Annotated in this window: 44 protein-coding genes and 1 tRNA gene; 21 read left to right on the top strand and 24 right to left on the bottom strand. The window is 69.2% G+C overall.

Features of this window, described 5'->3' with window-relative positions; genetic code table 11:
• Nucleotides 1–361: 361 nt before the first annotated feature.
• Both V1318_RS20315 and V1318_RS20310 read right to left on the bottom strand, forming a co-directional pair.
• On the bottom strand, nt 362–1,279 hold the full coding sequence (locus tag V1318_RS20315) for a sensor domain-containing protein (RefSeq protein ID WP_332941585.1): 918 nt from the start codon (nt 1,277–1,279) through the stop codon (nt 362–364).
• The gene (locus V1318_RS20310; protein ID WP_332941584.1) at nt 1,276–1,641 is read right to left on the bottom strand and encodes a PadR family transcriptional regulator; all 366 of its coding nucleotides are present in this window, start codon (nt 1,639–1,641) and stop codon (nt 1,276–1,278) included. Before V1318_RS20310 ends, V1318_RS20315 begins: the two co-directional genes overlap by 4 nt.
• 526 nt (nt 1,642–2,167) lie before the next feature.
• Here V1318_RS20310 and V1318_RS20305 point away from each other — a divergent pair.
• Nucleotides 2,168–3,028, top strand: coding sequence for a peptidylprolyl isomerase (locus tag V1318_RS20305; RefSeq protein ID WP_332941588.1), 861 nt, complete (start codon nt 2,168–2,170; stop codon nt 3,026–3,028).
• Nucleotides 3,029–3,048: 20 nt separating this feature from the next.
• Here V1318_RS20305 and speG read toward each other — a convergent pair whose 3' ends face one another.
• On the bottom strand, nt 3,049–3,597 hold the full coding sequence (gene speG / locus V1318_RS20300) for a spermidine N1-acetyltransferase (protein WP_332941583.1): 549 nt from the start codon (nt 3,595–3,597) through the stop codon (nt 3,049–3,051).
• A gap of 114 nt (nt 3,598–3,711) precedes the next feature.
• Between speG and V1318_RS20295 the strand changes: the two genes are divergently transcribed.
• Nucleotides 3,712–4,008, top strand: a complete 297-nt coding sequence (locus V1318_RS20295) for a hypothetical protein (protein WP_332941582.1) — start codon at nt 3,712–3,714, stop codon at nt 4,006–4,008.
• An 80-nt stretch (nt 4,009–4,088) separates the two neighbouring features.
• On the opposite strand, the gene V1318_RS20290 is transcribed toward V1318_RS20295, so the two are convergent.
• The 4 genes from V1318_RS20290 to V1318_RS20275 form a co-directional block, all read right to left on the bottom strand.
• The gene (locus V1318_RS20290; protein ID WP_332941581.1) at nt 4,089–4,985 is read right to left on the bottom strand and encodes a DUF2785 domain-containing protein; all 897 of its coding nucleotides are present in this window, start codon (nt 4,983–4,985) and stop codon (nt 4,089–4,091) included.
• Nucleotides 4,986–5,804: a DUF4349 domain-containing protein gene (locus V1318_RS20285; RefSeq protein WP_332941580.1), complete on the bottom strand. Its 819-nt coding sequence runs from the start codon at nt 5,802–5,804 to the stop codon at nt 4,986–4,988.
• A gap of 248 nt (nt 5,805–6,052) precedes the next feature.
• Nucleotides 6,053–8,686 carry a TonB-dependent receptor gene (locus tag V1318_RS20280; protein ID WP_332941579.1) on the bottom strand — a complete coding sequence of 878 codons (2,634 nt, stop codon included), beginning with the start codon at nt 8,684–8,686 and terminating at the stop codon, nt 6,053–6,055.
• 853 nt (nt 8,687–9,539) lie between these two features.
• A complete protein-coding gene (locus tag V1318_RS20275) occupies nt 9,540–9,740 on the bottom strand; it encodes a hypothetical protein (RefSeq protein ID WP_332941578.1) in 201 nt (66 codons plus the stop codon).
• 148 nt (nt 9,741–9,888) lie between these two features.
• On the opposite strand from V1318_RS20275, the gene V1318_RS20270 reads away from it, so the two are divergent.
• Nucleotides 9,889–11,709: a DUF885 domain-containing protein gene (locus V1318_RS20270; protein ID WP_332941587.1), complete on the top strand. Its 1,821-nt coding sequence runs from the start codon at nt 9,889–9,891 to the stop codon at nt 11,707–11,709.
• Nucleotides 11,710–12,072: 363 nt separating this feature from the next.
• Here V1318_RS20270 and V1318_RS20265 read toward each other — a convergent pair whose 3' ends face one another.
• Nucleotides 12,073–12,423 (bottom strand): GFA family protein, encoded by a 351-nt coding sequence (locus tag V1318_RS20265; protein WP_332941577.1) that lies wholly within the window; start codon nt 12,421–12,423, stop codon nt 12,073–12,075.
• Between the two features lie 88 nt (nt 12,424–12,511).
• Complete coding sequence (locus V1318_RS20260) at nt 12,512–13,603, bottom strand: substrate-binding domain-containing protein (protein ID WP_332941576.1); 1,092 nt, start codon at nt 13,601–13,603, stop codon at nt 12,512–12,514.
• Between the two features lie 285 nt (nt 13,604–13,888).
• Here V1318_RS20260 and V1318_RS20255 point away from each other — a divergent pair, with 285 nt between their 5' ends.
• From V1318_RS20255 to V1318_RS20220, 8 genes are all read left to right on the top strand, one after another.
• A complete protein-coding gene (locus tag V1318_RS20255) occupies nt 13,889–15,586 on the top strand; it encodes an OFA family MFS transporter (protein ID WP_332941575.1) in 1,698 nt (565 codons plus the stop codon).
• A gap of 52 nt (nt 15,587–15,638) precedes the next feature.
• Nucleotides 15,639–16,538, top strand: a complete 900-nt coding sequence (fdhD, locus tag V1318_RS20250; RefSeq protein WP_332941574.1) for a formate dehydrogenase accessory sulfurtransferase FdhD — start codon at nt 15,639–15,641, stop codon at nt 16,536–16,538.
• Nucleotides 16,535–18,886 (top strand): FdhF/YdeP family oxidoreductase, encoded by a 2,352-nt coding sequence (locus V1318_RS20245; RefSeq protein ID WP_332941573.1) that lies wholly within the window; start codon nt 16,535–16,537, stop codon nt 18,884–18,886. The genes fdhD and V1318_RS20245 overlap by 4 nt, the downstream gene beginning before the upstream one ends.
• Complete coding sequence (locus V1318_RS20240) at nt 18,840–19,124, top strand: hypothetical protein (RefSeq protein WP_332941572.1); 285 nt, start codon at nt 18,840–18,842, stop codon at nt 19,122–19,124. Before V1318_RS20245 ends, V1318_RS20240 begins: the two co-directional genes overlap by 47 nt.
• 97 nt (nt 19,125–19,221) lie before the next feature.
• Complete coding sequence (locus V1318_RS20235) at nt 19,222–19,647, top strand: VOC family protein (RefSeq protein WP_332941571.1); 426 nt, start codon at nt 19,222–19,224, stop codon at nt 19,645–19,647.
• Complete coding sequence (locus tag V1318_RS20230) at nt 19,644–20,561, top strand: DUF72 domain-containing protein (protein WP_332941570.1); 918 nt, start codon at nt 19,644–19,646, stop codon at nt 20,559–20,561. Before V1318_RS20235 ends, V1318_RS20230 begins: the two co-directional genes overlap by 4 nt.
• Nucleotides 20,562–20,686: 125 nt before the next feature.
• Nucleotides 20,687–21,673, top strand: a complete 987-nt coding sequence (locus V1318_RS20225) for an aldo/keto reductase (protein WP_332941569.1) — start codon at nt 20,687–20,689, stop codon at nt 21,671–21,673.
• Nucleotides 21,670–22,989, top strand: coding sequence for an MFS transporter (locus V1318_RS20220; RefSeq protein WP_332941568.1), 1,320 nt, complete (start codon nt 21,670–21,672; stop codon nt 22,987–22,989). The genes V1318_RS20225 and V1318_RS20220 overlap by 4 nt, the downstream gene beginning before the upstream one ends.
• A 6-nt stretch (nt 22,990–22,995) precedes the next feature.
• Here the strand turns inward: V1318_RS20220 and V1318_RS20215 are convergent, their stop codons facing one another.
• The 3 genes from V1318_RS20215 to V1318_RS20205 form a co-directional block, all read right to left on the bottom strand.
• The gene (locus V1318_RS20215; RefSeq protein ID WP_332941567.1) at nt 22,996–23,628 is read right to left on the bottom strand and encodes a CatB-related O-acetyltransferase; all 633 of its coding nucleotides are present in this window, start codon (nt 23,626–23,628) and stop codon (nt 22,996–22,998) included.
• Nucleotides 23,629–23,678: 50 nt separating this feature from the next.
• On the bottom strand, nt 23,679–25,241 hold the full coding sequence (locus V1318_RS20210; protein ID WP_332941566.1) for a tetratricopeptide repeat protein: 1,563 nt from the start codon (nt 25,239–25,241) through the stop codon (nt 23,679–23,681).
• A gap of 137 nt (nt 25,242–25,378) precedes the next feature.
• Nucleotides 25,379–26,017, bottom strand: coding sequence for an NAD(P)-dependent oxidoreductase (locus V1318_RS20205; RefSeq protein WP_332941565.1), 639 nt, complete (start codon nt 26,015–26,017; stop codon nt 25,379–25,381).
• A gap of 81 nt (nt 26,018–26,098) precedes the next feature.
• Between V1318_RS20205 and V1318_RS20200 the strand changes: the two genes are divergently transcribed.
• Complete coding sequence (locus tag V1318_RS20200; protein WP_332941564.1) at nt 26,099–27,001, top strand: LysR family transcriptional regulator; 903 nt, start codon at nt 26,099–26,101, stop codon at nt 26,999–27,001.
• On the opposite strand, the gene V1318_RS20195 is transcribed toward V1318_RS20200, so the two are convergent.
• The 3 genes from V1318_RS20195 to V1318_RS20185 all read right to left on the bottom strand — a co-directional run bounded on the left by V1318_RS20195 (nt 27,002) and on the right by V1318_RS20185 (nt 29,173).
• On the bottom strand, nt 27,002–27,913 hold the full coding sequence (locus V1318_RS20195; protein WP_332941563.1) for a cyclase family protein: 912 nt from the start codon (nt 27,911–27,913) through the stop codon (nt 27,002–27,004).
• 22 nt (nt 27,914–27,935) lie between these two features.
• Entirely contained in the window at nt 27,936–28,832 is an 897-nt protein-coding gene (locus tag V1318_RS20190; RefSeq protein ID WP_332941562.1) for a DMT family transporter, read from the bottom strand.
• A gap of 236 nt (nt 28,833–29,068) precedes the next feature.
• Nucleotides 29,069–29,173, bottom strand: a tRNA-Ser gene (locus V1318_RS20185).
• On the opposite strand from V1318_RS20185, the gene V1318_RS20180 reads away from it, so the two are divergent.
• Complete coding sequence (locus V1318_RS20180) at nt 29,126–29,980, top strand: LysR substrate-binding domain-containing protein (protein ID WP_332941586.1); 855 nt, start codon at nt 29,126–29,128, stop codon at nt 29,978–29,980. The genes V1318_RS20185 and V1318_RS20180 overlap by 48 nt on opposite strands.
• 494 nt (nt 29,981–30,474) lie before the next feature.
• On the opposite strand, the gene V1318_RS20175 is transcribed toward V1318_RS20180, so the two are convergent.
• The 3 genes from V1318_RS20175 to V1318_RS20165 form a co-directional block, all read right to left on the bottom strand.
• Nucleotides 30,475–30,837 carry a TfoX/Sxy family protein gene (locus tag V1318_RS20175; protein WP_332941561.1) on the bottom strand — a complete coding sequence of 121 codons (363 nt, stop codon included), beginning with the start codon at nt 30,835–30,837 and terminating at the stop codon, nt 30,475–30,477.
• 55 nt (nt 30,838–30,892) lie between these two features.
• Nucleotides 30,893–33,310, bottom strand: a complete 2,418-nt coding sequence (locus V1318_RS20170) for a TonB-dependent receptor (RefSeq protein ID WP_332941560.1) — start codon at nt 33,308–33,310, stop codon at nt 30,893–30,895.
• Nucleotides 33,311–33,429: 119 nt separating this feature from the next.
• Nucleotides 33,430–34,119 carry a Pr6Pr family membrane protein gene (locus V1318_RS20165; RefSeq protein WP_332941559.1) on the bottom strand — a complete coding sequence of 230 codons (690 nt, stop codon included), beginning with the start codon at nt 34,117–34,119 and terminating at the stop codon, nt 33,430–33,432.
• Nucleotides 34,120–34,225: 106 nt separating this feature from the next.
• Between V1318_RS20165 and V1318_RS20160 the strand changes: the two genes are divergently transcribed.
• Entirely contained in the window at nt 34,226–35,167 is a 942-nt protein-coding gene (locus tag V1318_RS20160; protein WP_332941558.1) for a DMT family transporter, read from the top strand.
• A 30-nt stretch (nt 35,168–35,197) separates the two neighbouring features.
• Here V1318_RS20160 and V1318_RS20155 read toward each other — a convergent pair whose 3' ends face one another.
• Genes V1318_RS20155 through V1318_RS20145 form a run of 3 tightly spaced genes read right to left on the bottom strand, consistent with a single transcriptional unit; the run spans nt 35,198 to nt 36,722 of the window.
• Nucleotides 35,198–35,899 (bottom strand): Sir2 family NAD-dependent protein deacetylase, encoded by a 702-nt coding sequence (locus tag V1318_RS20155; protein WP_332941557.1) that lies wholly within the window; start codon nt 35,897–35,899, stop codon nt 35,198–35,200.
• Between the two features lie 19 nt (nt 35,900–35,918).
• The gene (locus tag V1318_RS20150; RefSeq protein WP_332941556.1) at nt 35,919–36,317 is read right to left on the bottom strand and encodes a hypothetical protein; all 399 of its coding nucleotides are present in this window, start codon (nt 36,315–36,317) and stop codon (nt 35,919–35,921) included.
• Between the two features lie 60 nt (nt 36,318–36,377).
• A complete protein-coding gene (locus tag V1318_RS20145; RefSeq protein ID WP_332941555.1) occupies nt 36,378–36,722 on the bottom strand; it encodes a hydroxylase in 345 nt (114 codons plus the stop codon).
• A 495-nt stretch (nt 36,723–37,217) separates the two neighbouring features.
• On the opposite strand from V1318_RS20145, the gene V1318_RS20140 reads away from it, so the two are divergent.
• On the top strand, nt 37,218–37,613 hold the full coding sequence (locus V1318_RS20140) for a DoxX family protein (RefSeq protein WP_332941554.1): 396 nt from the start codon (nt 37,218–37,220) through the stop codon (nt 37,611–37,613).
• A gap of 249 nt (nt 37,614–37,862) precedes the next feature.
• On the opposite strand, the gene dbpA is transcribed toward V1318_RS20140, so the two are convergent.
• A complete protein-coding gene (gene dbpA, locus V1318_RS20135; protein WP_332941553.1) occupies nt 37,863–39,245 on the bottom strand; it encodes an ATP-dependent RNA helicase DbpA in 1,383 nt (460 codons plus the stop codon).
• Between the two features lie 135 nt (nt 39,246–39,380).
• Here dbpA and V1318_RS20130 point away from each other — a divergent pair, with 135 nt between their 5' ends.
• The 6 genes from V1318_RS20130 (at nt 39,381) to V1318_RS20105 (ending at nt 43,949) form a co-directional block, all read left to right on the top strand.
• Complete coding sequence (locus tag V1318_RS20130; protein WP_332941552.1) at nt 39,381–39,953, top strand: hypothetical protein; 573 nt, start codon at nt 39,381–39,383, stop codon at nt 39,951–39,953.
• A gap of 17 nt (nt 39,954–39,970) precedes the next feature.
• Nucleotides 39,971–40,465: a hypothetical protein gene (locus V1318_RS20125; RefSeq protein ID WP_332941551.1), complete on the top strand. Its 495-nt coding sequence runs from the start codon at nt 39,971–39,973 to the stop codon at nt 40,463–40,465.
• 159 nt (nt 40,466–40,624) lie between these two features.
• Nucleotides 40,625–41,602, top strand: coding sequence for an acyl-CoA desaturase (locus V1318_RS20120; RefSeq protein WP_332941550.1), 978 nt, complete (start codon nt 40,625–40,627; stop codon nt 41,600–41,602).
• Nucleotides 41,599–42,606, top strand: a complete 1,008-nt coding sequence (locus V1318_RS20115; RefSeq protein ID WP_332941549.1) for a hypothetical protein — start codon at nt 41,599–41,601, stop codon at nt 42,604–42,606. The genes V1318_RS20120 and V1318_RS20115 overlap by 4 nt, the downstream gene beginning before the upstream one ends.
• 98 nt (nt 42,607–42,704) lie before the next feature.
• Nucleotides 42,705–43,229, top strand: a complete 525-nt coding sequence (locus V1318_RS20110) for a sigma-70 family RNA polymerase sigma factor (RefSeq protein ID WP_332941548.1) — start codon at nt 42,705–42,707, stop codon at nt 43,227–43,229.
• A gap of 45 nt (nt 43,230–43,274) precedes the next feature.
• Nucleotides 43,275–43,949, top strand: coding sequence for a serine/threonine protein kinase (locus V1318_RS20105; RefSeq protein WP_332941547.1), 675 nt, complete (start codon nt 43,275–43,277; stop codon nt 43,947–43,949).
• Nucleotides 43,950–44,033: 84 nt separating this feature from the next.
• Here the strand turns inward: V1318_RS20105 and V1318_RS20100 are convergent, their stop codons facing one another.
• Complete coding sequence (locus V1318_RS20100; protein WP_056172614.1) at nt 44,034–44,348, bottom strand: metalloregulator ArsR/SmtB family transcription factor; 315 nt, start codon at nt 44,346–44,348, stop codon at nt 44,034–44,036.
• A 219-nt stretch (nt 44,349–44,567) separates the two neighbouring features.
• On the bottom strand, nt 44,568–45,008 hold the full coding sequence (locus tag V1318_RS20095) for a hypothetical protein (protein ID WP_332941546.1): 441 nt from the start codon (nt 45,006–45,008) through the stop codon (nt 44,568–44,570).
• Nucleotides 45,009–45,414: the final 406 nt, after the last annotated feature.

The raw sequence follows: 45,414 nt of genomic DNA, 5'->3' as shown, positions 1-45,414 counted from the left end.
GCTCCCACAGAAAGCCAGCTCACCCGAAACCAACGACGCAGCCCGAGTTCGCGGTCGCGGCTTGCGCCGCTCCTACAGGGAGCTTGGGCGGGAGAAAGCGACCCGCACGCGCAGCGGGCGGAAGCCGTTGACCTTGCTATCAGCCATTCGAACCTGAACCAGCAACACGCTAAAGGCACTGGATCCCCGCCTTCGCGGGGATGACGGGCAACAGCAAGCCCGCCGGCGTTCAGTCGCGCATGAACCTACAATTCGCGCGCCATCGCCCTTTCATAAAAGACGGAGTCAAAAGCGACGCAGCACAACGACGAAGGCCCGGCGGAGCGATCCACCGGGCCTTCGCGCTCGCGGCCATCGCCGATCAGTTGTACTGCGAAGACTTCACCAGCAGGTGCTTGGCCAGCGCGCCGTGGAAGATGCCGACACCTCGCGCGATGTGCAGGGTCACGAACAGCAGCACGATGCCCAGGGCGATCGACAGCGGCCAAGTCCAGGGCCCCGCCATCAGGTTGACATTGTCGATCCAGAAGCCGGCGCCGTAGCTGCCGAACAGCATCGCGATCGGCGCCAGGATCAGCGACAGCGACACGCTCAGCCCGGTCACCGCGATGGTGAAATAGAGGATGCCCAGCGGCATCATCAGCAGCATGTACAGCAGCGTGCCCCAGGTGCGCGGGTCGACGAACATGTCCTTGATGCGGTCGAACAACGGCTTGCCGCGCCCGCTGTACAAGGGCCTGCGCGGCATGCGCTCGCCCAGCATCACCTCGACCAGGCGGCCCTCGACCAGCGACAGCACCCGCACCGAGCCCAGGAACAGGATCACGAACGGGATGCCGATGATCAGCACCGCCAGGCCGGCCGACAACGAAGCGCCGGTGACCACCCAGGTGAAGTAGAAGATGCCGGTGGCCAGCGACAGCAGCATGTAGAACAGCGCCGCGTAGGTGCGCGGCTCGGCGATCACGCCGAAGAACTGGCCCAGGCTGGACTTGCGCGGCTTCGGCCGCGGCGTGCGCAGGGCGGTCTGCACCGTGACCTCGGTGTCGCGGTAGATCTCGGCGACTTCGTCGGGCGCGCCGTAGCTGCCGGCGACCGAGGCGATCACTTCGGCCTCGCTCTTGCCGGGGTTCTCGGCCATCTCCGAGCGTAGATATTCCTCGGCGTCGTAGAGCGCGTCCTGGACCAGGGCCGGGTCGGCGCTGCTCAGCGCCTCGCGCAGGCGCTCCAGGTAATCGGGGATCGAAGTCGGAAGCGGGGTGGCGTGGCTGGCGTTCATGCGGACGGTCCTTCAAGGACGGAATCGACGGAATCTCGGGTGGCGCGCCAGGCCGCGGTCCATTCGTGCAGGACCTCGCGACCGGCGTCGGTGATGCGGTAGTAGCGGCGCGGCGGCCCCGACACCGACGGCTCGACATGACTGTCGAGCAGGCCGGCCGCGCCGAGGTTGCGCAGCACCGGATAGAGCGCGCTCTGCTTGCCGCTGAGCACGCCCTCGCCTTCGCGCTCCAGGCGCTTGGCGATCTGGTAGCCGTACATCGGCTCCTCGGCGCCTCCAAGCACGGCCAGCAGCGCCAGCGACACGGTGCCGGCGCTGAGCTCTTTCTGGAACTTGCGGAGGTGGAGGTCTAGGTCGGTCATGGCCCGGTCCTACTAGCTTGGTGTCCACAGTAGTACGAACTTCGGTATAGCGCGCATGCCATTAGTAACTGGGTCTTACTACCGGCGCCTGTCGCGCTGCCCTGCCGGCCCCATCGACCCGGAGCCCGCCATCGGTCGCCCCCCTTCCCCGCGTAGGCATGGCGATGCGTCCGTGGCCGGCCGCCGGTGCTGCAGCGGTGGTTCGACAGCCCGGGCTTCCACCCGAACCCGCGCGCGGGCAGTGGCGCTGCACTTCGAGAAGCTCGCTGCGCGCAGCCGCGCTGCCACGACCCGTTCGGCCAGGGTCGCTGCCGCTTCGTGATCGAGAACCGGTTTCCGGGCCAGGGCGTGTTCACCGAATTCATGCGCGGCGACTACACTCGCTCGACCTGATAGGGGAGATTCAACGATGCGTTCGAAGCCGTACTCGTCCCAGCCCTCGGCGTGGCTGTCGCCGCTGCTGATCGCCGCGACGCTGTCCCTGCCCCTGGCTGCCGCGGCCGCCGACGCGGCCAAGCCGCGCTCGATGCAGGAGATCCTCGACGCCACCAAGCCCGGCGACTGGCGGGCGCTGGATCCGCGCGACACCCTGTATCTCAACCTGCCGCGCGGCCGCGTCGTGATCGAGCTGGCGCCCGACTTCGCGCCCGCCCACGTCGCCAACATCCGCGCCCTGGCCCGCAACGGCTACTGGAACGGGCTGAGCATCAACCGTTCGCAGGATAATTTCGTGGTCCAGTGGGGCGACGCGGCCGAGGACGACAAGAGCCGCAAGCCACTGGGCAAGGGCACCAAGGCCAAGCTGCCGGCCGAGTTCGCGCGCAGCAGCGACAAGCTGCCCTTCCACGTCCTGCCCGATCCCGACGGCTGGGCGCCGCAGGTCGGTTTCGCCGACGGCTTCCCGGCCGCGCGCGACACTTCGGCCAAATCGGCCTGGCTCGCCCATTGCTACGGCATGGTCGGCGCCGGCCGCGACGTCGCCGCCGATTCCAGCAACGGCACCGAACTGTATGTGGTGATCGGCCAGTCGCCGCGCCAGCTCGACCGCAACATCACCGTGGTCGGGCGCGTGGTCCAGGGCATGGAGCTGCTGTCGGTGCTGCCGCGCGGCACCGGCGCGCTGGGTTTTTACGAGAACCCGGCCCAGCGCGTGCCGATCGCTTCGATCCGCTTGGCCGCCGACGTGCCCAAGAAGGACCGGGTCGGCATCGAAGTGCTGCGCACCGACAGCGCCGCCTTCGACGAGATCATCGAATCGCGCCGCAACCGCCGCGACGAGTGGTACAAGCAGCCGGCCGGCCATATCGACCTGTGCAACGTGCCGCTGCCCACGCGCGAGATCAGCGAGAAGGCGCCGGCGAAGCCGGCCAAGGGCAAGGGCAAGTAAGCGCCGCGCCGCCGCGACGCTCAGGCGTCGCGGCGGTGGCTCAGTACCTGGTGCTGGAACAGGCACATCCGCACCACGCTGTGGTAGCGGCCGTCGCTGAAGAACTCGTCCACCAGCACGCCCTCGCGCTGGAAACCCGCGCCCTCGTAGATCGCGATCGCGCGCAGGTTGTCGACGTCCACCAGCAAATAGAGCTTGTACAGATTCAGCACCCGGAACGCGTAGCTGATCGCCAGCCGCGTCGCCGCGCGCGCATAGCCGCGGCGCTGCTGCTCGGGCGAGATCATGATCAGGAACTCGCCGCGCCGGTGCAGGTGGTCGATCTCGACCAGTTCGACCAGGCCCACGCGTTCGCCGTGCGCGTCCTCGACGATGAAGCGGCGCTCGGACTGGTCGTGGATGTGCTTGCGGAACAGCTCTTCCAGTTCGACGAAGGACTCGTAGGGCTCCTCGAACCAGTAGCCCATCACGCTGCGGTTGTTGTTGAGCTGATGGACGAAATGCAGGTCACTGCGCTCCAGGGGGCGCAGGGTCACCGACGGCGCGGGGACGGCTTCGTTCGTGTTCATGCGCGCACCCTACTCCATCGCCGTGGACGCCGGATGACGCACGCGCACGCCGTCACATGGCCTTAGCCCGGCCGCGCCTAGCCTGTCCTCGCTCCCCCGCGATAGGACCGGACCATGCCCCTGCTGCGACTGCGCGTAACCGGTAGTCAAGACGATGCCCGCGCCATCGGCAACCTCCTGGCGAGCCTGGACGGCATCGAGCACGTCGAGGAAGTCGCCGACCTGATGCCGCGCATGGACGACTCCGATTCCAGCTCGGCCGGCCTGCCCGACGATCGCGGGCCGGGCACGCACGAAATCGAGATCGACGCGCCCAACCGCGCCAGCGCCGAGAAGGTGCGCGAAGCGGTGGAGGCGCTGGCCTTCGACCTGGACGTGCTGGTGGAATTCGAGAGCGAAGAAGAACGCTGAGGGGGCGGCTTGGGCCGTTTCGCGCGACCGCAAAGCCGATCCCCCTCAAGTCCCCCTGTTCAAAGGGGGAGGACGAGCGGTCAGCGCATCGCTTGCAAGGCCGCGGTGGCGCCCGGTAACAGCACGCGCAGGCGCGCATCCTCCGAGACATCGGCGCTGACGTAGATCGCCTGCAGGAACGCGATCAGGTCGTGGCGGCGCGCCAGCCAGGCCGGGTCGCGGTAGGCCAATTCGGCATCGCCCAGCCGCGCCGGCAAGGCGGCGAACCAGGCCGTCCATTGCGCCTCGTCGCGGAAGTCGCGCCGCGCCGCGTACAGCACCGGCGCGGCCAGCCGTTCGGGTTCGCCGTAGACATAAGCATGCCCGCTTTCGGGTACGGCCTGGGTCGCGACCGCATCGACGATCGCGGCCAGCTGGGCCTGATCCAGCGCCGGATTCAGGCTCAGCTGCATCAGCCAGTCGGCGCCGTGGGCGACGCCGTGGCGCCAACCCGTGCGCGCGTCGTAACCTCGGTAGTCGCGCACCGATGTTTGGTAACGCACCGCGCGCGCGACCATTGCCGCGCGTTCCTGCGCGCTCATCCACGCCGCGATGCGGTCGGTGCGCGCGACCTCGGCCAGCACCAGGGCCGCGAACGGGCGCGCGTAGCCCTCGCCTTCCGGCCCGTCCAACTCGGCGTACAACGCGTCGCGCAGCCGGCGCAGGCTCGGGGTCGCCAATGCGCCCTTGCGCATCCATGCCGACAGCGCCTCATAGGCGATGCCGTCGCGCAGGGTCGGGTCGGCATCGGCCAGACAGACCAGCAGGCCCTGCGCGAGCGCGTCGCGGCGGGCCACGTCGGCCAGCGCGAATTCGTCGCGCTTCAGATTCTCCAAGGCCGTGCGGTCCCAGCCTGACGGCGGACACACCGGGCCGGCCGCGGCGCCGGCGTATCCGGGCACGGCGAGCAACAGCAGCCAGCACGCCGCGGCGCGCACTCAGCCCGCCTTGCGGCCGCGCCGGCGCAGCAGACGCAGGAGCCACAGCGCGCCCAGCACCACCACGCCCAGCGGCAGCAGCACCGCGAAGGCGCGGATCATCCAGGCCACAACGCCGGTCACGATGGCGCCGAAATCGCCCAAAGCCTGGCCGATCTCGCTGCGGTTGGCCTGCGATTGCGGCGCGTTGAAACGCAGGGTGAGCAACTGGGTGTCGACCCGGCGCTGCTGCTGCGCGCCTTCCTGCTGCGCACCCTGCAACTGCGCCTCGACCTGGGCGATCTGGGTCGAGAGCAGCATCATGTCCTGGATCTTGAGGTCGTGACGGCCCTGGAACTCCAGCAGCCGCGCATGCTCCTTGCGCAGGCGATCCTGCAGCAGGCCGTTGTCGCGCATCACCACCGCTAGGTCCTCGGCATGGGTGTTGCGGCTGGCGATTTCGTCGCCCTTGCCGGCCAGCGCGATCAGCGGATCCACGCCCGCGGGCACCACCCGCACCTGCAGGCTGGCGCTGGGGAAGTCGCCGCCTTGCTGCTGCAGGCCCAGCACCGCGCAGGGGCCGAACTTGCCGCCGTTGCAGGCCTCCTGGGCCGCACGCAGGCGCTTGGGAATCTGCGCCGCCTCGACCTTGAGATCGACCTCGTGTTCGTAGGCCAGCTTCACGCCCAGATCGGCGGCGCTGCCCGCCGCGCGACCGGGCGAAGCGGCGGTGCTCTCGGCCGGTGCCGCGGCCGCCTCGTCCTGCGCCGCGTGCTTGCTGCAGGCGGCCGCGGCCGCCAAGCTCAAGGCCAACGCGGCCGTGGTCCAAACCCTGCGCATCGCGATTCTCCCCGAGCCCCCTGTGGGCTGGGCGGACTATGACACCGCCGCGACGACGTCCACCAGCGGGCCCGGCGCTGCGTTCAGCGCGGCGCAAGCCGGCCCCGAACGGGGCCGGCCGGCATCGATCAGGCCGGGTCGGGCGTACTGATGATCGATCGCACCCGAACGACGGCCCGTTCTACAGGTCTCCCACGATCACGCCGAAGCGAACCCGCGTTGCGCAATGCGGGTTCGCGGCGCCAGCCTCAGAACCGGTGCTTGAAGCCCACCGTCACGAACCGCCCCAGCCCGTCGTACTGGGTGATGTCGTAGGGCAGCGCGCCGCCAGCCGGATCGAAGGGCGGATCGCGGTCGGCGAGGTTCTGCACCGACAGGTACAGCGTGGTGTCGCGCAGGCCTTCGTACGCGGCGTAGAGATCGAAGGTGTGGCTGTCGCCGACCTTGTCGCGCAGGCCCGGATTGCTGCGCGCGTCGACCACCTGCTGGGCGTAGCCGCCGATGTAGCGCCAGGACAGCTGCGCGTTCCAATCGCCGCGCTTCACGCCCAGCGAGGTGATGCCGCGCCACTTCGGCAGCGCGCCGAAACGGTTGCCGCCCGCACCTTCCAGGGCCCGTTCGCCGGCCACCTGCGGCTGCTCGTAGCTCAACAGGCGCGTCCAGCTGCCGTCCAGGGTCCAGTCGGCGACGCCGGCATGCCAGACCTGGCGGCCTTCGATGTCGAAGCCGGTCGTGGTCAGCGTGCCCTGGTTGGCGTAGCGGTTCTCGGTCAGTTGCAGACGGCCCTGGGCGTCGCGGGTCACCCGACCCGGATACGCGGCCGGGTTGGACACGATTGCTTGCAGACTATCGGGGCCGATCAGGTCGCGCTGGCGGATCCGGTAGAGGTCGATGCCCAAGCTGGTGTCGGCGCTGGGCGACCACAACGCGCCCAGGTTGACGTTGCTGGAACGCTCGGCGTCGAGGTCGGGATTGCCGGCGCGCAGGATGGTCACGCCGCGCGAACCGCCCGGCTGCACCGGATCGAAGGGATCGATCACGCTGCCGTAGCTGATCGTGGTGCTCTGCGCGATCTCCGGCAAGGATGGTGCGCGGAAGCCGCGCGAAGCGTTGAGCCGCAGCAGCCAGTCCTCGTTCGGCTGCCAGCGCAGGCCGAGCTTGGGCGAGAACGCACTGCCGAAGTCGCTGTAGTGATCGCCGCGTCCGGCCAGCTGCACCTCTACCGTCTCGAAGGGCTTGAGGCTGAATTCCACGAACGCCGCCGAAACCCGGCGCTGGCCGTCGATCAGGTTGATCGCCGGACGCAGCTCGGTGCCCGACAGCACCTGCGGACTGGTGCGCGCGTCCTGGGCCTCGTCGCGGAACTCCACGCCGGCGGCGACGCCGACATCGCCGGCGCGCCACTGCCAGGGGAAACCGGACACCTTGGCGTTGACCGTGGCCAGGCGGTAGGTGCCGGGCCGGCGCGTCGACAGGCGCAGCGCATCCAGCGCGCCGGGCGTGCGGCCCGGATTCAAGAAGTCGTAGCTGCCTTCGGCGAGCACGCGCTCGAACGCGTAACGGTCGACGAAGTTGCGCACGTACTCGCGCTGGCGGCTTTCGGAGTAGTTGGCCGCGAGCTCCCAGTCCCAGACCTCGCCGCGGCCGCGCAGGCCGACCAGGGTGCGCTGGAACTGCGACTTGTTGATCTTGTAGCGCGGGCCCAGGTCGAGGAAGGTGGTTTCGAACGGCGTCGGCACAGCGAAGGGATTGTTGGGATGCCCGACCGGCAGCACCACCGGGATGTCGACCAGTCGCCCGGTGTTGCGGTCGTAGGCGCGCAGGCCCGCGCCCACCGACAGCGGCGCGCCGAAGTAGGTGCCGTTGTGGCTGGTGCTGTAGAGCAGCTCGGCGAAGCCCTGCACCGAATCGTTGAACCAGTAGTCGCCGGCCAGCGAGGCCTGGTAGCGCTCCACGTCGGGCAACAGGGTGCGATAGGGCTGGGTATTGAACGCGCAGGCCTCGCCCGGCAGCGGGCTGCCGAAATCGGCGTAGGGCCGCGCCTGGGTGCCGGGCTGGCAGTTCGGGAAACGCTGCGGCGCGCGCGGGTTGCTCAGGTAGGCGCCGCCCTGGGTCGACCAACCAGCGAGCCTGCCACCGGGCTGGTCGCGGTAATCGCCATCCCGGGTCAGGTCGCGTTCGTCGGCGTCGAGGCGGCCGCGATCGAGCACGTCCAAGCTGAAACGCAGGCTGTAGCCGTCCTTGTCCGGATCGCCGACGCCGGCACGCAGGCCCAGGCTGCGCTGGTCGATGCCGCCTTCGGTGGCGGCGCCGTAGGCCGCGTCCAGTTCGATGCCCTCGATCTTGCGGCGCAGGATGATGTTGACCACGCCGGCGATCGCATCGGAACCGTACAACGCCGAGGCGCCGTCCTTCAGCACTTCGATGCGCTCGACCGCGCCCAGCGGCAGCGCGTTGAGGTCGACGAAGTTGTCCTGGGTGTTCTGGGCGAAGCCGTAGGCGGCCACGCGATAGCCATTGACCAACACCAGGGTGTTCTTCTGGCTCAGGCCGCGCAGCGAGACGCCGGCCGAGCCGTTGGCGAAGCTGCCGGTGTACTGCTCGTTGAAGCTGTTGCCGGTGTTGGCGGTCAGGCTGCGCAGCAGGTCGGACACGGTGACCTTGCCGCTGCGCTCGATCTGGGCGCGGTCCAGCACCAGCACCGGATTGACGCCGGCCTCGTCGCTGCGGCGCAGGTTGGTGCCGGTGACCTGGACCGTGTCCAGGGTGACGCCGGCGTCGGCGGCGGCTTCGTCGGCCTGCGCCAGCGGTGCGGCCAGGGCGGTCGCCAGGGCCAGGATCAAAACCCGGCGGCGCGGCGGAACGGAAACGGAAAACGGCATGCGGACACTCCAGTAAGCGGATCGAAAGAAAGGCAAGAAAGACGAAGGTCCGCCCGCAGCGGCACGCCGCAGCGCACCCGCGCCACCGCGCGTGCGGCACGACCTGGGAGAGGGAGAAACGAGCCGCGAGTCGAATGCGCTCGCGTGCCGCTCCGGACGGATGAGCGGTGGCAGGTTCAGCCCGTGACGGGCATGGCCTGCGATCTACAGTCGGGCCGGGCGCTGCGAACGCGCGGCGTAGCGATGCGGAGGCGGCGCGAACGCGGCGCGCGGAAATCGGAAAGCAGGCTCATGCGGAACTCGTGCAGGGACAGCGGCGGAACGGACGGCGGGAGTCGCGCTCAGCGACGACAACGCTCCGTACAGCGCATGGCGCCCGCCGGCATACGGCGGAAACGCGGGTTCGGGTGTCCTGTAACGATCACGGTTCGCGGGTCTTGCTCGGTGCCGCGGGCCGCGGCGTTGGTGAATTTGTTGCATCGCGGCAGGCGAGCGTCAAGCCGCGTTTGCACGGTTCGCAGCGCCTTTCGCAGGAACCCGGCATGAAATCCAAACAAAGCCTGAATGCATGATCGGCGTCGCGCCGGTGCAATCGGATCGGCGAGGCGCCGCTCGACGATGGGATCGGTACGACGATCGCGCGGCTAAACGCAGCGGCAACGGACGCGCACAGCCACCGCCATGATCGACAAGGCCCATGCGGCCGAGCACCGGCGACCCAGCCGATCCCCCATGGGCGCATAAGCGATGGTTATGTGGCGAGCGCCGGCGCATCGGCCAGCGACGCGGCAAGCGACGACGTCCCGGCCGCATTTGCGCGACAGCGGCGACGCGGCGCGGTCCCCGGATAGCCTCAGCGCGGATTGCGCTCGAGGAAGACCAGCACCCGCTCGTAGTACTGTCGCCGCGACTTCTCGCCGAAGAAGCCGTGGGTTTCATCGCGCGCAGATGCTCGAGCGACACCTGCTCGTCGCGCATACCCCTGGATCGGCACCAGCTCGGCCTTGATCGTGCCGGCATGGGTGGCCAACGACTGCCGGCGCAGTTCGCCCATCAGGCGTCGCGGCCATCGCCGCGCACATAGCCCGGCCGGATCGGCAAAGCGCGGGGGCTACCAACGGCCTATGCGGACCGCCCCGGGCGCGCGATATCCTGCGCCGATCGCGGCGCCCGCCGCCCCCACGAGACCCCGTATGCGCCTGTTGCGTAAGTCGCCGCTAGCCCTGGCCCTGCTGACCGTCACCCTCGCCGCCTGCCAGCCCAAGGCGGCCGACGCGCCGCAGGCGCCCGCGGCCGCCGCGAGCGCCCCGGCGGCGACCTCCGACGCCGCCGTCGACGCCCGCTTCGCCGGGTTGTCCAAGCAGTGGCTGGACGGATGGCTCAAGCTGAACCCGGTTTCGGCGACCCAGATCGGCGAACACCGCTACGACGGCGAGGTCGACGACCTCAGCGAGAGCGGCCGCAAAGCCCAGGTCGATTTCGCCAAGAAGCTGCTGGCCGAACTGGACACGGTCGATCTGAGCAAGCTCTCGCGCGAAAACCAGATCGACGCGGCGATCCTGCGCAACCAATTGCGCTCGGACGTGTGGGGCATCGAAACCCTGCAGAGCTGGGCCTGGGATCCGCAGATCTACAGCGGCCTGGCCGGCGGCGCCATCTACAACCTGATGGCGCGCGAATTCGCGCCGATGCCGCAGCGGCTGAAGTCGGCGACCGTGCGCATGGAGAAGATCCCTCAGATCTTCGCCCAGGCGCGCGCCAACCTCGACCCGACCCGGGTGCCGAAGATCCATGCCGAGACCGTCGCCAAGCAGAACGCCGGCGTGCTCAGCCTGGTCGACACCTTCATCGTGCCCAACGCCGGCCAGCTGCAGGGCGCCGACCGCAAGCGCCTGGACGCCGCCGTCGCCGGTCTGCGCAAGGCCGTGGCCGAGCAGCAGAAGTGGCTGGACGAAACCCTGGTGCCGAACGCCAAGGGCAACTTCCGCATCGGCCAGACCCTGTACGACGAAAAGCTGCAGTACTCGCTGAACTCGTCGCTGTCGCGCGCCGAGATCAAGCAGCGCGCCGAGGCCGAACTGGTGCGCGTGCGCAACGACATGTACGCGATCGCGCAAAAGGTGCTGAAGGACAAGCCCAACGCGCCCGCGCTGCCGGACAAGCCCAGCGCCGAGGAGCAGCAGAAAGCGATCGAGGCTGCGCTGGAGCTGGCCTACGCCGAGAAGCCCGCGCGCGACAAGGTGGTCGACTTCGCCAAGCAGACCCTGGCCGACGCGACCGCGTTCACCCGCGCCAAGGACCTGGTCACGGTGCCCAACGACCCGGTCAAGATCATCCTGATGCCGGAGTTTCAGCGCGGCGTCGCGGTGGCCTATTGCGATTCGCCGGGCCCGCTGGACCGCGGCCTGGACACCTACTACGCGATCTCGCCGATTCCGGACGACTGGAGCGACAAGCAGGTCGATTCCTTCCTGCGCGAGTACAACGACCGCATGATCCACCTGCTGTCGATCCACGAGGCGATGCCGGGCCACTACCTGGAAGGCGCGCATTCGGCCAAGTCGCCGTCGACCCTGCGCGCGGTGCTGCGCTCGGGCCTGTTCGCCGAAGGCTGGGCGGTCTACACCGAGGACATGATGGCCGACGCGGGTTACCTGGATAACGACCCGCTGTTCCGCCTGGTCCAGCTCAAGTTCTACCTGCGCACCATCGCCAACGCCATCCTCGACCAAGGCGTCCAGGTCGACAACTGGACCAAGGATCAGGCGATGGAGCTGATGACCAAGCAGGCCTTCCAGCAGGCCAGCGAGGCCGAAGGCAAGTGGGTACGCGCGCAGCTGACCTCGGCGCAGCTGCCGACCTACTTCGTCGGCGCGCAGGAGCACTTCGATATGCGCAAGGCGGTGGAGACCAAGCTGGGCGCGCAGTTCAAGGCCAAGGCCTACCATGACCAGGTGCTGTCCTACGGCGCGCCGCCGGTGCGGTTCGTGCGCCAGATGATGCTGGACGAGCCGATCAAGTGACGCATCGGCCCGCACGCGCAGCGCGCGGCTTTGCCGATGCGTCATCCCCGCGAAAGCGGGGATCCAGCGCTTTCAGCGCGACGCCCGCAGCACATCGCAAGTAGCACCCGGACCGGCGCATCACGCGCCGGTCTTTTTCTGGGCTCCGACAAGCCACGCGGTAGCCGACCAGGAACCAAGCCACTGGACTCCCGCCTGCGCGGGAATGACGAGTCGGGAGATTCGTTGGGGACGGGTGAGCAAAGGCGCGGCCCCGCCAGTGCACGCACTTCCGGTTCGTCATTCCCGCGCAGGCGGGAATCCAGCGCCTTCAGCGCGACATGCGCACTCGTCGCCTGTCTGAAACCGGCATCGCGCCTTCGATCAATGATCGCGCCCATTCCATGGCACGATCGTCAGCGCCGTCAGATCGACCCCATCCAGGCAGCGCACGTTGACGCAGCCCATCGGCGAACCGTCCGGGGCCTTGCCTTCGCTGAAGGGCGCGACGCCGCAGTCGGGGCAGTAGTGGTGCGCGATCACGCCGGTGTTGAAACGGTAGGTGCCCAGGTCGGCCTCGTCCGTGGTCAGGCGCAAGGCGGTGCGCGGCACGAACCAGAGCAGGCCGCCGCGGCGGCGGCACATCGAACAATTGCAGTCCAGGACCTGGTCGATCTCGCCCTCGACTTGGTAGGCGACCTTGCCGCAGTGACAGCTACCGGTGTACGTCGTCATCTTCCGCCTCGCTGGTATCGATGCGCCGCGATCGGCGCCTGCGGAGCTTAGCGCGCAGGCGCGCACGTGGCGACGGCACGGGCTTTCGCTAGCGAACGCCGAACACCGAAGCGGCGGAGGGGAACGCGGCGTACAGATCCTGCACCGTGCCGCAGCGATCGGCGTCGTAGCCGGGCAGCAGGCCCAGCTCGCGGCGGAAGGCCTCGCTGCGCAGGATCTCGAGCATGTCGGCCAACCCCGGCGCGGCCAGGGTCTGCGCACGCACCAGGAAGAAATAGTGCTCCGACGCGATCGGCACGAAGTCCAGGCCGTATCGTCGCGCCGGCGTCTCCAGCCCGAAGCCGGCGTCGGCCATGCCGCTGGCGACGTAGGCCGCGACCGCGGCGTGGGTGAGTTCGTCGATGCCGCAGCCACGCACCTCGCGGATCGAATGGCCCTGCCTGGCGAGCATGTGCTCCAGCAACAGGCGCGCGCCGGAGCCGGGCTGGCGATGGATGAAGCGCACGTCCTCGCGCAGCAGATCGGCGAGCGTGCGGATGCGTTTGGGATTGCCGGCCGCGACGATCAGGCCGATGCGGCGGGTGGCCAGGTGCAAGGCGCGATCGCCGATCGGGTCGATACGGCCGGCGTAGTGGGCCAGGATGTCGCGCTCGAACTCGCCCACCGGCAGATGCACGCCGGCCAGGTCGCAATCGCCCGCGCGCAGGGCCGCCAGCGCCTCGTCCGGGCTGCGGTACTTCAGGTCGATCGGCGTGCCGGCCTGATCGAGGAAGCGCCGCAGGGTTTCGACCGCGAAACCGTGCGCGGCATGCAGGCGCGGCGGCGCGGCCTGCGCGGTGAGCGCGCGTTCGAGTTCGACCTCGATCTCCGAGGCCAGGCTGTCGAGGGTGGGCGCCAGGCGCGCGGCGATGCGTTGATCGGCCCATACCAGCCGTTCGCCCAGCGCGGTCAGGCGCGCGCCGCGTCCGCGCGATGCGCGCAGCAAGGGCGCGCCGAACAGCGCGCGCGAGGATTGCAGCAGGCCCCAGGCATAACGGTAGGACAAACCCAGATCGCGGCAGGTCGCGGCCAACGACCCGCTGCCGCGGATACCCAGCAGCAGGTCGATCAGGCGCGCCGGCAGCGGCTGGCCGTCGGCCGCGTGCAGCGTCCACTTGGGTTGGATCTGGACCTTGAACATGCCTGAGGGCTCCGAGCCGCGCGGTGGTGGGGTCCGCGCCGTTCGGCGCGGAACGCAAGGACGGAGGCTCGCCGCCGTCCGGCCGGCCCGGCACATCCCCTGCACAACATGGGTGCCATCGGCCGAGGTAATAGGCTATGGAAAGCCGATTATTAGACTAGACGACGATATACGCCAAGCCTTTGGCAGGTTAATTTCGGCACCGCTTCCGAACGAAGGCTTCAATATGTTCTGAAGTACATATTGCTTGACCCGACCCGTCATCGCATTCGCAAGGGGCCCGCTATGTCGAGTGAAAGCACGGCGATCGCATCGCCGCAGTCCGCCACGGATGGCTTGTCGTCGGAAGGTTTGCTGTCGAAAGAGCGGATCGTCGCCAAGCCCGGCTTCAACCGCTGGTTGGTGCCGCCGGCGGCGCTCGCGATCCACCTGTGCATCGGCATGGCCTACGGCTTCAGCGTGTTCTGGCTGCCGCTGTCGAAGGCGATCGGCATCGACCAGCCGCGCGAATGCGCGGCCGGCATGGGCTTCTTCGCGCGCATGATCGCGACCGGTTGCGACTGGAAAGTCAGCGCGCTGGGTTGGATGTACACCCTGTTCTTCGTCCTGCTGGGTTGTTCGGCGGCGATCTGGGGCGGCTGGCTGGAACGCGCCGGCCCGCGCAAGGCCGGTGTGGTCTCGGCGCTGTGCTGGTGCGGCGGCCTGGTGATCTCGGCGGTCGGGGTCAAGACCCACCAGATCTGGATGCTGTGGCTGGGCTCGGGCGTGATCGGCGGCATCGGCCTGGGGCTGGGCTACATCTCGCCGGTATCGACCCTGATCAAGTGGTTCCCGGACCGGCGCGGCATGGCCACCGGCATGGCGATCATGGGCTTCGGCGGCGGCGCCATGATCGGCAGCCCGCTGGCCGACCTGCTGATGCGCCACTACGCCACGCCGACCTCGGTGGGCGTGTTCGAAACCTTCCTGACCATGGCCGCGATCTATTTCGTGTTCATGCTTGCCGGCGCCTTCGGTTATCGGATTCCGCCCAGCGGTTGGACGCCGGCCGGTTGGACCGCGCCGGCCGCGCAGAACAACGCGATGATCACCCAGCAGCACGTGCACGTGAGCAAGATCTGGGGCGTGCCGCAGTTCTGGCTGCTGTGGGGCGTGTTGTGCCTGAACGTCTCGGCCGGCATCGGCGTGATCGGCATGGCCTCGCCCATGCTGCAGGAAGTGTTCGGCGGCAAACTGATCGGCGTGGACGGCGGCATCAAGAGCCTGGACGAAAGCCAGCTCGGCCTGATCGCGGCGATCGCGGCCGGCTTCACCGGCCTGCTCAGCCTGTTCAACATCGGCGGACGCTTCTTCTGGGCCACCACCTCGGACTACATCGGCCGCAAGTCGACCTATGTGGTGTTCTTCGTGCTCGGCATCGCCCTGTACGCGAGCGCGCCCTGGGCCGGCTCGGGCGGCAGCGTCGCCGCGTTCGTGGCGATTTTCTGCGTGATCCTGTCGATGTACGGCGGCGGCTTCGCGACCATCCCGGCGTACCTGGCCGATATGTTCGGCACCCAGATGGTCGGCGCCATCCACGGCCGCCTGCTCACCGCCTGGGCCACCGCCGGCGTGCTAGGCCCGGTGGTGGTGAACTACATGCGCGACTACCAGCTCGGCCTGGGCCTGCCGCCTTCGCAGGTCTACAACACCACCATGTATATCCTGGCCGGCATGCTGGTGCTGGGCCTGCTATGCAACCTGATGGTGCGCCCGGTGGCCGCCAAGCATTTCATGACCGCGGAGGAACTGGCGCGCGAGAAGGTCCTGGCCCACGAGAAGGCCGGCCGCAACGGCGAAGCCTTGTACACGCCGGCGCAGATGGCCCTGATCGGACGCGGCGGCAACCCGGCGCTGGTCGCGGCGGCCTGGGCGGCGGTCGGTATTCCATTGGCCTGGGGCATGTGGGTGACCCTGCAGAAAGCCTTCGTGTTGTTCCACTGAGCGCGAGCGCGCCGGGCGCTCCCCGTCCGGCCGTCCGCCCTACCGAGTCCCAATGAACCCTGCCGCACCCAAAGCCAAACCAGAACCCGCGCCTGCCGCCGGCGCCGTGCAACGCCGCGTGCAGCGTCGCCGCGGCGCGCGCGTGAGCGAAGGCTTGGACGCGATCGCGGCCGAAGTGCCGATCGCCGTGGTCTACAACGGCATGCCGTTCGCGGTGATGATGGCCACGCCCGAGGATCTGGCCGATTTCGCCCTGGGCTTTTCGCTCAGCGAAGGCATCGTCGCGAACGCCGACGAGCTGCGCATCGACGAAATCGCGAGTTCGCTGGAAGGCATCGCCCTGCAGCTGAGCATCCCCGAGCCGCGCGCCGCCGCGCTCGAACAGCGTCGCCGCAACCTGCAGGGCCGCAGCGGCTGCGGCGTGTGCGGCACCGAAAGCATCGAGGCGGTGCTGCGGCCGCCGCCGCGGGTCGGCGACAGCGCGCCGATCCGGGTCGAGGCGCTGCACCGCGCCCTGCGCGAACTGCGCGAGCGCCAGCCGCTCAACGCCCTGACCGGCGCCACCCATGCCGCGGCCTGGGCCGGCCGCGATGGCGGCGTGGCGCTGGTGCGCGAGGACGTCGGCCGCCATAACGCGCTCGACAAACTGATCGGCGCGCTGGTCGCGACCGGCCACGATCCGCTGCAGGGCTTCGCCGTGGTCACCAGCCGCGCCAGCTACGAGATGGCGATGAAGGCCGCCCAGGCCGGGATACCGCTGCTGGCCGCGATCTCGGCGCCGACCGCGCTGGCGATCGCGCTGGCGGATTCGGCCGGCCTGACCCTGATCGGCTTCGCCCGCGACGACGGGCACGCCGTCTACACCCATGCGCAACGCCTGCTGGAAGGCGGCGCACGCCCATTGCCGGCCCTGCGCCCACGCGCGCGCAAGGCCACGGAACCCAAGTCATGAGCAAGAAAACCATCCGCCCCTACGACGGCCCGGCCGGCGGCTGGGGCGCGCTGCGCAGCGTCGCCAAGCACCTGCTGGAACAGGACGTGCCGGTGCACGGCGCACGCACCCTGCTGGCGGCCAACCAACCCGACGGTTTCGACTGCCCCGGCTGCGCCTGGCCCGACCGCGACCACACCTCCACCTTCGAGTTCTGCGAGAACGGCGCCAAGGCCGTCGCCGCCGAGGCCACCCGCCACCGCGCCACGCCGGAACTGCTGGGCCAATACACCGTGGCCGAGCTGGCCGAATACAGCGATCAATGGCTGGAGAACCTGGGCCGCCTGACCCAGCCGATGCGCTGGGACGCGGCCAGCGACCGTTACCTGCCGATCGCCTGGGACGAGGCCTTCGCGCGCATCGGCGCGCATCTCAACGCGCTGGAGTCCCCCGATCAGGCGCTGTTCTACACCTCCGGGCGCTGCAGCAACGAAGCCGCGTTCCTGTACCAGCTGTTCGTGCGCGCGTACGGCACCAACAATTTCCCCGATTGTTCGAACATGTGCCACGAACCCTCCGGCACCGCCATGAAGGCCCAGCTCGGCGTCGGCAAGGGCACCGTGCAGCTGCACGATTTCGAGATCGCCGAGGCGATCTTCATCTTCGGCCAGAACCCGGGCACCAACCATCCGCGCATGCTCGGCGAGCTGCGCAAGGCGTCCCAGCGCGGCGCCGCGATCGTGTCGTTCAACCCCCTGCGCGAGCGCGGGCTGGAACGGTTCGCCGATCCGCAAGACAAATTGGAGATGCTGACCAACGGTTCGACCCGGATCTCCTCGGACTATTTCCAACTGCGCATCGGCGGCGACCTGGCCGCGGTCAAGGGCATGATCAAGCGCACCCTGGAAGCCGACGCGCAGGCCCAGCGCGAGGGGCGCGAACGGCTGATCGATCTGGACTTCATCGCCGCGCACACCCAGGGCTTCGAGGCGTTCGCGGCGGAGGTCGCGCAAGAATCCTGGCAAACCATCGAAACCGAATCCGGACTCAGCCGCGCCCAGCTCGAACGCGCCGGCGACCTCTACCTGCAGGCCAAGAGCGTGATCTGCTGTTGGGGCATGGGCATCACCCAGCACAAGCATTCGGTCGCGACCATCCAGATGATCTGCAACCTGCTGCTGTTGCGCGGCAACATCGGCCGCCCCGGCGCGGGCCCCTGTCCGGTGCGCGGCCACAGCAATGTGCAGGGCGACCGCACCATGGGCATCTACGAGAAGCCGGCGCCGGAGTTCCTGGACCGCTTGCGCGACGTGTTCGGCTTCGAACCGCCGCGCACGCACGGCCACGACACCGTCGGCGCGATCGAAGCCATGCTCGACGGCCGCTGCAAGACCTTCTTCGGCCTGGGCGGCAATTTCGCCACCGCCACGCCCGACACCGAGGCCACCCACCGCGCGCTGCGGCGTTGCGACCTGACCGTGCACGTGACCACCAAGCTCAACCGCAGCCACCTGGTCCACGGCCGCGACGCCTACATCCTGCCCTGCCTGGGCCGCACCGAGATCGACATCCAGGAGGCCGGGCCGCAAGCGGTCACGGTCGAGGATTCGATGAGCATGGTTCACCTCTCGGCCGGCATCAACGCCCCGGCCTCGCCCACACTGCTGTCGGAACCGGCGATCGTCGCGCATCTGGCCGCGGCCACCCTGGGCGCGCGCAGCAAGGTGCCGTGGTTGTGGCTGATCGGCGACTACGACCGTATCCGCGACCGCATCGCCGCCGTGTTCGACGATTTCCACGGCTTCAACCAGCGCGTGCGCGTGCCGGGCGGCTTCCATCTCACCAATCCGGCCGCCGAGCGGCGCTGGACCAACCCCGAGGGCAAGGCGCTGTTCAAGGTCCATGCGGTGCCGACCGACCTGCCCGTGCACCGCGCCCGCGCCAGCCGCGAGCAACCGGTGTTCACCCTGGCCACCACGCGTTCGCACGACCAGTACAACACCACGATCTACGGCACCAACGACCGCTACCGCGGCGTGTTCGGCGAACGCCGGGTGCTGTTCATCCATCGCGACGACATCGCCCAACTGGGCCTGCAAGCCGGCGACTGGGTCGACCTGGAAAGCCTGTGCGACGACCAGGTGCGGCGCATCGCACGGCGCTTCCTGCTGGTCGAATACAACATCCCGCGCGGCTGCCTGGCCGCCTATTACCCCGAAACCAACGCGCTGGTGCCGCTGTCCAGCTTCGCCGACGAGGCGCGCACGCCGACCTCCAAGTCGATTCCGGTGATCGTGTATGCGCACGTGCGGCAGCCCGAGCATGGGCTGCAATCGGCACGGGACATCGGCCTTGTCCGAGTTGACTGAGCCGCTGTTGGCGGCGCTGGCCGAGGCGCCGGCGGGGATCTCGCTGCCGCGCCTGTGCAAGCGCCTGCGCGTGCGCATGAGCGTGTTGCTGCGCGAGCTGGCCTGGATCGGCGCCGACAGCATCGGCGGCCAGGCCGGGCCCGGCTGGGTGCGGGTGGAGACGCAGGGCGAAAGCCAGATCGCGGTGCTCACCGAGCGCGGACGCGAACGCCTGGCGCGCGGCGACGCGGCGCGCTGACGGGGCGTCGCGCGAATGCGCGAACCCGCAAACCCAGTCCACGAACGCTTCACCTCGCACGGCTATCCTGGGCGCTCCACCGCCGTTGGAGCCGGCCATGGCCGATGCAGGCAGCACCATCATTCCCTCGCTGCGCTACCGCGATGCCGCGGCGGCGATCGAATGGTTGTGCGCGGCGTTCGGCTTCGAGCGTCATGCGGTCTACGCCGACGGCGCGGTCGTGCACCACGCCGAGCTCAGCTACGGCAGCGGCATGATCATGCTGGGCTCGGTCGACAACGACAGCGACTGGGGCCGGCGCATCGTCCAGCCCGACGAGATCGGCGGCCGCGAGACCCAGGCCTGCTCGGTGGTCGTGGCCGACGCCGATGCCCACTACGCGCGCGCCAAGGCGGCCGGCGCGCGCATCGAGATCGAACTGGCCGACCAGAGTTACGGCGGCCGCGCCTACACTTGTCGCGACCTGGAAGGCCGGATCTGGTGGTTCGGCACCTACAACCCCTGGACGGCGAAACACGCATGAGTCCCACGCGCACGAACAAGCCCACCCCCGCCGGCGATCTGTTCTCCGGCCCGCCTACCGGCGGCGACAACGACCGCAGCGGCAGCAACGACGCAGGCCGCGGCGTGCCGGCGGTAAACGGCATCCGCGTCGGCATCGGCGGCTGGACCTACGCCCCCTGGCGCGACAACTTCTATCCCAAGGGCCTGGTGCAGCGGCGCGAGCTGGAATACGCCAGCCGCCAACTCAGCAGCATCGAGATCAACGGCACCTTCTACAGCGCTCAGAAGCCGGCCACCTACGCCAAGTGGGCGGCCGAGACGCCGGAGGCCTTCGCGTTCTCGCTCAAGGCGCCGGGACGGATCACCCAGTCCGGCGCGCTCGCGCGCAACATCCGCGCCGCACAGGCCTTCGTCGACGGCGGCCTGGCCGAGTTCGGCGCGCGCCTGGGGCCGATCCTGTGGCAGCTCGCGCCCAGCCGCGGCTTCGACCGCGACGACCTCGCCGCCTTCCTCGAAGGCCTGCCGCGCGAACTCGACGGCCGCGCCCTCAAGCACGTGCTGGAAGTGCGCCACGACAGCTTCCGCGACCCGGCCTACCTGCGGCTCGCGCGCGAACGCCGCATCGCCACCGTGTTCACCGATTCCAGCGAATACCCGTCGCTGGCCGACATCACCGGCGACTTCGTCTACGCGCGGCTGATGCGCTCGCGCGCCGACGCGGCCAGCGGCTATCCCGAGTCCGAACTCGACGATTGGGCGCGGCGCGCGCGCGATTGGGCCGGCGGCGGCGACCCGCCCGAGCTGCCGCATGTCGGCGCCGCGGGCGAAGCCGGCGCGCGCCCGCGCGAGGTCTACCTGTATTTCATCAGCGCCGCCAAGGCCCGCAATCCGGCCGCGGCGATGGCGCTGCTGCAGCGCCTGGGCGCGCGCTGAGCCCATCGCGGCGGCGTAACGCGACCGGGCGCACGGCCGGCCATGGCTAACGGCACTGTCCCTCGCGCGCATCGGCGGCGAGGCTGCGACCTATCCACGTCTTCCCCGCAACGCGAGTACGCGCCATGGCCAGTCGTCGGGATTTCCTCGCCACCGCCACCCTCACCGCCACCGGATTGGCGCTGGCGCCCCTGGCCGCCTGCAGCCAGGACACGCCGCGGCCCCTGGGCAAGGACCCGGGCCAAAAACCGGCCGGCGCGCTCACCACCGAACGGCCGTTCCGCGGCCCCTTGCTGAAGCGCGCGATCCCCTCCAGCGGCGAGCAGCTGCCGGCGATCGGCATGGGCACCTCGGGCAGCTTCGAAGTCGGCGCGGGCGCGGAGGCGCGCGATCCGCTGCGCGAAGTGCTCAAGCGCTTCGTCGACGCCGGCGCCAGCATGATCGACACCGCGCCCACCTATTCCAGCGCCGAGGACGTGCTCGGCGATTTGATCGCCGAGAGCCGCGCGCGGCCCAAGCTGTTCCTGGCGACCAAGCTCTCCGGCGTGAGCGGCCGCGACCAGGGCCTGGCCCAGTTCGGCCAATCGCTGCGCCGGTTGAAGACCGACAAGATCGATCTCCTGCAGGTCCACAACCTGCGCGACACCCGCACCCAGCTCGCGCTCGCGCGCGAACTCAAGCAGCAGGGCCAGGTGCGCTACGTCGGCCTCACCCACTATCGCGACGATGCCCATGCCCAGCTCGCGCAGGACATGCGCGCGCTCAAGCCGGAGTTCGTCCAGATCAACTACTCGCCGGTTTCGCGCGGCGCCGAGCGCACGATCTTCCCGATCGCGCGCGAGCTGGGCATCGCCGTGATCGTCAACCGCGCCTTCGAGGACGGCCGCCTGTTCGCGCAGGTGCGCGACAAGCCGGTGCCGGACTGGGCGGCGGAGGTCGGCGCCGAGTCCTGGGCGCAGCTGTTCCTGAAGTTCGTGCTCAGCGAGCCGGCGGTGACGGTGGTGATCCCGGCCACCTCCAAACCCAAGAACCAGACCGACAACCTCAAGGCCGGCACCGGCGCCCTGCTGGACGCCCGCCAGCGCGCGGCCCTGGTCGCGGCGATCGGATGAACCCGAACGCGCCGGCGCGCCGGCTCGCCCGCCTGTTCGGCATCGACGAACGCGAAGCCGGGCCGGCGGCCGCGGGCGCGCTGCTGTTCTTCCTGCTGTTCGCCGGCTATTTCATGCTGCGGCCGGTGCGCGAGACCATGGGCATCGCCGGCGGCGTGGACAACCTGCAATGGCTGTTCACCGGCACCTTCGTCGCCACGCTGGCGGTGATGCCGCTGTTCGGCTGGCTGGCCGCGCGCGCGCAACGCCGCCGCGTATTGCCCTGGACCTTCGGCTTCTTCGCCGCCAACCTGGCCGCGTTCGCGCTCGGCTTCCATTGGGCGCCGGACAATCTGTGGTTCGCGCGCGGCTTCTACATCTGGCTGTCGGTGTTCAACCTGATCGCCGTCTCGGTGGCCTGGAGCGTGCTCGCCGACCTGTTTCCGACCGCGCAGGCCAAACGCATATTCGCCCTGATGGCCTCCGGCGCCAGCTTCGGCGGATTGATCGGCCCGCTGCTGGGCGTGGTCCTGGTCGGCCGCATCGGCCATGCCGGCTTGTTGTGGTTGTCGGCGGCATTGCTGATCGCCACGATCCACGTCGCGCGCGGCCTGCAGCGTTGGCGCGACGCCCATCCGCTGCACGCCGAGGCCAGCGCCGCGGCGCGCGCGCGTCCCCTCGGCGGCAGCCCCTTCGCCGGTTTCACCGACGTGCTGCGCTCGCCGTTCCTGCTCGGCATCGCCGCGTTCGTGCTGTTGCTGGCCAGCGTCAGCACCTTCCTGTATTTCGAACAGGCGCGACTGGTCGAGCTGAGCTATCCCGATCGCGCCGACCAGACCCGCGTGTTCGGCACCATCGACGTGCTGGTGCAGAGCCTGGCGATCCTGTCGCAGCTGTTCCTGACCGGGCGACTGGCACAACGGCTCGGCATCGGCGTGCTGCTGGTCGCGGTGCCGCTGGTGACGGTGTTCGGCTTCCTCTGGCTGGCGCTGGCGCCGACCTTCGCGGTGCTGGCGGTGGTGATGGTGGTGCGCCGCGCCGGCGAATACGCCTTCGTGCGGCCGGGCCGCGAGATGCTGTTCACCGCTGTGCCGACGCAGGCCAAGTACAAAGCCAAGAACTTCATCGACTCGGTGGTCTATCGCGGCGCCGATGCGGTCAGCGGTTGGGCCAAGGCGCTGGTGGACGCGGTCGCCCAGCAACCGGCGCTGGCCGCGCTGATCGGTGCGGCGATCGCCCTGGCCTGGGCCGGCACCGGCTACGCTCTGGCGCGCGCGCAGGCGCGCCACAGCGCCGCCGACGCGGCCCTGCCGCCCGACGTCGCGCCTACGGCCTGACCGCGCTCACTGCGCCGCTTCCAGCGCGTCCAGGTCGGCGCCGACGATCAGCTCCAGATGCCGGCTGACCTTGTCCGCGTCCCAATCCCACCAGGCGATGCGCAACAGGCGTTCGATCTGGGCATCGTCGTAGCGCATGCGCAGCACCCGCACCGGATTGCCGCCGACGATCGCGTAGGCCGGCACGTCCGCGCTCACCACCGAGCGTGCGGCGATGATGGCGCCGTCGCCGACGCGCACGCCGGGCATCAGCATGGCCTCATAGCCGATCCAGACGTCGTTGCCGACCACGGTATCGCCCTTGTAGGGCAGTTCCTGCGGCAAGGGCGTGCTGCGCTCCCAGCCGTTGCCGAAGATGTTGAAGGGATAGGTCGAGAAACCCGACATGCGGTGGTTGGCGCCGTTCATGACGAAGGTCGCGCCGCGCGCGATCGCGCAATAGCGGCCGATGATCAGGCGGTCGCCGATGAAGGGGAACAGGTACAGCACGTTGCGGGCGAAGCCCTCGGAGTCCTCGGGGTCGTCGTAGTAGCTGTATTCGCCGACCTGGATCTGCGGGTTGTCGATGGTGTTGCGGATGTAGCAGATCTGCGGAAAGCCGCGCATCGGATGCGGGTCGTTGGGATCGGGGCCGTGCATGCGGGCTCCTGCGTGCGTGTTCGCGCGCAGTATGCCAGCCGGTTCGGCGTTCAATTCATTTCGTTCGCGCCGAAGATCCCGTAGCGCTCGATGCGGCCCACCTTGTCCACCGCCTCCTGCACGCGGCGCCGGGCGATCAGCTCGGCCTTGCGTGCGCGCCAGACGCGGTCGCCGGGCAACGGCTCGGCCTCGCGGAATTTCTGCAGCCATTGCAGGACGTCCTCGCGTCCGCTGACCGAGGCCAACAGCTCCAGCAAGATCCTCTCGGCCTCGTCCATGCGCTCGGCGTAGATCAATCCGCTCAGCAGCAGGGTTTCGCCGTCCTTCCTGTGTTCGCGCAAATACGCCAGCGCGTTCTCGGCGCCGGCCGCGTCCTGCTTCTGTACGGCGGCGCGCAATCGCACCAGCGTCTGCACCATGCGCCCATAGCCGCTGATGTCGTCGCCGGCGCGCGCGGCAGCCGCCAGGGCTTCGTCGGCGCGGCCCAGGGAGGCGTAGTAATCGCCCAGGTTCAGGACCTGGCTGACGTTGGCGACGCCGTCTTCGTTGAGACGGCTGGCGCGCTGCAATTCCAGCAGCGCCTCGTCGTAGCGGCCGAGCCGGCGCAGCGCGATGGCGCGCGAGTTCATCACCCAGACCTCGTCGCCCAGGTCGGCATAGGCGGGCCTGTCCTTCGGCGCCTCGGCGATGCTCGCGATCACCCGGCCGGACTGCAGCAGCGCCTCCTCGTCGCGGCCCTGCGTCAGCAGGGAGTAGCCCAGCTGCATCTGCCACTCCAGCGAATCCGGCTGGGACGCGGCCAGCGAACGATACAGATCGGTCTCGCGCTGGGCGGCGTTCTCGACATTGAAGGCGATCGCGTCGCGGTCGACGATCGCGTCGAAGCGCTTGTCGGCGCGCAGCTTGGCCAGTTCGATCGGGCCGGACACGCGGCGAACCGCCATGCGCGCGGCGTCGGTTTCGCCGCGGTCGATGCGCATCAGCGCCAATTCGTACCAGGCGGCGCTGGCGCCCTGCCCCTTGCGTCGCCAATTCGCGTCCAGCAAGGCCTGCAACAAGTTCAAGCGAACCGGCGAGCGCGGCTCCAGCCGATAGATCAAGGGGAAGATGTGGCCGTCGTCCAGATTGTCCAGCAGTTCCGGCCAATGCTCGATCAGGTGGATCAGCGAGTCGGCCGCGGCCGCGTCGTCGCCCTGTGCGCGCTCGAGCAGGGATCGCCGGTACCAGTCGTCCGGATCGCCGGGGTCGGCGGCGATGGCGCGGCGAAACAACTCCAGCGCATGCGCGTTGCGATCCAGGCGCCAGGCATTCAGGCCCGCCGCCGACAGGGTGCGGCGCCGCTCGGCGGCGGACAGCCGCGCGAAGCGGCGGTCGCCGATGGCGGCGGCGAGCGCGGGGTCGGCTTCCTTGCGGTAGGCGCACTCGGCCAGGGTCAACGCGACCAGGCGGCGATTGTCGTAGGTGCGGAACCGGAAGGACTTGCGCGCCTTCTCGGCGGCGACGGCCAGCGCGCCGAGATGCTCGCAGTCGACGTCGGCGCCCGCGAACGCCGCCGGGCTGAAGCCCAGAACCAGACTCAGGACGACGCTCGCCCCGACAAGCTTGCCGCGCATGCCTTCCCCTGCCGACGGACCGCGCCGTCTGCTCCCCCAAGCTGCGCAGGTTAGCCGAACCACCGCGGCCGATGGGGACGTTCCGGCGCAGGCGCGTGCGATGGCGCGCGGCGGGGGCCGCCACGCGCCGCCGAGGCTCAGTAGGCGATGCTGAAACGGCGCCGGCTGTGTGCGGGCTGCTCCAGTTCGTCGATCAGGGCCAGCGCATAGTCCTCGACCGAGATCGCGGAGTTGCCGGCCTCGTCTACCAGCAACTGCTCGCCGCCGAGACGGAAGCGGCCGGTGCGCTCGCCGGGCGCGATCATCGCGGCCGGGCTGAGGAAGGTCCAATCCAGGCTCGGCTCGGCGCGCAGCGATTCGAGTACGTCGCGGCCGCCGAGGGCGGAGCCCTTCCATTGCTCGGGGAAGTCCGGGGTGTCGACCAGCTGCACGCCGGGCGCGACCTCCAGGCTGCCGGCGCCGCCGACCACCAGCAGGCGCGGCACGCCGGCGCGCTTGGTCGCCGCGACGATGACGGCGCTGCCGCGGTTGAAGTGACCGCGCACGTCCTCGTGGGCGTGGCCGCTGAAGGCGCTGATCACGGCCTCGTGGCCGGCCAGCTGCTGGGCCAGGCGGTCCTGGTCGAATACGTCGCTGGCGAACACGCTCAGGCCGTCGGCGGGCTCCAGCCGCTCCGGGCGGCTGACCAGGGCGGTGACCCGGTGGCCGCGTGCGAGGGCTTCTTTACGCAGCGCCGAGCCGATGAAACCGCTGGCGCCGATCAGGGCGATATGCATGGGTTTGCTCCGTTGTGGTCAGGTGGCGCTAGTATTCGTACTGGAAGATCGCTCGATAAGACCCGGATTTACACTAGAACTATGAAGCTGGACTTCACGATAGACCGCCTCAAGCGCATGGCCCTGTACGCCCGCGTGGTCGAGCTGGGCTCGATGAGCGCGGCCGCGCGCGAGCTGGACATGACGCCGTCGGCGGTCAGCCAGCAGCTGCGGCGCCTGGAAGAGGAGATCGGGGTGGTCCTGTTGCACCGCTCCACCCGCAAGCTCACCACCACCGAGGCCGGACAGGCCTATTACGAGGACTGCGCCGGCATGCTGCATGCGGCGCGCGCGGCCGAGCGCCGCCTGGGCGATCTGCGCGACGAGCCGCGCGGCGAACTGCGGGTGGCGGTGCCGGTGGGTTTCGCCAGCCATCTGGCCGGCGCGCTGGCGCCCTTGTTGCGCGCGCATCCGGCGCTGTCCTTGCGCTTGTTCGCCGAGGACCGCCAGATCGATCTGATCGGCGAGCGCATCGACCTGGCCGTGCGCGTGGGCAGGCTGGTCGATTCCAACCTGGTCGCACGCCGGCTGGCGGAGTGGAACTACCAGCTCGCGACCACGCCGGCGTATGCGCAGGCGCACGGGCTGCCGCGCACGCCGGAAGAGCTGGGCCAGCATCCGATGCTGATCCTGAGCGTGATCAACCAACCCGAGTACGTGGAACTGCACCGGCCCGGCGAACCGATGCGGCGCGTGCGCGTGGGCGGCCGCATCGTCGGCAACAGCGCCGAGGCGCTCAAGCAGATGATGCTGCAGGGCCTGGGCATCATGCGTCTGCCCGGGCCCGACGCGGCGCCCTTGCTGGCCGACGGCCGCGCGATACCGGTGCTGCCGGAATGGTCGATGGCGCCGCTGGGCGTGTACGCGGTCACCGCCCAGCGCGATTCGCAGCCGGCCAAGGTGCGGCTGGCGATCGCCGCCCTGCAGGCCTATCTGGCCGAGTGACTAGTCCAGGCGCGCCAGGGCCCGCACCGGGAACGTGCCGGCGCCGCGCACCTTCGGCGGTACCGCGCTGAAACGGAAGCCTTCGTCGGGCAGCGCCGCCAGGTTGCGCAGGTGTTCGACGATCAGGATGTCCGCGCCCAGCAGCGTGCTGTGCACCGGCCGCGCGCGGCCGCGGGTGTCGTCGATGTTCATCGAATCGATGCCGACCAGCTTGACCCCGCATTCGCGCAGGTAAACCGCCGCGTCCTCGGTCAGGAACGGATGCCCGACCGCATAGCCCGGCTCGGCCCAATGCGCGTCCCAGCCGGTATGCACCAGCACGGCGCGGCCGCGCAGCTCCTTGTCGCGGAACCAGGACGCGTCGATCGCATTGACCTGGCGGTGGTCGGCGCGCACCACGATGCCCTCCAGGTCGGCGCAGGCTTCCGGCTGCAGCTGGGCCAGGTCGTGGCCGTGCGCGTAGCGATGCGAGGGGCAGTCGATGTAGGTGCCGGTGTTGGCGACCATCTCGAAGCGCGCGATCTGGAACTCGGTGCCCTCCTCGTAGACCGCGCGCGAAGCCTCGCGGCTGAGGTAGTCGCACACCCGCGCGGCCGGCAGGCCCGGATAGGTGACCAGGCCGTCCTCGATGGTATGGCTGAGGTCGACGTAGATGCGCCGGCCCGGATCGGCCGCGCCGGTCTTGCGCTTGTGCGCCTCGACGATCACCGCCTTGTTGAGGATGCGCGCCTTGCCGACCATCAGCAGGCGCAGGTCGCGCACGATGTAGTCGACCAGGGCGGCGTCGGCGATGTCGTCGCCCTCGATGTCGAGACGGAAATCCTGGCCCTGGATGCCGCCGCCGTTGGTGAACTCGATTTCGAAGTCGAAGCGGACGCGGTGCTGCACGGGATCGCGATGGAGGTCGTTCATGGAGTGGCTTCCGGTCCTGCGTTCAACGCGCGCCGCGCTGGCTGATCGCCACGCTGCCCAGGATCATCGCGCCGGCGATGCCCATGGTCAGGGTCAGCGGCTCGTCCAGCAGCAGCCAGGCCCAGGCCACGCCGAACACCGGGATCAGATAGGTCACGGTGGAGGCGCGGTTGGCGCCGATGCGCGCGATCAGGCGGTAGTACATGACGAAGGCCGCGCCGGTGCAGAGCACGCCCAGCATCGCCGCCGAGAACCAGGACTTCATCGGGATCGCATGGGTGGGCCAGCTGCTGAGCGCGAACGGCAGGGTCAGCAGGGCCGACACGCCGAGCGTGGCCGAGGCGACCGCGGCCGGCGGCAGGCCGGTCAGGTGGCGGCGCACCAGGTTGATGCCGATGCCGTAGAGGAAGGCCGCGCCCGCGCCGGCCGCCACCGCCCAGCTGATGCTGGCGCCGGCGGTCTTGCCGCTGGCCAGCACCACCACACCGGCGAAGCCGACCAGCAGCGCCACGCTGCGGCGCGCGCCGATCTTCTCGCCGAAGAACAGGAAGCCGACCAGCGCGGTGAACAACACCGTCATCGCGTTGGCGATCGCGCCGATGCCGGCGGGCGCGCGCTGCGCCGCCCAGGCGAACAGCATGAACGGCACCGCCGAGTTGATCGCGCCGATCAGGGCGATCTTCGGCCAGAGCTTGGCCGGGAATTGCGCGCGGGCGCGCCACAGGAACGGCAGCAGCACCAGCGAGCCCAGCGCCAGGCGTACTTCGACCAGCGGCATCGCGCCGAAGTCGTGGACGGCGATGCGCATGAACAGGAACGAGGCGCCCCAGATCGCACCCAGCACGCCCAGTTCCAGCGGCGTCATCCAGGCCCGTGTCGCGGGCGTCTCCAGGGGTAAGGCGGTGTCGATCGAAGGCATGACGGGGCTCGCATGGGGGCGGAGGGGGTGCTGCGTTCTTGCACTGCGATGCCTTGCAGGTCGATCGGACCGGCGCCGGATCCGCTGCGCGCGGGTCCGATCGCAACGGCCGCGGAGGGCTTCGGATCGCGACGGCGGCGGTCGTCGCCGGGGACCGGTTCGGGCAATAGCCAGATTGCTGTCTGAGACCATTGTCCTCACCCGTATCGCCATCACAAGCGCATACTTTGGAGGTCAGGCACAAACCGGATTTGAGGCTAAGCATGGCCCTGCGTTCCGACCTGTTACCGGCGCTGGCGGCGTTCGAAGCCGCCGCCCGTCACCAGAATTTCGCCCACGCCGCCGAGGAGCTGCACCTCACCGCCAGCGCGGTCAGCCACCACGTGCGCAAGCTCGAGGCGCGCCTGGAAGTCAGCCTGTTCCAGCGCCATGCGCGCGGCGTTTCCCTGACCGCCGAGGGCCGCCAGCTCGCCGACGCCGCCGGCTCGGCCATGGCCGACATGGAGGGCGTGCTGCGCAGCCTGCGGGTGGCGCGCGCCGAGCACGACCGCGTGCGCATCACCACGCTGCACTCGCTGGCCTACACCTGGCTGCTGCCGCGCCTGCCCGCTTTCGCCGCCGCGCATCCGCAATTGCGCCTGAGCGTGGACACCGAGATCGCGCTGACCCGGTTCGACGAAGGCGGACCCGATCTGGGTATCCGCCACGGCCCCGGCCATTGGCCGGGACTGACCTCGCATCATCTGATGGACGACTACCTGTTCCCGGTCGCCGCGCCCAGCCTGGCCGGGGTGTCCGAACTCAGCGAGGCCGCGCACGTCGCGCGCCTGCCGCTGATCTCCGACCACGCCCGCCAGGGTTGGCACGACTGGTTCCGCGCCGCCGAAGTGCATGGGGTCAAGCTCGACGAACGCTACAGCTTCAGCGACACCACCGACGCGCTGCAGGCCGCGGTGCACGGGCTGGGCGCGGCGCTGGCGCGCGAGCAGATCGCCACGCCCTACCTGCGCTCGGGCGAGCTGATACGCCTGCCCGGCCCGTCGGTGAAGGCGCGCTGGGGCTATTACGCGGTCTATCCCGCGCACCGCCGCCTGCGCGCCTCGGCGCGCCTGTTCCTGGATTGGCTGCTGGCGATCGAGAAGGACTGATACCGCTCGCGCCCCGCCTCCACCCTGCCTCCGCCATACAGGCCGGTGCCTGGGCTCGCTTCCTGCAGGAGCGGCGCGAGCCGCGACCCGGAGCCGCGGATGCCATCGCCGGTTTCGCCGCCTGCGCGAATGCGTGGTCGCGGCTTGCGCCGCTCCTACCCAAAGCCCGTGCACCCGGCGCCTGCGTTACCTCCCCTGCAGGAGCGGCGCGAGCCGCGACCCGGAGCCGCACCGGCCCTCGTCTCTTTCATCGCAAGCGGGTGGCGCAATCGCGGCTCACGCCGCTCCCGCAGTGAGGAAGGGGCGCGGCTTTCGGCTGCGGCTGCGGCTGCGGACAGCGGCGCTTCGGGCTTTCTGTGGGAGCGACGTAAGTCGCGATCGAATCGGCCCATCGCTACGCCAGAGCGTAATCGCGGCTTACATCGCTCCCGCAACGAGGGCCAGGCGCAGCCTTCGTCGTCGCCGCGAATGCGCGGTCGCGGCTTGCGCCGCTCCTACCCCGGTTTGCGTCGCGGTTTCTTCTTCGCGGGCGCATTCGCCTTGCGCAAGGCCGCCGCATAGGCCAGATCCAGCCACGGCCGCAGCTCCTCGGCGGAATCCAGCGCCGACTCCGGCACCGACCAATAGCTCAGCGCGATCAGTTCCTTCTGCTTGTGGTACACGAACGGCGCGCAGCCCGCGGCTTCGAACTGCGCCCGGCTGACATCGTCGACCTTGAGATAGAGCGCGTCGTCGTCGACCAGGGCGAAGATCACGCCGTCGCGATACAGGCCGTGTGCGCCGAACATGCGCCGCGAGGTGACCGTGCCGAAGCCGGCCATCAGGTCGCGCAGATAGTCCAGATAGTCGTTGCTCACGGTGGCGGCCCTCCTTCCGGCGCGGACGCCGGAAGGATAGGCGAATATGCCGCGGTCAGAAGCGGTGCCACAGCCTCACGAAGTAAGCCGCGCCGTTGAGGCCGAACTGCACGCTGTCGAACACGTGGCCGTTGTCGGTCTCGTTCGGATCCTGGCGGGTCGGCTTGACGTCGAAGATGTTGGCGCCGCCGACGGTGAGCTTGGTGTTCTCGCCGAAGGCGTAGGTCACGCTGAGGTCGGCCGAGGTCTTGGCCTCGTAGCGTGCGTTGGGCACGCCCGCCGCGGTGCCGGAGAAGGTGCCCAGGGTCTGCGGACCGAAGTAGATCACCTTCAGGTCGCCTTCCCAGGCGCCGCGCGAGTAGTCGAAGCCGACCACGGCCTTGGACTTGGGCGCGCCCTGCTCGATGAACAAACGCTCGCGCTCGGACAGCAGCACGTCCTCGCGACCGACCAGGGCCGGCGGCGCGTGGATGCCGGTGACCTTGGTGCGGTTGAGGTTGAGGGCGACGAAGGTACCCAGCTTGCCGCCGCCCCATTCGGTCTCGTGATTGAAGGTCAGGTCCACGCCCTCGGTCTTGGTGTCGACCGAATTGACGAAGAACTGCGCCTGACCCACGCCCAGCGAATCCAGGATCGGCCCGATGGTCGGATCGCTGGTGTCGAAGCGGCCGCTGAGCACGATGCGGTCGTCAATGTTGATGCGGTAGGCGTCCAGGGTGAACGAGGTGTTGGCGGTCGGCGACCAGGTCAGGCCGAGGGTGTAGTTCTTGGAGGTCTCGTCCTTCAGCAGCGGCAGGCCGGCGGCGTTGGCGATGGTGCCGCCGTTGGGCGCGATCACCACGTCGACCGGCTCGCCGTTGATGAAGTCGGTGATGGTCGAGGAGAAGTACTTCTGCTGCAGCGAGGGCGCGCGGAAGCCGGTGCTGGCCGAAGCGCGCAGCATCAGGCTGTCGGTGGCGCGGAAGCCGGCGGCGAGCTTGCCGGTCAGGGTGTCGCCGAAGTCGCTGTAATCCTCGTAGCGCAACGCGAACGCGGTGGTCAGGCGATCGCTGAAATCGGCCTCCAGGTCGACATAAGCGGCCCAGCTGTCGCGCTCGTGGCTGCCCGCATCGCTGGGCTGGAAGCCGGGGAAGCCCTGGCTGCCGGCGTTGCCGCCCACGCCGACGCCGTCGGCGTCGATGTAGGACCCCGGCTCGCCGGCGAAGATGCTGTAGCGCTCGTCGCGGCGCTCCAGGCCGAAGGCGGCGTTGAAGCCGTGGAAGACGCTGTCGAAGTAACGGCTGACGTCGAAGTTGTAGGTGTTCTGGCGGAACGAGAAGCCGCCGGCGTCGAAACTGCTGGGGCTGATGCCGCGGCCGCCGTTGATCAGGTCCAGATTGGCGATCGAGGCGTTGAGGGTGCGGTTGATGTCGTAGCGCAGCTCGTTGTAGCCGTAGGTGGCCGACAGATCGGCCTGCCACTCGCCCATGCCCCAGCGCAGGCCGACCGTGCCGAAGCGGTCCTCGAGATCGCCGTCGATGAAGGGCACGAAGCCGTTGGGGTACATGGCTTCGGAGTTGCGCGAGGGGATGTCTTCCGAGCCGATGCCTTCGCGCGCGAACGCGGCCGAGGACGCATCGCGGTTCTGCAGGCCGGCGGTGAAGTACAGGGTCGCGTTCTCGGTCAGCGGCTTCTCGCCGTTGAGGAACAGGGTCTGATTGCGGATCTTGGAGTCGCCGATGATGCGCGGGCTGCCCTTGGGCTCGGAACGGTCCGAGCGGCCGCGGTCCTGATATTCCAGGGTGATGCCGAGCACGCCGTCGGTGCCCAGGCCGACGCCGCAGTAGCCCGAGGCCAGCCAGTTCTCGCCGTCGCCGCGCGAATACTGGCCCCAGCCGGCCACCGCTTCGCAGCCCTTGCGCTTCTTCAGGGCGATGTTCATCACGCCGGCGATCGCGTCCGAGCCGTACTGCGCGGCGGCGCCGTCGCGCAGGATCTCGACGCTGTCGATCGCCATCAGCGGGATGGTGTTGAGGTCGGTGCCGGTGTTGCCGCGGTTGCGCGCGCCGAACAGGTTGACCAGGGAGGTGGTGTGGTGACGCTTGCCGTTGACCAGCACCAGGGTCTGGTCCGAACCCAGGCCGCGCAGCGCGGCCGAATCGATCAGGTCGGCGCCGTCGGCGCCGGTCTGGCGGGTGGAATTGAACGAGGGCGCGGCGTACTGCAGCGACTGCGCCAGATCGAACTGGGCGCCTTCCTCGGTGGCCTGCGCCATCGGCAGCACGTCCACCGGCGAGATCGAGGCGGTGTCGGACGAGCGCTGGCTGCGGCGCGAGCCCAGCACCGACACGGTGTCCAGGGTCTTGGCCTCGCTGGCCGGCTCGGCCGGCGCGGGCGCGTCCTGGGCCAGGGCGGGAGCGCCGACGGCGAGGCCGCCGGCCAGGCAGAGCGCGTAGTGGACGGCGTGGAACAAACGGGTGCGGTGTTGCGTCATTGGCCTAACCCCAGGGACCGGAATTGGCGTCTAGCCTAAGCCGACTCGCCCCCGAATGGCCAAAATCCGTAAAGATTCCGCTAAGAATTTGCAAAGCAGTTCCGGTATACGTGCCCGGCTCAGCGCCCCCGGCGGCCCCGCCCCAGCAGCCGGTCGACCCCGAGCAGGCCGGCGCCGAAGGCCAGGAACAGCGCCAGCACCCCGACCGCGTTGCGCAGCACCTGCGGCCAGCCCAGTGCGTCCACATCCAGGAACGGATACGGATACTCGTGCGCGAAGCTCCCGCGCAGGAACACCCAGGCCACGTACAGGGCCGGGAACAGCAGCCAGCGCCACAGGTCGCGCCAGGCCAGCGCGCCGTGCGGCACCGCCAGCAGCCACCAGGCCAGGTACAGCGCCGGCGTCGCGTAGTGCAGGCCCGAGTCCACCCACCATTGCGCGCCCTGCGGCTGCCAGAGATGGCGCAGGACGGTGACGTAGACCGTGCCGGTCACGCCGATCGCCAGCGCGATCCCGCCGCGCGCGCGCGCGCTGGCCAGCCAGCGCGCCAGGCGCGAGCCGCCGCCGAACACCGCCACCGCGCAGGTCGCGCTGACCAGCAGGTTGCTGAGGATGGTGAAGTAGCTCAGGAACCGCACCGTCGCCAGCGCCGGCCCGATCGTGTCCAGGGTCGAGCGGATCAACAGCCAGTACTGACCGAGCAGGGAGGCCAGCGACACCGCGCCGACCAGCGCGGCGCCGGCGCGGCCGAAAGGCCCGATCGGGCCGGCGGCGGCGCCGGACGCGGAATGGGTATCGCTGACTGGCATGGCCCTGCGCTCTCCCCGGGTGTGCGGCGCAGCTTCGCATGCGCACGGATGCGATGCACCCGCGGCGGCGGGCGATAATGCGGCTCACCCCGCGACCGCGAAGCCGATGACCCCGACCGCCAAGGCGCAAGTCCAGATCCACTTCTGCGTGTTGCTGTGGGGCTTCACCGCGATCCTGGGCAAACTGATCTCGCTGCCGGCGCTGCCGCTGGTGTGGTCGCGCATGCTGATCGTGGTGGTCGCGCTGGCGCTGCTGCCCAAGGTCTGGCGCGGCCTGCGCGCGATGCCGGCGCGGCTGCTGTGGTCCTACGCCGGCATCGGCGTGCTGGTGGCGCTGCACTGGCTGACCTTCTACGGCGCGATCAAGCTCGCCAACGCCTCGGTCGCGGCGACCTGCATCGCCCTGGCCACGGTGTTCACCGCCCTGATCGAACCCAAGCTGGCCCAGCGCCCGTTCTCCAAGCGCGAACTGGCCCTGGGCGTGGCGGTGCTGCCCGGCGTGGCCCTGGTGGTGGGCGGCGTGCCGCACGAAATGCGCGCGGGGATCGCGGTCGGCGCGCTGTCGGCGCTGCTGGTGGCGCTGTTCTCCTCGCTCAACAAGCGCCTGGTCGAACACGGCGACCCGCTCACCGTGACCGCGCTGGAACTCGGCGCCGGCACCCTCGCTCTCACTTTGCTGGCGCCGGCGATGCCGCTGCTGTTCCCGGCCTTCGCCGGCGACCTGCTGGTGCTGCCGGGCCTGCGCGACGCGGTGCTGCTGGTGATCCTGTCGCTGGTCTGCACCCTGCTGCCGTTCGCGCTGTCGCTGGTGGCGCTGCGCCACATGACCGCGTTCGCGGCCCAGCTGGCGATCAACCTGGAGCCGGTGTACGCGATCGTGCTGGCGATCGCCCTGCTCGGCGAGCAGCGCGAACTCACCGGCCTGTTCTACGTCGGCGTGGCGATCATCCTGTCGGCGGTGTTCGTGCACCCGCTGATCAGCCGGCCGCGCACGCTGTCGCAGCCGGAGCTGCTGGGGACCGCGGAGGCCAAGCAGCTGTCCGAGTAGCAAGCGCCGGCGAAAACGCGGCTCGCCCGCTTACGCCAGCTCGAGCCACCTTTTCAGCAGACGCGGAACGGCTTCCGCCGCGTTGCCGCGAATGAATTCGAAGCCATAAGGAATCTCGTCCATCTCGAGCGAGATCAGCACCTTTTCCGCCGAGTCCCGAGCCGCATCGACCAGCGTGGCGGCGGGATAGACCGTGAGCGAAGTGCCCACCACCATCACCTTGGCGGCCGTGGCGATGTGCTGCCTGGCCAGGTCCATGTGCTGCGTCTGCTCCCCGAACCACACGATATCGGGCCTGAGCTGGGTGCCCTCCTCGCAAACCTGACCGAGCACGATCGCAGCGTCATCGATGCGATACCGCTTGGGCGTGTCCGAGGTGCTGCGCGCGTACGCGAGCTCCCCGTGCAGGTGGATGACGTTGCTGGATCCTGCGCGCTCATGAAGTTCATCGACGTTCTGTGTGACTACGACGACTTCATAAGCCGACTCCAGAGCAGCGATGGCGAGATGGGCCGGATTCGGCTCGGCTGCCCAGGCCTTGGCACGGCGCTCGTTGTAGAAGGCCAGCACCGCTTCCGGGCGTTTCTTCCAGCCGTCGAGGCTTGCGACCTCCTGCCAGGAGTAGTTGTTCCACAGGCCCTTCGAATCGCGGAACGTGGGCAGACCGCTCTCCGCGCTCAGGCCGGAGCCCGAAAGAATCACCACTTTGTTCGCTTGAACCTCTGGCTTCATAGCGGTATGAGCATCCGAGTCAGTCCGTTTCATCGGACGACTGATCTCCAAACGACCCGTCGCCGTCATGCCGGAAGGCCTCAAACGGCAGCTTTACCGGCGAAAGAAGGAAGGAAATCCCATCCTCTTCTTGTTTGACATGCCATAGCGCCAGTCCCTCGGGCCTGATGCCGGAATCGAACGGGAACACGAATGACGGAAGCCAGAGCAACTGAACATCCCCGTCGCCCTCCCAACCCATTTCCAGAAAACGCTCTTTGGCCACCGCAATGTAAGCCGCGGCCTGCGGCCCGACGAAGGCGGAAGGAGCCTGGGTGAAGTGCAGATTGTCGATCCACTCGAAGATGTAGCCGTGGAAGGAGCTCAAGGCTTTGGGCCCGTAGGAAATTACGTTTTTCTTTGGGATCGAATAGCCCAACGTTGACGCCTCCGCTCTTATCTACGCCCGACCGAATTTACGCTGCCGCCGGCGCCGGGCTCAAAGCTGCCACAAGCCATGGTCGTTGCCGCCCTGCAGGTAGATGGCGAAGCTGCCGTGGCCGGGGATCGGCGTGGGCTCGACCGCGACGAAGCCGCCCGCCTGCACCACGGCGGCGACCGCCGCTTCGATGTCGGTCACCAGCCAATAGGGCCTGACCACCGGCTCCTCGGTCGTACGCAAGGGCGCTCGTACTCCGACCAAGCCGCCGCCGGCCAGCGCCGCGGTGCGGGCATGGCCCAGCCCCGCATCGGGATCGCCGAACTTCACGCCGTTGGCCGCCTCGTAGGCGGCGCATACGGCCGCTACGTCCTTGGTCACTATTTCCAGATATTGGATTCGCATGGCGCTGTACCCTCCGACATTGCGGTTGATGCGGGCCGCGAAGCCGGCCCGGCCCGGTGAATCGCCGGTTCGCTGCGCGGTACGCGAGCAAGGGGCTGGAACCCGCATGGATTCCGGCCAAGCCGAAGGGTAACCGCTCGAGGCAGGCCGCCCAATGGCGTGGGCCGGAGAGGGCCTGTCGCGGCTTACGCCGCTCCCACAGGAAGCGGCGGCCGCTCCGACGGTCGAGCCGCTTCGGGTAGGAACCGCGCGAGCGGCGACCACGCGGCTTCGACCGCCGGCGCCGGGCACGGCTCATGCGGCCCTGCCCAAAACAGCGCACCGGCTTTCGTGGCAGCGGCCCAAGTCGCGATCGCACAGCCGCTAAGACGCGGTCGCGGCTCATGCCGTGCCGCCCAGGCAACGCGCCCGGCCACCTAGCGGCCAGCAGACACGCACGCCCGCGCCGATTATCCTGCGCTTCGTCCACGCGAACCGAGCGCACCGAGGAAGCCCATGAACCCGAACACCCAACAGGATCTCGCCCGACTGTTCATGCGCGTCGTCCTCGGCGCGCTGATCCTGCTGCACGGCATCGCCAAGCTCAAAGGCGGCATGGGCGGCATCGTCGGCCTGGTCGAATCCAAGGGCCTGCCCGGCTTCCTCGGTTACGGCGTGCTGCTGGGCGAGGTGCTGGCGCCGATCCTGCTGATCGTCGGCTGGCATGCGCGCGTGGGCGGCGCGCTGATCGCGATCAACATGCTGTTCGCGATCTTCCTGGTCCACCTGGGCCAGCTCAACAGTCTCAACGACCAGGGCGGCTGGGCCCTGGAGCTGCAGGCGATGTTCCTGGTCTCCGGCGTGGCCCTGGCCCTGCTCGGTCCCGGCAGCTTCAGCGCCAACGGCAAGTAGGCGCTGGCCCACTCTTCGAACGCGACCACCCGGCGCCGGCTCGAGTCGGCCGAACCCGACCCGTAGGATGCGGTGACAACCGCATCGTCGCCATTCCGAACCGCCGCGCGCGATGCGGTGCGCCTTCGGCTTACCGCATCCTACGTCGCGGCATCTGCGAGATCGTGTTGTATCCAGCGCGCTAGTCCGCGCACAGGGCCCGATCGGCGCGCGTGAAACGCGCGCGGCCCGGCGGGCCGTACCGGTTTCCTACAGCTTATGCACGCGGAACTTGCGCCCCTTGATCTTGCCCTCGCGCAGGCGCGCCAAGGCCTGCGCGGCCTGCGCGCGCGCGACCGCCACGTAGGAACGGGTCGGGAACACGTCGATCTTGCCGACCTGGTCGGCCTTGAGCCCGGCGTCGCCGGTGAGCGCGCCCAGCACGTCGCCGGGGCGCAGCTTGTCGGTGCGGCCGGCGTCGATGCGCAGGGTCGCCATCGGCGCGACCGGCACGTTGCTGGCGCGGCCGGCCAGCGGCGCGGCGCGTTCCCAGCGCAGCGGCCGGCCCTGGCGTTCCTCGATCGGCTGCGCGCGCGCGATCTCGCGCGGACTGCACAGGCTCAGGGCCACGCCGCCGCGACCGGCGCGGCCGGTGCGGCCGATGCGGTGGATGTAGACATCCGGGTCGGTCGGCAATTCGTAGTTCACCACCGCGGCCAGGTCCTGCACGTCCAGGCCTCGCGCGGCGACGTCGCTGGCGACCAGCACGTTGCAGCTGCGGTTGGCGAAGCGCACCAGCACTTCGTCGCGATCGCGCTGTTCCATGTCGCCGTGCAGGGCCAGCGCGGTGAAGCCGTAGTGGCTGAGCGAGCCGACCACTTCCTCGGTGTCGCGGCGCATATTGCAGAACACCACGCAGGATTCGGGGCGGAACTCCAGCAGCAGCGCGGCCAGCAGCGGAGTCTTCCGGGCCGGTTCGACCTCGTAGAAATGCTGTTCCACCGCGGGCTGACCGGCCGCGCCCTCGACCGTGACCTCGACCGGCTCGCGCATCATCTTCGCCGCCAGGCTGCGGATCGCATCCGGGAAGGTGGCCGAGAACAGCAGGGTCTGGCGCTTGCGCGGGGTCTTGCCGACCAGTTCGCGGATCGGCTCCTCGAAGCCCATGTCGAGCATGCGGTCGGCCTCGTCCAGCACCAGCACCGACACCGCGTCCAGGCGCAGGGCCTGCTTGCGCACCAGTTCCTGCAGGCGGCCGGGCGTGCCGACCACGACGTGCGGGGCGTGCTCCAGCGAGGCCAACTGCGGCCCCAGCGGCATGCCGCCGCAGAGCACCGAGACCTTGAGGTTGGGGATGGCGAAGGCGAGCTTGCGCAGCTGGCGGCCGACCTGGTCGGCCAGTTCGCGAGTCGGGCACAGCACCAGGGCCTGGGTGCGGCCGTCGGCCGGATCCAGGCGGTGCAGCAGGCCCAGGCCGAAGGCCGCGGTCTTGCCGCTGCCGGTCGGCGCCTGCGCGATCAGGTCGCGGCCCTCCAGCAGGGCCGGCAGGCCTTGGGCCTGGATGGGGGTCATGCGCTCGTAGCCGAGCGCGGCCACGCCCTGCAACAAGGCGGGCGACAGCGGCAGGGAGGCGAAATCGTCGTTATGGCTCATGCGCCATGATCGCAGCATTGGCCCGAGCCTGCGCTCCAACCTCGCCGCGCGGGCCCGCCGCGCCGTATGCTGCCCGCGCAGGCACGGCCCGGGGCGGCCTCCGCGGCCAGATCGGACGCAACACGGAGCGCGCGCATGGAACCGCAATTCCTCCATATCCGGGTCCTGCTGGGCATCATCCTGGGCCTGGCGATCACCACCCTGCTCAAGGGCATGGCGCGCTTCGTCCAGCACCCCGGCCGCGACCGCATCTACTGGGTGCACCTGGGCTGGGCGGTGTCGATGTTCATCCTGCTCACCCATTTCTGGTGGTGGGAATTCCGCCTGATCCATGTCCACGCCTGGACCATCACCGCCTACGCCTTCCTGATCGTCTACGTGGTGGTGCTGTTCCTGCTGTGCACCTTGCTGTTCCCCGACGACATCGGCGACTACAGCGGTTGGCAGGACTATTTCCAATCGCGGCGCAAATGGTTCTTCGGGATCATGGCGCTGAGCTACCTGATCGACTTCATCGACACCGCGATCAAGGGCAGCGTGTACTTCGAAAGCCGCGGCGCCGAATACCCGCTGCGCAACCTCGCCTATGTGCTGATGTGCCTGATCGCGATGCGCACGCGCTCGGAGCTGTTCCACCGGGTCTTCGTGATCGCCGGCATCGCCTACGAACTGTCCTGGATCTATCGCCTTTACGACTTCGTCGACTGACCGGAGCGCAACAACGCATGGACGCGGAAACCCTCAAGATCCTGATCGCGGTCGTAGGCGCCAGCGTCTCGTTCTGCTGGGGCGTCTGGACCTGGCGGAGCGCACGCCGCGACCAATGGCAGGCGCAGCAGCGCGAAGGCGAACGCCTGTCGGAAGCCCGCCGCATCGAAGCGACCCGGCCCTTCCTGGAGAAGCAGCTCGAGCTGTACGCGGAAGCCGCGCGGGTCTGCGCGCGCATCGCCTCCGGGCATGGCGGCACCGACGCGGTCGCGCGCTTCTGGGAGCTGTACTGGGGCGAGCTGGCGCTGGTGGAGAACCGCCAGGTCGAAGCCAAGATGGTGCGGTTCGGGCAGGCGCTGGAATACATGCCCGAGGACCGCTCGGAACTGCGCCAGCGCGCGCTGGAACTGGCGGCCGCCTGTCGCGCCTCGCTGGCCCGGTCCTGGGGCGTGGACGCCTGGGTCGCGCCGGACCTGGCCTCGGAACGCGCCGAGCGCCCGCAGCGGGCCTGACGCTCAAACGCCCGGACCGGCCGCCGCGCCGCCGCTCGTCGGCGGCGGCTTGACAACGGCGGCGCCTGGAAATAAATATTTAGCAAATTAGTTAAATCATGAAATTAAGTCCGCGCCGAGCCCCGGCGCGACCCGCCGAAGGCTTAGCCGGAGTCCGCCATGCACGCACTGCCCGACAGCCTGAGCTCGCACCGCGTGCGCGCCCAGTCCGATACCGCCGCCGCGGTGCGCGCGGTCAGCGAGGGCCAGGTGGCCTGGGAACCGGTGCGCTCGCTGTGGCTGAGCGGCATGGCCGCCGGCGCGATCGTGGGCGGCGCGCTGACCTTCAGTTGGGGCGCGCTGGCGCTGTTCGCCGTCGCCACCGCCACCGTCCTGCTGCTGGGCCACTCGCTGGGCATGCACCGCAAACTGATCCACGACAGCTACGACTGCCCCAAGTGGCTGGAATACCTGCTGGTCTACTGCGGCGTGCAGGTCGGCCTGGCCGGCCCGCTCGGCCTGGTCCGCACTCACGACCTGCGCGACTACGCCCAGCGCCTGCCCGACTGCCACGACTATCTCGCCCATCGCCGGCCGTTCCTGGTCGACGCCTGGTGGCAGTTGCACTGCGAACTGCGGCTGGCGAACCCGCCGCCGATCGCGATCGAGGCGCGTATCGCCGACGATCCGTTCTACCGTTTCCTGCAGCGCAGCTGGATGGCCCAGCACCTGCCCTGGGCGCTGCTGTTGTTCGCGATCGACGGCTGGGGCTGGGTGTTCTGGGGCGTGTGCGCACGCGTGACCGCGGGCGTATGCGGGCACTGGCTGATCGGCTATTTCGCCCATAACCACGGCGGTATGCACCACGAAGTGCGCGGCGCCGCGGTGCAGGGCCGCAACGTGCGCTTCGCCTCGCTGCTGACCATGGGCGAGAGCTGGCACAACAACCACCATGCGTTTCCGGGTTCGGCGCGGCTGGGGCTGTATGCGGGCGAATGGGATCCGGGTTGGTGGACCCTGCGTGCTCTGGAGCGGATCGGCCTGGCCAGCCGATTGCGCGTACCCGCGGACCTGCCGCCGCGGCCGGAATTGCGACGCCTGCCGGAGCCGGCGCCCTGCGCGTTCTGCCAGGGCCTGCGCGCGCGGGTGCTATCGTGAGTGCGCCGCCGCCGATCAGGAAAGTCCGCTGGCTGTACGGCAATTGGCTGTGGCCGCTGCTGTGCGGCGTGATGGTGGGCCTGGGAATGCGACTGGTGTTCAGCGCCAAGGCCGGCGAGCCCTACGCGACCATGCTGGCCTCGTTCCTGCTGCTGACCCCGCTGATCGTCGGCATGGTCGCCGTCTACGTGGTCGAACGCCAGGAGCGCAAACATGCGGGCTATCACTTCGGCATGGGGGTGCTGGTCAATGTGTTCTACCTGGCAGGCACCTTGGTGATGGGCCTGGAAGGCGCCATCTGCGCCATTTTCGTCTCCCCGCTTTTCGCCATCCTCGGCGGCATCGGCGGCGTGCTCATGGGCCTGATCCTGCGCTACCTCAAGCGTCCGCGCTCGACGCTGTACGGCATCGCGCTGCTGCCGCTGCTGCTGGGCGCGGTGGAGGATCCGCATCCGCAAGGCCGCTTGGAACGCATCGAACGGCAGGTCTTCATCGCCGCCCCGGCCGAGGAAGTCTGGCGCCAGCTGATGACCGCCGACGCGATCCGTCCGGACGAGGTCGATGCGGCCTGGACCTACCGCATCGGCGTACCCAAGCCGCTGGCCGGCATCGTGCGCGAGACGCCGACCGGTCTGGTACGCGACGTACGCATGGGCAAGGGCATCCATTTCCAGCAGGTGTCGAGCGACTGGCAGCCGCAGCGTTACGTGAACTGGCGCTACCTCTTCGACGCCGATTCGGTACCTGCCGGCGCCCTCGACGACCACGTGCGCATCGGCGGCGAGTACTTCGACTTGCTCGGCACCGCCTACACCCTGACCCCGCGCGACGGCGGCACCGAACTGGCGATGAGCTTGGACTACCGCGTCAGCACCGCTTTCGACTGGTACGCCGCGCCGCTGGGGCGCTGGTTGCTGGCCGGCCAGAGCGAGACCCTGCTGTCGTTCTACCGGCGCCGCGCCGAGGCCGGCCACCGTCCGGCCGGGACGCCGCCGGCCGGCTGACCGCGCCGCCCCCACCCCGGCGGCCGGGCCCGGCTGTGATGTTTCGCCCCTGCCCCGCGAATCATGTGTTCGACTAGGGCAGCAGCGGCGGCATCGGCATGAAGGGGTTGCAGGGGGCGATCGGCATGGACAACGCGCGGCAGCGCTTCGGCGAGCTGCTGGAGGCGCATCGCAAGATCGTCTTCAAGGTCGGCAACACCTATTGCCGGCACCCCGACGACCGCGCCGACCTGGCCCAGGAGATCGCGACCCAGCTGTGGCGCGCGTATCCGGGCTACGACCCGCAGCGGCCGTTCTCGACCTGGATGTACCGGATCGCGCTGAACGTGGCGATCTCGTTCGTGCGCGCCGACGGCCCGCGCCAACGCAATGCGGTGCCGCTGGACCCAGACCTGCACGAGTTCGCCGACGAGTCCGCCGGCGACCAGGAAAGCGCGCATCGCGCGCGCGAGCTGCACCGCTTCATCGGTCAGTTGGAACCGCTGAACCGCGCGCTGCTGCTGCTCTATCTCGAAGACCGCAGCTACCGCGAGATCGCCGACGTGCTCGGCATCAGCGAAACCAATGTGGCCACCAAGATCGGCCGGCTCAAACAGCGCATACGCAGTGAAATGCCGGGCTGACCCCGGCGCGCGCAACCCCTTCTCCACCACGCGGCACACGACACGATGGGCGCACTGACGATGGAACTCGACGATCTCAAACAGGCCTGGCAGGAACTCGATCGCAAGCTCGACCGCCAGCACGCCATGGACCTGCTGCGCTTCCGCGACGAACGCGGCCGGCGCCTGAAATCCGGCCTGCGGCCGCTGGTCCGGGGCCAGGCCCTGCAGATGCTGATCGGCGTCGCGGTGCTGCTGCTGGGCGTGGATGTCTGGACCGAGCACAGCCGGGTGCCGCACCTGTTCGCGTTCGGACTGATCGTGCACGTCTACGGCGTCGCCCTGATCGCCTGCGGCGGCATGGTCCAGGGCATGATCGCAGCGGTGGATTACTCGGCGCCGGTGCTGGACATCCAGAAACAGCTGGCGCGGCTACGTATGTTCTATGTGCGTACCGGCATGTTCGTGGGCCTGGCTTGGTGGCTGTTCTGGATGCCGTTCATGGCGGCCGTACTCATGACCCTGTTCGGCGCCGACATGTACGTCAACGCGCCGTCGGTGTTCGTGATCGGCGGCGCGATCGGCATCGTCGGCCTGCTCGCGACCTGGTGGTTCCATCATTGGTCGCGCCACCCTAGTCGGCCGCGCCTGGCCAAGGCGATGGAGGACAGCGTGACCGGCCGCAGCCTGCGCCGCGCCCTGGCGATCGCCGAAGAGATCGCGCGCTTCGAGCGCGACTGACGCGCGCCGGGCCCGTGATCGCGCCGGCCGGAATCGCCTGCGACAAGGCGCCGCGGCAGCAGCGCGACTCCCCCAGCGGCCGGCTCAACCGGCCGCTTTTTTCGCGCGCCGGCTCTCGCGCTTGAGCGGGCCGCCGACCGGGCAGATCTCGAACGCGAACTGGGTCAGGGTGTTGACCAGGTTGTCGGGCACCAGCTTGTAGACCACGAACTGTCCGCGCCGCTCGCTGGAGATCAGGCCGGCGTTGACCAACACCGACAGATGGCGCGACACCGCCGGCGCGCTCATGTTGAAACGCGCGGCGATGTCGCCGGCCGGCAGTTCCTGCTCGGACAGGTAGGCCAGAATCTGCCGCCGCGGCGTGGACGCCAGCGCTTCGAAGATCTTGTCCTGTTTCATGGCTGAGCTTTCATGGTTGCAACGGTGACGGCGGGTGGGCGCCGGGACGCGCGGGCGAGCCGCGCAGGAACATCATAGCCTTCCGCGCCGCGCCGGTATGAGCGCGGGCGAAACCGCCCGCGCGCGCCGGCCGCAAGCCGCGCACGCGCAAGCCGCGGCGGGTTGCGGGAACCCGTCGCGGCCCAAGCTGTCGGCGGCGTGCGGCGTCGCAAGCCGGCCTCAGTTGCGGCCCGGCAGCGGCGGCGGCGCGCCGCGCGCGGCCGCTTCGGCGACCCGCTCTTCGTAGCGCTGCTCGTTCATCCAGCCCGACACGACCCGGCCGTAGCGCGAAATCATCATCATGTTGAAGAAGTGCATGGCGCCGAGCATCAGCACCGACACGCCGATCTTGCTGCCGATGTGGGCGATCGGGTTGCTGAGCAGGGCGTCGGCGTTCCAGCCGTCCAGGCGGATCGCGATCACACCGATGTTGATCAGGTAGAAGCCGACCACGAGCAGATGGTTGGTGGACTTGGCCAGGACCTCGTTCTGGCCGAAGCACATCACCAGGAACACCTCGCCGTTGCGCGACAGGGTGCGGGCCACCCAGATCGTCATGGCGACGGAAATGGCCAGGTAAGCGAGCAGGCCGACCTGGGTGACTAGGGCTTCATCGATCATGGCGGTGTACCTCTATGGTTTAGTCATTTGCTTATTTAACTAAAATGCTAAATCAATGACGTGCGAAGTCAAGCGCCGTTCGTCGGCGGGCTTGGGGGACGACCCCGGCCGGCGCAGTCAGCTACTTGCAATTGCCATTCGCACATCGGCGCGCCGCCTGCCGCCTGCCGCCTGCCGCCTGCCGCCTGCCGCCTGCCGCCTGCCGCCTGCCGCCTGCCGTCTGCCGTCTGCCGTCTGCCGCTGCCGCTGCCGCTGCCGCTTGCCGTTGCCGTTGCCGCTTGCCGCTTGCCGTTGCTGCGGCATTGGAATCCATAGCACCGCACTCGCCCATCAACCGTAGACCCGAAGGGCGGCGCGCAGGACGCGCGCCGTTTTTCGAATGGACAAGGATGTCCATTCGAAAAAT

This window comes from Lysobacter sp. CCNWLW3, assembly GCF_036697405.1.
Taxonomy (GTDB): domain Bacteria; phylum Pseudomonadota; class Gammaproteobacteria; order Xanthomonadales; family Xanthomonadaceae; genus Lysobacter.
This window is presented reverse-complemented; position numbering and strand designations above follow the sequence as displayed.

Coding starts and splice junctions, on each gene's coding strand:
- V1318_RS20295 (WP_332941582.1), top strand. CDS start 3,712: ATGCCCCTGCTGCGACTGCGCGTAACCGGTAGTCAAGACGATGCCCGC.
- V1318_RS20145 (WP_332941555.1), bottom strand. CDS start 36,722: ATGCGAATCCAATATCTGGAAATAGTGACCAAGGACGTAGCGGCCGTA.
- V1318_RS20200 (WP_332941564.1), top strand. CDS start 26,099: ATGAAGCTGGACTTCACGATAGACCGCCTCAAGCGCATGGCCCTGTAC.
- V1318_RS20305 (WP_332941588.1), top strand. CDS start 2,168: ATGCAGGAGATCCTCGACGCCACCAAGCCCGGCGACTGGCGGGCGCTG.
- V1318_RS20195 (WP_332941563.1), bottom strand. CDS start 27,913: ATGAACGACCTCCATCGCGATCCCGTGCAGCACCGCGTCCGCTTCGAC.
- V1318_RS20230 (WP_332941570.1), top strand. CDS start 19,644: ATGAGTCCCACGCGCACGAACAAGCCCACCCCCGCCGGCGATCTGTTC.
- V1318_RS20275 (WP_332941578.1), bottom strand. CDS start 9,740: ATGGGCGAACTGCGCCGGCAGTCGTTGGCCACCCATGCCGGCACGATC.
- V1318_RS20165 (WP_332941559.1), bottom strand. CDS start 34,119: ATGCCAGTCAGCGATACCCATTCCGCGTCCGGCGCCGCCGCCGGCCCG.
- V1318_RS20225 (WP_332941569.1), top strand. CDS start 20,687: ATGGCCAGTCGTCGGGATTTCCTCGCCACCGCCACCCTCACCGCCACC.
- V1318_RS20260 (WP_332941576.1), bottom strand. CDS start 13,603: ATGTTCAAGGTCCAGATCCAACCCAAGTGGACGCTGCACGCGGCCGAC.
- V1318_RS20170 (WP_332941560.1), bottom strand. CDS start 33,310: ATGACGCAACACCGCACCCGTTTGTTCCACGCCGTCCACTACGCGCTC.
- V1318_RS20110 (WP_332941548.1), top strand. CDS start 42,705: ATGAAGGGGTTGCAGGGGGCGATCGGCATGGACAACGCGCGGCAGCGC.
- fdhD (WP_332941574.1), top strand. CDS start 15,639: ATGAACCCTGCCGCACCCAAAGCCAAACCAGAACCCGCGCCTGCCGCC.
- V1318_RS20245 (WP_332941573.1), top strand. CDS start 16,535: ATGAGCAAGAAAACCATCCGCCCCTACGACGGCCCGGCCGGCGGCTGG.
- V1318_RS20280 (WP_332941579.1), bottom strand. CDS start 8,686: ATGCCGTTTTCCGTTTCCGTTCCGCCGCGCCGCCGGGTTTTGATCCTG.
- V1318_RS20240 (WP_332941572.1), top strand. CDS start 18,840: ATGGGCTGCAATCGGCACGGGACATCGGCCTTGTCCGAGTTGACTGAG.
- V1318_RS20215 (WP_332941567.1), bottom strand. CDS start 23,628: ATGCACGGCCCCGATCCCAACGACCCGCATCCGATGCGCGGCTTTCCG.
- V1318_RS20220 (WP_332941568.1), top strand. CDS start 21,670: ATGAACCCGAACGCGCCGGCGCGCCGGCTCGCCCGCCTGTTCGGCATC.
- V1318_RS20310 (WP_332941584.1), bottom strand. CDS start 1,641: ATGACCGACCTAGACCTCCACCTCCGCAAGTTCCAGAAAGAGCTCAGC.
- V1318_RS20235 (WP_332941571.1), top strand. CDS start 19,222: ATGGCCGATGCAGGCAGCACCATCATTCCCTCGCTGCGCTACCGCGAT.
- V1318_RS20285 (WP_332941580.1), bottom strand. CDS start 5,804: ATGCGCAGGGTTTGGACCACGGCCGCGTTGGCCTTGAGCTTGGCGGCC.
- V1318_RS20265 (WP_332941577.1), bottom strand. CDS start 12,423: ATGACGACGTACACCGGTAGCTGTCACTGCGGCAAGGTCGCCTACCAA.
- V1318_RS20130 (WP_332941552.1), top strand. CDS start 39,381: ATGGAACCGCAATTCCTCCATATCCGGGTCCTGCTGGGCATCATCCTG.
- speG (WP_332941583.1), bottom strand. CDS start 3,597: ATGAACACGAACGAAGCCGTCCCCGCGCCGTCGGTGACCCTGCGCCCC.
- V1318_RS20155 (WP_332941557.1), bottom strand. CDS start 35,899: ATGAAGCCAGAGGTTCAAGCGAACAAAGTGGTGATTCTTTCGGGCTCC.
- V1318_RS20120 (WP_332941550.1), top strand. CDS start 40,625: ATGCACGCACTGCCCGACAGCCTGAGCTCGCACCGCGTGCGCGCCCAG.
- V1318_RS20315 (WP_332941585.1), bottom strand. CDS start 1,279: ATGAACGCCAGCCACGCCACCCCGCTTCCGACTTCGATCCCCGATTAC.
- V1318_RS20105 (WP_332941547.1), top strand. CDS start 43,275: ATGGGCGCACTGACGATGGAACTCGACGATCTCAAACAGGCCTGGCAG.
- V1318_RS20140 (WP_332941554.1), top strand. CDS start 37,218: ATGAACCCGAACACCCAACAGGATCTCGCCCGACTGTTCATGCGCGTC.
- V1318_RS20160 (WP_332941558.1), top strand. CDS start 34,226: ATGACCCCGACCGCCAAGGCGCAAGTCCAGATCCACTTCTGCGTGTTG.
- V1318_RS20190 (WP_332941562.1), bottom strand. CDS start 28,832: ATGCCTTCGATCGACACCGCCTTACCCCTGGAGACGCCCGCGACACGG.
- V1318_RS20095 (WP_332941546.1), bottom strand. CDS start 45,008: ATGATCGATGAAGCCCTAGTCACCCAGGTCGGCCTGCTCGCTTACCTG.
- V1318_RS20100 (WP_056172614.1), bottom strand. CDS start 44,348: ATGAAACAGGACAAGATCTTCGAAGCGCTGGCGTCCACGCCGCGGCGG.
- V1318_RS20210 (WP_332941566.1), bottom strand. CDS start 25,241: ATGCGCGGCAAGCTTGTCGGGGCGAGCGTCGTCCTGAGTCTGGTTCTG.
- V1318_RS20205 (WP_332941565.1), bottom strand. CDS start 26,017: ATGCATATCGCCCTGATCGGCGCCAGCGGTTTCATCGGCTCGGCGCTG.
- V1318_RS20255 (WP_332941575.1), top strand. CDS start 13,889: ATGTCGAGTGAAAGCACGGCGATCGCATCGCCGCAGTCCGCCACGGAT.
- dbpA (WP_332941553.1), bottom strand. CDS start 39,245: ATGAGCCATAACGACGATTTCGCCTCCCTGCCGCTGTCGCCCGCCTTG.
- V1318_RS20125 (WP_332941551.1), top strand. CDS start 39,971: ATGGACGCGGAAACCCTCAAGATCCTGATCGCGGTCGTAGGCGCCAGC.